Annotated in this window: 59 protein-coding genes and 2 tRNA genes (2 of these 61 only partly in view); 38 read left to right on the top strand and 23 right to left on the bottom strand. The window is 71.0% G+C overall.

Features of this window, described 5'->3' with window-relative positions; genetic code table 11:
- The 5 genes from AC3ANS_RS16705 to AC3ANS_RS16685 all read left to right on the top strand — a co-directional run.
- Positions 1–1603, top strand: the end of a protein-coding gene (locus AC3ANS_RS16705) for a nitrate reductase subunit alpha (protein WP_488292704.1). It extends 2120 nt beyond the left edge of the window; only the last 1603 of its 3723 coding nucleotides appear in the window; its start codon lies off the left edge, out of view; it ends in the stop codon at positions 1601–1603.
- A gap of 80 nt (positions 1604–1683) precedes the next feature.
- The gene (narH, locus tag AC3ANS_RS16700) at positions 1684–3429 is read left to right on the top strand and encodes a nitrate reductase subunit beta (protein ID WP_488292703.1); all 1746 of its coding nucleotides are present in this window, start codon (positions 1684–1686) and stop codon (positions 3427–3429) included.
- Entirely contained in the window at positions 3426–4136 is a 711-nt protein-coding gene (narJ, locus tag AC3ANS_RS16695) for a nitrate reductase molybdenum cofactor assembly chaperone (RefSeq protein WP_488292702.1), read from the top strand. Before narH ends, narJ begins: the two co-directional genes overlap by 4 nt.
- Positions 4133–4870, top strand: coding sequence for a respiratory nitrate reductase subunit gamma (gene narI, locus AC3ANS_RS16690; RefSeq protein ID WP_488296514.1), 738 nt, complete (start codon positions 4133–4135; stop codon positions 4868–4870). The genes narJ and narI overlap by 4 nt, the downstream gene beginning before the upstream one ends.
- The gene (locus tag AC3ANS_RS16685) at positions 4863–5315 is read left to right on the top strand and encodes a hemerythrin domain-containing protein (RefSeq protein ID WP_488292701.1); all 453 of its coding nucleotides are present in this window, start codon (positions 4863–4865) and stop codon (positions 5313–5315) included. The genes narI and AC3ANS_RS16685 overlap by 8 nt, the downstream gene beginning before the upstream one ends.
- A gap of 415 nt (positions 5316–5730) precedes the next feature.
- On the opposite strand, the gene AC3ANS_RS16680 is transcribed toward AC3ANS_RS16685, so the two are convergent.
- From AC3ANS_RS16680 to AC3ANS_RS16670, 3 genes are all read right to left on the bottom strand, one after another.
- Entirely contained in the window at positions 5731–6975 is a 1245-nt protein-coding gene (locus AC3ANS_RS16680; protein WP_488292700.1) for an HNH endonuclease signature motif containing protein, read from the bottom strand.
- 1258 nt (positions 6976–8233) lie between these two features.
- The gene (locus AC3ANS_RS16675) at positions 8234–8407 is read right to left on the bottom strand and encodes a hypothetical protein (RefSeq protein ID WP_488292699.1); all 174 of its coding nucleotides are present in this window, start codon (positions 8405–8407) and stop codon (positions 8234–8236) included.
- A gap of 25 nt (positions 8408–8432) precedes the next feature.
- Positions 8433–8723: an SHOCT domain-containing protein gene (locus AC3ANS_RS16670; protein ID WP_488292698.1), complete on the bottom strand. Its 291-nt coding sequence runs from the start codon at positions 8721–8723 to the stop codon at positions 8433–8435.
- 172 nt (positions 8724–8895) lie between these two features.
- On the opposite strand from AC3ANS_RS16670, the gene AC3ANS_RS16665 reads away from it, so the two are divergent.
- The 4 genes from AC3ANS_RS16665 (at position 8896) to AC3ANS_RS16650 (ending at position 12308) form a co-directional block, all read left to right on the top strand.
- Entirely contained in the window at positions 8896–9579 is a 684-nt protein-coding gene (locus AC3ANS_RS16665) for a response regulator (protein ID WP_488296513.1), read from the top strand.
- A complete protein-coding gene (locus tag AC3ANS_RS16660; protein WP_488292697.1) occupies positions 9576–10682 on the top strand; it encodes a sensor histidine kinase in 1107 nt (368 codons plus the stop codon). The genes AC3ANS_RS16665 and AC3ANS_RS16660 overlap by 4 nt, the downstream gene beginning before the upstream one ends.
- Positions 10683–10899: 217 nt before the next feature.
- Positions 10900–11667: a DsbA family protein gene (locus AC3ANS_RS16655; protein WP_488292696.1), complete on the top strand. Its 768-nt coding sequence runs from the start codon at positions 10900–10902 to the stop codon at positions 11665–11667.
- Positions 11664–12308 (top strand): vitamin K epoxide reductase family protein, encoded by a 645-nt coding sequence (locus AC3ANS_RS16650; RefSeq protein ID WP_488292695.1) that lies wholly within the window; start codon positions 11664–11666, stop codon positions 12306–12308. The genes AC3ANS_RS16655 and AC3ANS_RS16650 overlap by 4 nt, the downstream gene beginning before the upstream one ends.
- A 78-nt stretch (positions 12309–12386) precedes the next feature.
- Here AC3ANS_RS16650 and AC3ANS_RS16645 read toward each other — a convergent pair.
- Both AC3ANS_RS16645 and orn read right to left on the bottom strand, forming a co-directional pair.
- Positions 12387–12462, bottom strand: a tRNA-His gene (locus tag AC3ANS_RS16645).
- A 43-nt stretch (positions 12463–12505) separates the two neighbouring features.
- The gene (gene orn / locus AC3ANS_RS16640) at positions 12506–13150 is read right to left on the bottom strand and encodes an oligoribonuclease (RefSeq protein ID WP_488292694.1); all 645 of its coding nucleotides are present in this window, start codon (positions 13148–13150) and stop codon (positions 12506–12508) included.
- 73 nt (positions 13151–13223) lie between these two features.
- On the opposite strand from orn, the gene AC3ANS_RS16635 reads away from it, so the two are divergent.
- The 10 genes from AC3ANS_RS16635 to AC3ANS_RS16590 all read left to right on the top strand — a co-directional run bounded on the left by AC3ANS_RS16635 (position 13224) and on the right by AC3ANS_RS16590 (position 20895).
- On the top strand, positions 13224–13697 hold the full coding sequence (locus AC3ANS_RS16635) for a MauE/DoxX family redox-associated membrane protein (protein ID WP_488292693.1): 474 nt from the start codon (positions 13224–13226) through the stop codon (positions 13695–13697).
- Entirely contained in the window at positions 13697–14431 is a 735-nt protein-coding gene (locus AC3ANS_RS16630; RefSeq protein ID WP_488292692.1) for a DsbA family protein, read from the top strand. The genes AC3ANS_RS16635 and AC3ANS_RS16630 overlap by 1 nt, the downstream gene beginning before the upstream one ends.
- A 45-nt stretch (positions 14432–14476) precedes the next feature.
- Complete coding sequence (locus AC3ANS_RS16625) at positions 14477–14740, top strand: hypothetical protein (RefSeq protein ID WP_488292691.1); 264 nt, start codon at positions 14477–14479, stop codon at positions 14738–14740.
- Between the two features lie 13 nt (positions 14741–14753).
- Positions 14754–15821: an adenosine deaminase gene (locus tag AC3ANS_RS16620; protein ID WP_488292690.1), complete on the top strand. Its 1068-nt coding sequence runs from the start codon at positions 14754–14756 to the stop codon at positions 15819–15821.
- A gap of 115 nt (positions 15822–15936) precedes the next feature.
- Positions 15937–16587 carry a response regulator transcription factor gene (locus AC3ANS_RS16615; protein WP_488292689.1) on the top strand — a complete coding sequence of 217 codons (651 nt, stop codon included), beginning with the start codon at positions 15937–15939 and terminating at the stop codon, positions 16585–16587.
- A 257-nt stretch (positions 16588–16844) separates the two neighbouring features.
- A complete protein-coding gene (locus AC3ANS_RS16610; protein ID WP_488296512.1) occupies positions 16845–17765 on the top strand; it encodes a glycosyltransferase family protein in 921 nt (306 codons plus the stop codon).
- 37 nt (positions 17766–17802) lie between these two features.
- Positions 17803–18834 carry a glycosyltransferase gene (locus tag AC3ANS_RS16605; RefSeq protein ID WP_488292688.1) on the top strand — a complete coding sequence of 344 codons (1032 nt, stop codon included), beginning with the start codon at positions 17803–17805 and terminating at the stop codon, positions 18832–18834.
- Positions 18831–19838 (top strand): glycosyltransferase, encoded by a 1008-nt coding sequence (locus AC3ANS_RS16600; RefSeq protein WP_488292687.1) that lies wholly within the window; start codon positions 18831–18833, stop codon positions 19836–19838. The genes AC3ANS_RS16605 and AC3ANS_RS16600 overlap by 4 nt, the downstream gene beginning before the upstream one ends.
- Complete coding sequence (locus AC3ANS_RS16595) at positions 19835–20653, top strand: glycosyltransferase family 2 protein (protein ID WP_488292686.1); 819 nt, start codon at positions 19835–19837, stop codon at positions 20651–20653. Before AC3ANS_RS16600 ends, AC3ANS_RS16595 begins: the two co-directional genes overlap by 4 nt.
- 17 nt (positions 20654–20670) lie before the next feature.
- Positions 20671–20895 carry a hypothetical protein gene (locus AC3ANS_RS16590; protein ID WP_488292685.1) on the top strand — a complete coding sequence of 75 codons (225 nt, stop codon included), beginning with the start codon at positions 20671–20673 and terminating at the stop codon, positions 20893–20895.
- A gap of 29 nt (positions 20896–20924) precedes the next feature.
- Here the strand turns inward: AC3ANS_RS16590 and AC3ANS_RS16585 are convergent.
- The 3 genes from AC3ANS_RS16585 to AC3ANS_RS16575 form a co-directional block, all read right to left on the bottom strand.
- Positions 20925–20998: transfer RNA gene (locus tag AC3ANS_RS16585), tRNA-Arg, on the bottom strand.
- 112 nt (positions 20999–21110) lie between these two features.
- Positions 21111–22349 carry a metallophosphoesterase family protein gene (locus AC3ANS_RS16580; protein WP_488292684.1) on the bottom strand — a complete coding sequence of 413 codons (1239 nt, stop codon included), beginning with the start codon at positions 22347–22349 and terminating at the stop codon, positions 21111–21113.
- Between the two features lie 216 nt (positions 22350–22565).
- Positions 22566–24023, bottom strand: coding sequence for an aminopeptidase P family protein (locus tag AC3ANS_RS16575; RefSeq protein ID WP_488292683.1), 1458 nt, complete (start codon positions 24021–24023; stop codon positions 22566–22568).
- A gap of 68 nt (positions 24024–24091) precedes the next feature.
- Between AC3ANS_RS16575 and AC3ANS_RS16570 the strand changes: the two genes are divergently transcribed.
- The 4 genes from AC3ANS_RS16570 (at position 24092) to ssb (ending at position 29230) form a co-directional block, all read left to right on the top strand.
- The gene (locus AC3ANS_RS16570; protein WP_488292682.1) at positions 24092–25225 is read left to right on the top strand and encodes a PrsW family intramembrane metalloprotease; all 1134 of its coding nucleotides are present in this window, start codon (positions 24092–24094) and stop codon (positions 25223–25225) included.
- Positions 25222–26949, top strand: a complete 1728-nt coding sequence (locus tag AC3ANS_RS16565) for a dynamin family protein (protein ID WP_488292681.1) — start codon at positions 25222–25224, stop codon at positions 26947–26949. The genes AC3ANS_RS16570 and AC3ANS_RS16565 overlap by 4 nt, the downstream gene beginning before the upstream one ends.
- 73 nt (positions 26950–27022) lie before the next feature.
- Positions 27023–28675 (top strand): GTPase, encoded by a 1653-nt coding sequence (locus AC3ANS_RS16560; RefSeq protein ID WP_488292680.1) that lies wholly within the window; start codon positions 27023–27025, stop codon positions 28673–28675.
- 129 nt (positions 28676–28804) lie between these two features.
- A complete protein-coding gene (gene ssb / locus AC3ANS_RS16555; protein WP_488292679.1) occupies positions 28805–29230 on the top strand; it encodes a single-stranded DNA-binding protein in 426 nt (141 codons plus the stop codon).
- A gap of 3 nt (positions 29231–29233) precedes the next feature.
- On the opposite strand, the gene AC3ANS_RS16550 is transcribed toward ssb, so the two are convergent.
- Both AC3ANS_RS16550 and AC3ANS_RS16545 read right to left on the bottom strand, forming a co-directional pair.
- Positions 29234–30052, bottom strand: coding sequence for a hypothetical protein (locus AC3ANS_RS16550; RefSeq protein WP_488292678.1), 819 nt, complete (start codon positions 30050–30052; stop codon positions 29234–29236).
- A complete protein-coding gene (locus tag AC3ANS_RS16545) occupies positions 30049–30567 on the bottom strand; it encodes a SigE family RNA polymerase sigma factor (RefSeq protein WP_488292677.1) in 519 nt (172 codons plus the stop codon). The genes AC3ANS_RS16550 and AC3ANS_RS16545 overlap by 4 nt, the downstream gene beginning before the upstream one ends.
- A gap of 103 nt (positions 30568–30670) precedes the next feature.
- Between AC3ANS_RS16545 and ettA the strand changes: the two genes are divergently transcribed.
- On the top strand, positions 30671–32353 hold the full coding sequence (gene ettA, locus AC3ANS_RS16540) for an energy-dependent translational throttle protein EttA (RefSeq protein WP_488292676.1): 1683 nt from the start codon (positions 30671–30673) through the stop codon (positions 32351–32353).
- A 271-nt stretch (positions 32354–32624) separates the two neighbouring features.
- Here ettA and AC3ANS_RS16535 read toward each other — a convergent pair whose 3' ends face one another.
- The 3 genes from AC3ANS_RS16535 to AC3ANS_RS16525 form a co-directional block, all read right to left on the bottom strand.
- Positions 32625–33119: a MarR family winged helix-turn-helix transcriptional regulator gene (locus tag AC3ANS_RS16535; protein WP_488292675.1), complete on the bottom strand. Its 495-nt coding sequence runs from the start codon at positions 33117–33119 to the stop codon at positions 32625–32627.
- A 234-nt stretch (positions 33120–33353) separates the two neighbouring features.
- Complete coding sequence (locus tag AC3ANS_RS16530; protein ID WP_488292674.1) at positions 33354–34568, bottom strand: acetyl-CoA C-acetyltransferase; 1215 nt, start codon at positions 34566–34568, stop codon at positions 33354–33356.
- A gap of 116 nt (positions 34569–34684) precedes the next feature.
- Positions 34685–35269 carry a TetR/AcrR family transcriptional regulator gene (locus tag AC3ANS_RS16525; RefSeq protein ID WP_488292673.1) on the bottom strand — a complete coding sequence of 195 codons (585 nt, stop codon included), beginning with the start codon at positions 35267–35269 and terminating at the stop codon, positions 34685–34687.
- Between the two features lie 128 nt (positions 35270–35397).
- On the opposite strand from AC3ANS_RS16525, the gene AC3ANS_RS16520 reads away from it, so the two are divergent.
- Positions 35398–35574, top strand: a complete 177-nt coding sequence (locus AC3ANS_RS16520) for a hypothetical protein (protein ID WP_488292672.1) — start codon at positions 35398–35400, stop codon at positions 35572–35574.
- Positions 35575–35627: 53 nt separating this feature from the next.
- Positions 35628–36482: an acyl-CoA thioesterase gene (locus AC3ANS_RS16515; protein WP_488292671.1), complete on the top strand. Its 855-nt coding sequence runs from the start codon at positions 35628–35630 to the stop codon at positions 36480–36482.
- Here AC3ANS_RS16515 and AC3ANS_RS16510 read toward each other — a convergent pair.
- The 4 genes from AC3ANS_RS16510 to AC3ANS_RS16495 all read right to left on the bottom strand — a co-directional run bounded on the left by AC3ANS_RS16510 (position 36446) and on the right by AC3ANS_RS16495 (position 38854).
- Positions 36446–37018 (bottom strand): RNA polymerase sigma factor, encoded by a 573-nt coding sequence (locus AC3ANS_RS16510; protein ID WP_488292670.1) that lies wholly within the window; start codon positions 37016–37018, stop codon positions 36446–36448. The genes AC3ANS_RS16515 and AC3ANS_RS16510 overlap by 37 nt on opposite strands.
- Positions 37015–37740, bottom strand: a complete 726-nt coding sequence (locus AC3ANS_RS16505) for a hypothetical protein (protein WP_488292669.1) — start codon at positions 37738–37740, stop codon at positions 37015–37017. Before AC3ANS_RS16505 ends, AC3ANS_RS16510 begins: the two co-directional genes overlap by 4 nt.
- Positions 37741–37815: 75 nt before the next feature.
- A complete protein-coding gene (locus AC3ANS_RS16500) occupies positions 37816–38367 on the bottom strand; it encodes a hypothetical protein (RefSeq protein WP_488292668.1) in 552 nt (183 codons plus the stop codon).
- A 112-nt stretch (positions 38368–38479) separates the two neighbouring features.
- On the bottom strand, positions 38480–38854 hold the full coding sequence (locus AC3ANS_RS16495; protein ID WP_488292667.1) for a globin: 375 nt from the start codon (positions 38852–38854) through the stop codon (positions 38480–38482).
- 111 nt (positions 38855–38965) lie between these two features.
- Here AC3ANS_RS16495 and AC3ANS_RS16490 point away from each other — a divergent pair, with 111 nt between their 5' ends.
- The gene (locus tag AC3ANS_RS16490) at positions 38966–39391 is read left to right on the top strand and encodes an OsmC family peroxiredoxin (protein ID WP_488292666.1); all 426 of its coding nucleotides are present in this window, start codon (positions 38966–38968) and stop codon (positions 39389–39391) included.
- A gap of 10 nt (positions 39392–39401) precedes the next feature.
- On the opposite strand, the gene AC3ANS_RS16485 is transcribed toward AC3ANS_RS16490, so the two are convergent.
- Positions 39402–40421, bottom strand: coding sequence for a mechanosensitive ion channel family protein (locus tag AC3ANS_RS16485; protein WP_488292665.1), 1020 nt, complete (start codon positions 40419–40421; stop codon positions 39402–39404).
- A gap of 66 nt (positions 40422–40487) precedes the next feature.
- On the opposite strand from AC3ANS_RS16485, the gene AC3ANS_RS16480 reads away from it, so the two are divergent.
- A complete protein-coding gene (locus tag AC3ANS_RS16480; protein ID WP_488292664.1) occupies positions 40488–40832 on the top strand; it encodes a hypothetical protein in 345 nt (114 codons plus the stop codon).
- Positions 40819–41199 carry a DUF5130 family protein gene (locus AC3ANS_RS16475; RefSeq protein WP_488292663.1) on the top strand — a complete coding sequence of 127 codons (381 nt, stop codon included), beginning with the start codon at positions 40819–40821 and terminating at the stop codon, positions 41197–41199. The genes AC3ANS_RS16480 and AC3ANS_RS16475 overlap by 14 nt, the downstream gene beginning before the upstream one ends.
- Before the next feature lie 670 nt (positions 41200–41869).
- On the opposite strand, the gene pepN is transcribed toward AC3ANS_RS16475, so the two are convergent.
- Positions 41870–44410, bottom strand: coding sequence for an aminopeptidase N (gene pepN / locus AC3ANS_RS16470; RefSeq protein ID WP_488292662.1), 2541 nt, complete (start codon positions 44408–44410; stop codon positions 41870–41872).
- A gap of 64 nt (positions 44411–44474) precedes the next feature.
- Between pepN and chrA the strand changes: the two genes are divergently transcribed.
- The 3 genes from chrA to AC3ANS_RS16455 are packed head-to-tail and all read left to right on the top strand — an operon-like array spanning position 44475 to position 46791.
- Positions 44475–45605 carry a chromate efflux transporter gene (chrA, locus tag AC3ANS_RS16465; protein ID WP_488292661.1) on the top strand — a complete coding sequence of 377 codons (1131 nt, stop codon included), beginning with the start codon at positions 44475–44477 and terminating at the stop codon, positions 45603–45605.
- Position 45606: 1 nt separating this feature from the next.
- The gene (locus tag AC3ANS_RS16460) at positions 45607–46212 is read left to right on the top strand and encodes a mycothiol-dependent nitroreductase Rv2466c family protein (protein WP_488292660.1); all 606 of its coding nucleotides are present in this window, start codon (positions 45607–45609) and stop codon (positions 46210–46212) included.
- A 21-nt stretch (positions 46213–46233) separates the two neighbouring features.
- Positions 46234–46791 (top strand): DinB family protein, encoded by a 558-nt coding sequence (locus AC3ANS_RS16455; protein ID WP_488292659.1) that lies wholly within the window; start codon positions 46234–46236, stop codon positions 46789–46791.
- Between the two features lie 7 nt (positions 46792–46798).
- Here the strand turns inward: AC3ANS_RS16455 and AC3ANS_RS16450 are convergent, their stop codons facing one another.
- The gene (locus AC3ANS_RS16450; RefSeq protein WP_488292658.1) at positions 46799–47485 is read right to left on the bottom strand and encodes a GOLPH3/VPS74 family protein; all 687 of its coding nucleotides are present in this window, start codon (positions 47483–47485) and stop codon (positions 46799–46801) included.
- Positions 47486–47533: 48 nt separating this feature from the next.
- Here AC3ANS_RS16450 and metG point away from each other — a divergent pair, with 48 nt between their 5' ends.
- Positions 47534–49321, top strand: a complete 1788-nt coding sequence (gene metG, locus AC3ANS_RS16445) for a methionine--tRNA ligase (protein ID WP_488292657.1) — start codon at positions 47534–47536, stop codon at positions 49319–49321.
- 10 nt (positions 49322–49331) lie between these two features.
- Here the strand turns inward: metG and arfB are convergent, their stop codons facing one another.
- Positions 49332–49757, bottom strand: a complete 426-nt coding sequence (gene arfB / locus AC3ANS_RS16440) for an alternative ribosome rescue aminoacyl-tRNA hydrolase ArfB (RefSeq protein ID WP_488292656.1) — start codon at positions 49755–49757, stop codon at positions 49332–49334.
- Entirely contained in the window at positions 49754–50164 is a 411-nt protein-coding gene (locus AC3ANS_RS16435) for a CoA-binding protein (protein ID WP_488292655.1), read from the bottom strand. The genes arfB and AC3ANS_RS16435 overlap by 4 nt, the downstream gene beginning before the upstream one ends.
- Positions 50165–50311: 147 nt before the next feature.
- Between AC3ANS_RS16435 and AC3ANS_RS16430 the strand changes: the two genes are divergently transcribed.
- Positions 50312–51142 carry a hypothetical protein gene (locus AC3ANS_RS16430; RefSeq protein ID WP_488292654.1) on the top strand — a complete coding sequence of 277 codons (831 nt, stop codon included), beginning with the start codon at positions 50312–50314 and terminating at the stop codon, positions 51140–51142.
- A 122-nt stretch (positions 51143–51264) separates the two neighbouring features.
- On the top strand, positions 51265–52437 hold the full coding sequence (locus AC3ANS_RS16425; protein ID WP_488292653.1) for an acyl-CoA dehydrogenase family protein: 1173 nt from the start codon (positions 51265–51267) through the stop codon (positions 52435–52437).
- A gap of 53 nt (positions 52438–52490) precedes the next feature.
- Here AC3ANS_RS16425 and AC3ANS_RS16420 read toward each other — a convergent pair whose 3' ends face one another.
- Positions 52491–52952 (bottom strand): hypothetical protein, encoded by a 462-nt coding sequence (locus AC3ANS_RS16420; protein WP_488292652.1) that lies wholly within the window; start codon positions 52950–52952, stop codon positions 52491–52493.
- Positions 52953–53132: 180 nt separating this feature from the next.
- Between AC3ANS_RS16420 and AC3ANS_RS16415 the strand changes: the two genes are divergently transcribed.
- From AC3ANS_RS16415 to AC3ANS_RS16405, 3 genes are all read left to right on the top strand, one after another.
- Positions 53133–53828, top strand: coding sequence for a helix-turn-helix transcriptional regulator (locus AC3ANS_RS16415; protein WP_488292651.1), 696 nt, complete (start codon positions 53133–53135; stop codon positions 53826–53828).
- A gap of 191 nt (positions 53829–54019) precedes the next feature.
- Complete coding sequence (locus AC3ANS_RS16410) at positions 54020–55453, top strand: MFS transporter (RefSeq protein WP_488292650.1); 1434 nt, start codon at positions 54020–54022, stop codon at positions 55451–55453.
- 93 nt (positions 55454–55546) lie between these two features.
- Positions 55547–55786 carry the 5' portion of a CBS domain-containing protein gene (locus AC3ANS_RS16405; protein WP_488292649.1) on the top strand. It continues 138 nt past the right edge of the window, so the window shows 240 of its 378 coding nt (coding positions 1–240); the start codon lies at positions 55547–55549; the stop codon falls past the right edge of the window.

Here is a 55786-nt window from a genome sequence, read left to right as displayed (position 1 = left end):
CCCGCGGATCCTCTCGATCTGGCGGGCCAACCTGCTCGGGTCGTCGTCGAAGGGCAACGAGTACTTCCTCAAGCACCTGCTCGGCACCGACAGCTCGGTGCGCGCCACCGAGACCCCCGAGCCGCTGCGGCCCCGGGACATCACCTGGCACGAGCAGGCCCCGGAAGGGAAGCTCGACCTGTTGATGACTCTGGACTTCCGTCAGACGTCGACCACGATCTTCTCCGACGTCGTGTTCCCGGCGGCCACGTGGTACGAGAAGCACGACCTCAACACCACCGACATGCACCCGTTCGTGCACTCGTTCAACCCGGCCATCGCGCCGCCCTGGCAGACCCGCACCGACTGGGACACCTGGCGGGCCATCGCGGCCAAGTTCAGCGAGCTCGCGGGTCCGCGCCTGGGCACCCGTCGTGACGTCGTCGCCGTACCCCTCATGCACGACACGCCGGACGCCATGGCCAACCCGCACGGGGTCGTGCGGGACTGGAAGGCCGGGGAGTGCGAGCCGGTCCCGGGCGTGACGATGCCCAAGCTCGTCGAGGTCGAGCGCGACTATGGCGCGGTCAGCGACAAGATGAACGCGCTCGGCCCGTTGCTCGACACCCTCGGTGCGACCACGAAGGGCGTCACGTTCGAGCTCAGCAAGCAGATCGACTACCTGCGGGCCAAGAACGGCGCCGTGCGCGGCGGGGTCGCCGACGGTCGGCCGTCGCTGAAGAGGGACGTGCACGTCTGCGAGGCCATCCTCGCCCTGTCGGGCACCACCAACGGACACCTCGCGGTGCAGGGCTTCAAGCAGCTCGAGAAGCGCACCGGCCGCGAGCTGCACGACCTCGCTGCCGAGCACGAGGGCAAGCAGGTCACCTTCGCCGACACCCAGGCGGCACCGGTCCCGGTGATCACCTCGCCGGAGTGGTCCGGATCGGAGTCGGGCGGCCGGCGCTACTCGCCGTTCACCATCAACGTCGAGCGGCTCAAGCCCTGGCACACCCTGACCGGGCGGCAGCACTTCTACCTCGACCACGACTGGATGCTCGAGCTGGGCGAGGGGCTGCCGGTCTTCCGGCCGCCGCTCAACATGGGTGCCCTGTTCTCCGAGCCGGCGATCGGCGACGTCGCCGGCCCCGGCGGCGACGCGGTCGAGGGGGTGACGGTCCGCTACCTGACTCCGCACAACAAGTGGTCGATCCACTCGGAGTACCAGGACAACCTGTTCATGCTGTCGCTCTCACGCGGCGGCCAGACGATCTGGATGTCCGACCGGGACGCCGCCAAGGTCGGCGTCGAGGACAACGACTGGATCGAGGCGGTCAACCGCAACGGCGTGGTGGTGGCGCGAGCGATCGTCTCGCACCGGATGCCCGAGGGCACCGTCTACATGCACCACGCGCAGGACCGGTTGATCGACGTCCCGATCGCGGAGACCTCCGGCAAGCGGGGCGGCATCCACAACTCGCTGACCCGACTGCTCGTCAAGCCGTCGCACCTGATCGGCGGCTACGCCCAGCTGTCCTGGGCGTTCAACTACATCGGCCCGACCGGCAACCAGCGCGACGAGGTGACGGTCATCCGTCGCCGCTCGCAGGACGTGGAGTACTGAATGTCACCCCACGAAGTTCTCCGCTCGTTCCTCGCTCCGAAACTCCGCGGGGGCCCCGACGCCTCGGAAGGTTGTGCCCGATGAAGGTAATGGCCCAGATGGCCATGGTGATGAACCTGGACAAGTGCATCGGGTGCCACACCTGCTCGGTGACCTGCAAGCAGGCGTGGACCAACCGCACCGGTACGGAGTACGTCTGGTTCAACAACGTCGAGACCCGGCCCGGCCAGGGCTACCCCCGGCGCTACGAGGACCAGGAGGAGTGGAAGGGTGGCTGGGAGCTCAACAGTCGCGGGCGGCTCAAGCTCAAGGCCGGTGGCCGGATGAAGAAGCTCGCGACGATCTTCTCGAACCCCAAGCTGCCCTCGATCCAGGACTACTACGAGCCGTGGACCTACGACTACGCCACTCTCACCGATGCGCCCGCGCAGGAGCACACCCCGGTCGCCCGGCCGAAGTCGCTTATCACCGGCAAGAACATGAAGATCAAATGGTCTTCGAACTGGGACGACGACCTCGGCGGGTCCAAGGCGACCGAGAAGTACGACCCGATGCTCAAGAAGATCGCCGACAAGGTGAAGTTCGAGTTCGAGCAGACCTTCATGTTCTACCTGCCGCGGATCTGTGAGCACTGCCTGAACCCGTCCTGCGCGGCGTCGTGCCCCAGCGGCGCGATCTACAAGCGGGCCGAGGACGGCATCGTCCTGGTCGACCAGGACCGTTGCCGGGGCTGGCGGATGTGCGTCTCCGGGTGCCCCTACAAGAAGGTCTACTTCAACCACCGCACCGGCAAGGCCGAGAAGTGCACGTTCTGCTTCCCGCGCATCGAGGTCGGCCTGCCGACGGTCTGTGCCGAGACCTGTGTGGGCCGGCTGCGCTACATCGGCCTGGTGCTCTACGACGCCGACCGCGTGCTCGAGGCCGCCTCGGTGCCCGACGACCACGACCTCTACGAGGCTCAACGCTCGATCCTTCTCGACCCCGACGACCCGGAGGTGATCCGGGCCGCCGAGGATGCGGGCATCCCGCGGGACTGGATCGATGCCGCGCAGCGCTCGCCGATCCACGCGCTGATCAACAAGTACAAGGTCGCGCTGCCCCTGCACCCGGAGTACCGCACCATGCCGATGGTCTGGTACATCCCGCCGCTCTCGCCCGTGATCGACGTGGTCCGGGACACCGGGGAGGACGCCGAGGACCCCGGCAACCTGTTCGCGGCCATCGACGCGCTGCGGATCCCGATCGAGTACCTCGCCGAGCTGTTCACGGCTGGCGACGTCGAGCCGGTCGACCGCGTCCTCAAGCAGCTCGCCGCGATGCGCTCCTACATGCGCGACATCAACATGGGACGCGAGCCCAACCCGGACATCCCGGCCAAGGTCGGCATGACCGAGGAGGAGATGTACGACATGTACCGCCTCCTCGCGATCGCCAAGTACGACGAGCGCTACGTGATCCCGCCGGCGCACGCCGAGCAGGCACACTCCCTCGAGGAGCTCGGCACCGAGTGCGCGGTCTCCGAGTACGGCGGCGGCCAGCAGGACCTGTTCGGAGAGGGCTCCGGCGTGCCGACGCCGATCGCGGTGGAGAACTTCCAGATGCTGCAGAACCGGCAGACCGCGGACACCCTCGCCAGCCCCGGCGACAAGCGCTCGCGGGTGAACCTGCTCAACTGGGATGGCCGAGGCAAGCCCAGCGGCCTGTTCCCGCCGCGCCCCGACGGGCCCGGCGCCGTGGCTGAGGGGAACACGCCCGACACGAGCCACGACGGGGAGACCGGTCCGGGCGGCACGGGCGGGCTGACCGGAGGGGCGGACTTCCGATGAGCCGCAGGTCCACCAGGGCCGCTCTGGCGCGAGAGCAGCTGACGATCGCCTGGCAGTCCGCGTCCCTGCTGCTCGGCTATCCCGACCAGGAGCTTCTCGATCGGCTCGACCTGGTCCGGCGGGCCTCGCACGAGCTGCCCGGCACGGTGGGGGAGCCGCTGCGAGAGACCGTCGCCCGGCTCGACGGCACCGCGTTGACCGAGCTGGAGGCGGAGTACGTCGACACCTTCGACAGCCGTCGGCGGCACAACCTGTTCCTGACCTACTTCGCGCACGGGGACACCCGCAAGCGGGGAGTCGCGCTGCTGCGGTTCAAGCAGACCTACCTGGCGGCCGGGGTGGAGCTGAGCGACGACGAGCTGCCCGACCACCTGTGCGTCGTGCTCGAGTTCGCCGCCACGGTCGACCAGGAGAGCGGCCGCCAGCTGATCCTCGACCACCGGGCCGGGCTGGAGCTGCTCCGGTTGTCGCTGGTCGACGTCGAATCCCGGTGGGCGGGCGCGGTCGAGGCCGTCACCGCCACGCTGCCGCCGCTGCAGGGCGACGAGATCGACGCCGTACGCCGGCTGGCTGCCGCCGGCCCCCCGGAGGAGGAGGTCGGGCTCACGCCGTACGCCACGCCGGGCTTCGACCCCGGACCCTCCCAGCCCGCCCAGGCCGCGCAGCCGATCGAGCTGCCGATGCCGTCGTTCCCCGGAGGACGCTGACCATGGACACCTTCTTGTGGGTGATCGTGCCCTACCTGTGCCTCACGACGTTCGTGGTCGGGCACTTCTGGCGCTACCGCTACGACAAGTTCGGGTGGACCACGCGGTCCTCCCAGCTCTACGAGGACAGGCTCCTGCGGCTGGGGTCGCCGCTGTTCCACTTCGGCATGCTCGGGGTGGTGGGCGGCCACATCATCGGGCTGCTCGTGCCCCAGTCCTGGACCGACGCGGTCGGTATCAGCCACGAGGCCTACCACGTGGTGGCCGTCAGCGGCGGACTCGTCGCCGGGGTGATGGCGGTCGTCGGCATGGTCATCCTCATCTACCGCCGGCGTACGGTCGGGCCGGTCTTCTCCGCCACGACCGTCATGGACAAGGTGATGTACGCGTTCCTGGCCGCCGCGATCGTGCTCGGCATGTGGAACACGATCGCCGGCTCGATCATGACGATCGGCGGGGAGTACAACTACCGCGAGGGCGTCTCGGTCTGGTACCGCTCCTTCCTCGCCTTCCACCCCGACGCCTCGCTGATGGCGGACGCACCGATCGGCTTCCAGCTGCACGCGATGGTCGCCTTCGGGCTCTTCGCCCTGTGGCCCTTCACCCGGCTCGTGCACGTGTTCAGCGCTCCGGTCGGCTACCTCACTCGCCCCTACATCGTCTACCGGGGACGTGATGACGACCAGCTCGGCAGCCACAGCCCGCGGCGCGGCTGGGAGCGCACCCGTGTGTGAGCACTGCGGCTGCCGCGGGGTGGAGCCCATCGCCCGGCTGATGGACGAGCACCTCGCGCTGCTCGACCTCGGCGGGGAGATCAAGCGCCACCTCGCCGCCGGCGACCGTCGCGCCGCCTGGGAGCTCCTCGCCCGCTTCGCCCACGAGCTCGACCACCACGTCGACCGCGAGGAGCGAGGGCTCTTCCAGGCACTGAAGGACCAGGGCGACTTCGCCGATGCCGTCGTCGAGCTCGAGGGGGAGCACGCCGACTTCGACGAGCTCATCTCCGAGCTCGGCCTCGACGACGGCGACCTCGAGGCGCAGGTCTACCAGCTGATGGCCCACCTCACCGTGCACATCGACAAGGAGAACCTCGGCATCTTCCCGGTCGCGGTCGTCACCCTCGGCGCCGACGGGTGGAACACCGTGGCCGCCGCCGAGGGTGAGACGGTCACCGGCTGACCGGCGGTGTCCCGGACCGTCCGAGGTCAGCCGCGCGCCGGAGCGTTGGGCGCCGGAGTGTTGGGCGCCGGAGTGTTGGGCGCCGGAGTGCTGGGCGATCCGGAGCTGGCGACTCGAGTGCATCGGAGGGCGCCACTGCTCCTCGCCCAGGGATGCGAGCTCTCAGCCGCGACCGGCGCATCCGCGCTCGCGCCGAGAGGAGCGGTCAGGTCACAGCGGGCGGCCAGCGCTGGTCGAGCACATCATGACCGACCCGCACGGTGGGAACGCGCTGGACTGACGCGAGGGGTGCATGCGCTCGAGGAGACGCGGTCACCGTGGGCGCGTGGTTGCGGCGGCGTGGTTGCGGTCCGCGGTGGGGCTGGGGGTGCGCTGGGGCCCGGGTGCTGTGGTGGAGGTCGAGAACCTCGTCGGTCTATGTCCTTCGGGTGAAGGCGACCTTTCCGTTGGGGAGGTAGGTGGTCTCGTAGTCGGGGTCGTGTGCTCTGGTGTGGTGGTGGGGGCAGTAGAGGCGGGCGTGGGTGATGTCGGTGCGACCGCCGGATGCCCAGGGTGGGTCGTGGTGGGTGTGGCAGCCGCCGGGTGGGGTGTCGCAGTCGTCGGAGGTGCAGCCGCCGTCGCGGATGCCGAGGGCGATCCTTTGGGCTTTGGTGTGGAAGCGGCGGGTGCGGCCGAGGTCGAGGATCTCGGAGGGTCCGCCGAGCACGGCGGGGAGGATCCCTGCCTCACACGCCAACCGGCGGGCTTGGCCGGGGGAGATCACGGCGCCGGTGTCGAGGACCCCGGGCTTGAGGCCGTCGGTGAGGGTCTCGACCGGGATGGTCACGACGACGGTGGCGTTGACGCCGCCGGCGTGGGGGAGCTTGTCGGCGGGGTAACGCTCGATCAGCTCGACGAGCGCTTGGCCCATCCGTTCCGGGCTGGGCTTGCGTTCCCCGAGGTGGCCCTCGACCGCGGCGCGGTGTTTGGGGGCCGCGATTGCGAGGAGCTGCTTGCGGAGCATCTGCCCCTGGACGGTGGGCAACGCGAAGGTGCCGCGGGTGATGCCGTCGGGGTCGTCGTGCATCGTCAGGCGGGTGGCCTGGGCGGCGACTCGTTCCTCGGCCTGCAACAGCTTGGCCTGGTGGGCGTCGGCTGCTTCGGGGTCGATGACGTGCAACAGACCCTTGCCGAGGTGGCGTAGCGCGATGGCGTCGAAGTGGGCTGCCTGCCCGACGAGGTGTTCCTCGGCCTGTTGCACCAGGTCGGGGTCGAGGTGGTCGGGGAGGTCCTCGACGGCGCGGATGATGACCCGGGCCTGGTCGACCAGCAGGTCCCCGGTCTTCAATCCTGCGTGGACGACCGGGTGGTGCTCGAGGCCGGTGGCGAGGCGGGTCTTGCGATGGGCCTCGGTCCTCGTCATGCGGGTGGCGTGGGCCCACCAGTTCGCCACCGACGTCGCGCCGACCTGCTCCGCCACGCCGACAGCGCCGGCGTGCGACGCGACCCGGGCTTCGAGCTCCGCGATACGAGAAGCAGCGCGGGTGACCTCGGTCAGCGTGTGGGCGGTCTCGTCGGTGCCCATGGACCACAACGACGTACCAGAGATGTCGTCGAGGAGGGCGTGGAGATCGGTGACGGCGCGGCTGACCCGGTGTGAAGGGTGTGCTTGTGCGGTCATCGCCACTCCCGAGATGAAGTCGTGGCGACAGTCTACCGAACACGTGTTCGAGTTGTCAATGACCGGATTCGACTCGTTCTGGCGGGGTGGTTTCGAGGCTCGGGCCTAGCGGCCCTCGCGCCTCAACCACCGTGCTGCGAGGCGGCGGTCCGAAGGTCGGGAGGGGGCCGTGACCGCGGCGGACCTGTCCCGCTTTGCTGCCAACGACGGCGACCCCCGACGACCTGAAGCCGACCTACACATCGAGGTGGACGCGTGGGCTGCGCGGGTCTCGACAGGCTCGACCAACGGAGCACGGGCGGCCCTTGCGCCTCAACCACCGTGCTGCGAGGCGGCGGTCCGAAGGTCGGGTGGAGGCCGTGGCCGCGGCGGACTTGTCCCGCTTTGCTGGCACGAGACGGCGACCCCGACGACCTGAAGCCGACCTCCACATCGAGGTGGGCGCGTGGGCTGCGGGGGCCTCGACAGGCTCGACCAACGGAGCACGGGCGGCCCTCGCGCCTCAACCACCGTGCTGCGAGGCGGCGGTCCGAAGGTCGGGTGGAGGCCGTGACCGCGGCGGACCTGTCCAGCTTTGCTGCCAACGACGGTGACCACCGACGACCTGAAGCCGACGTACATATCGAGGTGGGCGCGTGGGCTGCGGGGGCCTCGACAGGCTCGACCAACGGAGCACGGGCGGCCCTCGCGCCTCAACCACCGTCGTCGAGGCGGCGGTCCGAAGGTCGGGTGGAGGCCGTGGCCGCGGCGGACCTGTCCCGCTTTGCTGCCACGAGACGGCGACCCCGACGACTTGAAGCCGACCTCCACATCGAGGTGGGCGCGTGGGCTGCGGGGGCCTCGACAAGCTCGACCGACGGCGGTCGGGAAGCCGGGAGCCGACGGCGAGCGAAGCGCGCCGTACCCGCTTTGCTGCTACGAGACGGTGACCACCGACGACCTGAAGCCGACGTACACATCGAGGTGGGCGGTTGGGCTGCGGAGGTCTCGACAGGCTCGACCGACGGCGGTCGGGAAGCCGGGAGCCGACGGCGAGCGAAGCGCGCCGTACCCGCTTTGCTACCAAGAGACGGCGACCCATGAGGACCTGAAGCCGACGTACATATCGAGGTGGGCGGTTGGGCTGCGGGGGGCTCGACGAGCTCGACCAACAGCGACGAGCTCGTCGAGCGCGACTGCGGTGGTGCTGACGGGCGGAAGACCGTGGCGGCAGCCCGGGGGAGACGGTCACGGGCTGACCGCCGTCACCCTGCGGCAGTCAAGGGTGATCGGACCTGTCCATCGCCTTCACCAGGGCGGTGCGCACGACCACGTGGGGAGAAGGCGGAAGCTCCGCCGACCCGAACCATCCGATCTGGTCGTGCTCCTCGTGGGCGATGTTCGCCGGGGTTCCGAGCCAGCGAGGCACCCACCAGGCGCTGAGGAGTGTCATGACGTCGGTCTGTTCGGGTGTGGGGTCATCGGTGATCTCCGTTCTCGGGGTGGCCGGTCGGTCGGTCCGGCCGCGACTCGGCGAGCACGGCACGACGTTCGCGGTACTCCTCGGGGCCGATCTGGCCCTGCGCGAACCGCTCGTCGAGGATCCGCCACGGGTCGGCGGAGGTGCCCGGTGCCGACGGCCGACCGCGACCGGTGTCGCGGAACAGCAGCACGACGGCGCCCACCACCAAGACCCAGAAGGCCAGCATCGCCAGCGTCATCACCAGCCAGCCGGCTCCGTTACTTCCGTCGTGGTACCAACCCATCATGGTCGTTCGCCTCGCGATCGTCTCGGGTCCTTCCAGGATGCGCGCGGTCCGGTCGGGAGCCGGTCGAGATCGCGTGAAGGTTTGCTGAAGATCCCGGCGAAGGCCCGCTCGGCCGGACGAAGCGACGGCTCGGGCTGTCACGATGAGGTCCATGGCAGCCGGATGGCGGGCGATGGTCGTCGAGGACGAGGTGGAGCTGGCGGCGCTGCTGACCAGCTACCTCGAGCGTGAGGGGTTCGAGGTCACGACCTGTCACGACGGCACGAGCGCGGTCGAGTCGGCGCGCGAGGTCGACCCCGACGTCGTCGTTCTCGACCTGGGCCTGCCCGGCCTGGACGGTGTGGAGGTGTGCCGCCGGCTCCGCACGTTCTCCGACGCGTACGTCGTGATGCTGACCGCACGCAGCGACGAGGTCGACACCCTGATCGGTCTGTCGGTCGGCGCCGACGACTACATGACCAAGCCGTTCAGTCCTCGGGAGCTGATGGCGCGGGTCCAGGCGATGCTGCGCCGGCCTCGGCCGATCGGCGGGACGCGCGTGGACGAGGACGACCGGCGCCGGTTCGGTGCCCTGGTCGTCGACCCCGTCGGGCGCGACGTGTGGCTCGACGACGAGCCGGTCGCGCTCACGCGCACCGAGTTCGACCTGCTCGCCGCACTTGCGGACCGGCCGCAGCAGGCGTTCAGCCGTAGCCAGCTCATCGAACGGGTCTGGGGCCCGTCCTGGGTCGGCGACGAGCACCTGGTCGACGTCCACATCGGTCACCTGCGCCGCAAGCTCGGCGACGACGCGACCGAGGGACGGTTCATCCGCACGGTGAGAGGGGTCGGCTACCGGATGGGTGGCGCCCGGTGACCCGGCGGCGCACCGGCCTGGCGAGCCGGCTGATGGTCGCCCAGGGGCTGGTGCTGGTCGCGATGGCCCTGACGACCTGGCTGGTCTCCTCGGCGGTCGCGCCCGGCATCTTCCACGAGCACCTCCGCAGGGCGGGCATGATGCAGAGCAGCTCGGAGTCCGAGCACGTGGAGGAGGCGTTCTGGTCGGCGCTCCTGGTGGGGCTGACCATGTCGCTGCTCATCGCCGTCGCGGCGGCGCTCGCCGTCTCGGCGTACTTCAGTCGGCGGGTGCAGCGGTCGGTGGCCGCGGTCACCACGGTGGCCGGGCAGATCGGTGCTGGGCGACACTCGGCCCGGGTCGCCGACCCCGGGCTGGGGGAGGAGTTCGCGGCGCTCGCCGAGACGATCAACTCGCTGGCGGCCCGGCTGGAGAGCAGCGAGACCGCCCGGCGGCGGATGCTCTCCGACCTCGCCCACGAGATGCGCACCCCGCTGGCCACCATCGACGCGCACCTCGAGGCCGTCGAGGACGGCGTCCGCGACCTCGACGAGTCCACCCTCGAGGTGATCGGCAACAGCACGACCCGGCTGCGCCGGCTCGCCGAGGACATCGGTGCGGTGTCGAGAGCCGAGGAGGGGCGCCTGACGATCGACCGCACCCTGGTCTCGTCCGCGGAGGTCGCGCGCGCCGCGGCGGCCGCCGCGGCCGACCGCTACGAGGCCCGGGGGGTGACCCTCGGCGTCGAGACCCCCGATGAGCCCGGCCTGGTCCGGATCGACGCCGACCGGATCGGCCAGGTCCTCGGCAACCTGCTCGACAACGCACTGCGGCACACCCCCGCGGGCGGGACCGTCACCCTCACCTGCCGAGCCGAGGGTGGCGGCGTCGAGTACGCCGTCGTGGACACCGGCGCGGGCATCGCGGCCGAGCACCTCGACCACCTCTTCGACCGCTTCTACCGGGCCGACACGGCCCGGGACCGCCTCCACGGTGGCAGCGGGATCGGTCTGAGCATCGCCAAGGCGCTCGTCGAGGCCCACGGCGGATCGATCGGCGGCACGAGCGCCGGTCCCGGGCGGGGGGCGACGTTCTGGGTCCGGATCCCCGGCGCGCCCGCATGACGAGCACGGTGACGACCACGGCCGACGCCGTACGGGTGGGGGAAGATCGTCCCGAGGATCAGGGGCCTTCGGCCCCCAGGGGCGTGCTCCCGCGCCCGTATCGTTCGAGTCGTTGGTGGCCGGGCCGCCCAGCGACTCCCGACCGCGCTCCCACGGGGACGACGGGTCGGCCGGAATGGCTCGGGCTCGAGCACGACGACGAAGGCGGCAGCGCGGCATGAGCAAGCAGGCACGGGCCCGGACGCAGGAGCTCCGCAAGGCCCAGGAGGAAGCGGCGGCCCGCCAGACGAGGCGCCGCCGGATCGCCACGGGCGTCGGGGTGCTCGTCATCCTCGGGCTCATCGCCGCGATCGTGCTCGCGGTCGTCAAGGCCACCGGAGGCGACGACAAGCCGCCGGCCGCGGCCAGCGGGAAGGTCGTGGATCCCGCCAACAGCAGCTCGAGCGGCTCCATCCCCGTCGGTCAGACCAACGCTCCTGTGAGCGTCGAGATCTACTACGACTACATGTGCTCGGCGTGCGGCGCGTTCGAGGCGGCGAACAGTGGTGAGCTCGACCGGCTGCTCGAGGACGGCACCATCCGCATCGAGCTGCGTCCGATCTCGTTCCTCGACCGGCTGTCGAGCGGCACCGAGTACTCCACCCGGGCCGCGAACGCGTTCGCGACCGTCGCAGATGCGGCGCCCGACAGCGCCTGGGACTTCCACCAGGCCCTCTACGCCCACCAGCCGGCCGAGGGCAGCAAGGGGCTCAGCGACGACGAGATCGCCTCGATCGCCAAGGACGCCGGCGTGCCCGCTGACGTCATCGACCGCTTCACCGACCGCACCTACGACGGCTGGGTCGGGTCGGTGACCCAGAAGGCCTTCGACTCCGGCGTCACGGGCACGCCCACCATCAAGATCAACGGCGAGCTCTTCGCGGGAGACGCCTACTCCGTCGGCCCGCTGACCCAGGCCATCGAGTCCGCCGCGAGTGGGAAGTGACCGACCCGGCGGGAGGGGCGAGCGCTGAGCCGTCCTCCTGGCTGCACCGCGCCCGCGACAGCGACATCGCCGTCTGGGTGACGATGCTGGTCTCGTCGGTGGCCAGCCTGGTCGCGTCGTTCGTGCTCTCGATCGACGCCATCGAGCTCGCGAAGAACCCGAACGCCGACCTCGGCTGCAACATCAACGCGGTCATCAGCTGTGGCACCGTCGCGAACTCGTGGCAGTCCTCGCTGCTGGGGTTCCCCAACGCGTTCCTCGGTCTGATCACCGAGCCCGTCGTGATCACGATCGCCGTCGCCAGCCTGGCCCGGGTGCGCTTCCCGCGCTGGTTCATGGTGGCCGCGCAGGTCGTCTACACCCTCGGCTTCGTGTTCGCCTACTGGCTGTTCTACGAGGCCATGTTCGACATCGGCGCCCTGTGCCCCTGGTGCCTGCTGGTGACCTTCGCGACCACTCTGGTCTTCTTCGAGATGACCTACGTCAACATCCGCGACGACAACCTGCACCTGCCCCGGCGGGTCCAGCGCGCACTGACGTCGTTCATCTCCTCGAGCCTCGACCTGATCGTCTTGGTCGTGTGGCTGCTCGTGCTGCTCCTGGCCGTGGTGCTCAAGTACGGCGACGCGCTGTTCGCCTGAGCGCCCACGCTGCCGGAGACGGATCGAGCCCCTGCCCGCGTCGCCGCGGGTCAGGGGCTCGACGGCCTCAGGGGCCACTGGGGTGAGTGACGGGACTTGAACCCGCGGCCACCTGGACCACAACCAGGTGCTCTACCAGCTGAGCTACACCCACCATGATCTCGGCATCGCCGGGACCGACCGAAAGTGTAGGGGAACTACGCCGGATCCGCAGAATCGGACCCGCCGTCGGCGGTCAGCCCGGTGAGCGAGCCGCCGTGCTTGGCCGCGATCGCGCGGGCGGCGTCGCTGTCCGGGCCGGGAGAGGGCACGAAGACCGCCTCGCGGTAGTAGCGCAGCTCCTCGATGCTCTCCTGGATGTCGGCCAGCGCCCGGTGGTTGCCGCGCTTGGCCGGCGCCTGGAAGTACGCGCGCGGGAACCATCGGCGCGACAGCTCCTTGATCGAGGACACGTCCACGATCCGGTAGTGGAGGAACGTCTCGAGCGCGGGCATGTCGCGCGCGAGGAAGGCCCGGTCGGTCGCGACGGTGTTGCCCGCGAGCGGCGGACGACTACCGTCGGGGCAGAACTGCCGAACGTACGCCAGGACCTGCTCCTCGGCCTCGTCCAGTGCGATGCCGGAGTCGAGCTCGCGCAGGAGCCCGGACTTCTCGTGCATGTCGTGGACGAACTCGTTCATCTGGTCCAGTGCCTCGGCGGGAGGCTTGACGATGAGGTCGACCCCGTCGCCGAGCACGTTGAGGTCGAAGTCGGTGACCAGGGCCGCGACCTCGATCAGGGCGTCGGCGCCCAGGTCCAGGCCCGTCATCTCGCAGTCGATCCAGACGAGTCGTTCGTTCACGCGGCCACCTTAGTCCCGGCCCGGCGTCGGCCCTCTCAGTGACCGCTCAGCGTCGGGCTCTAGGGTCGGGGGTGTGAAGGAGTGGGTGGGCCTCGTCGCGCGTCTGGTGACAGGCGGGGTCTGGATCGTGGCGGCCGCCGCCAAGCTCCCCGATCCTGCTCAGAGCGTGGACGCCGTCCGCGCCTACCAGCTGCTCCCGGCCTCCGCGGTGCAGCCGGTGGGCCAGCTGCTGCCGGTGATCGAGATCGTTGTCGGGGCGACCCTGGTGCTCGGCCTGCTGACGCGCGGGTCGGCGATCGTGTCCGCGCTGCTGTTCACGGCGTTCATCATCGGCATCGCCTCGGTCTGGGCGCGCGGGATCAGCATCGACTGCGGGTGCTTCGGTGGCGGCGGGTACGACGCCGACGCCACGTCGAAGTATCCCTGGGAGATCGCCCGCGACGCCGCCCTCCTGATCGCCTCACTGTTCCTGGCCTGGCTGCCGTCCACCCGGTGGGCGCTCGACAGGCTGCTGTTCGGTCGTGTCCCCGAGCCCGAAGGACCCTGATGTCGAAGAAGAACCGGCCCGTGGGCCGCACGGAGCGCGCCGCTGAGGCGATGCGCGAGCAGCAGCAGGCCGAACGCCGCAGGCGCAACCTGATGATCGGCGGGGTCGTGCTGGTGCTGGTCGTGATCATCGGAGTCGGCTTCCTCATCCAGCGCAGCCTGGACACCTCCACCGACGTGAAGGCCCCGGCAGCCGGCAACGGTGACTACGGGTTGACCGTCGGCCCCGCGAGCGCCCCGCACAAGGTCGTGATCTACGAGGACTTCCTCTGCCCCTACTGCGGCGAGCTCGAGCAGGCGTCGCGCAGCGACCTGGCGCAGCTGGCCTCGGACGGCAAGGTCCAGGTCGAGTACCGCCCGTTCGACCTGCTCTCCTCGGCCGGTGACTACTCCAAGCGCTCGGCCGCGATGTTCTCCGTCGTGCTAGACACCTCTGGTGCGGACGTCGCGAAGAAGTTCCACGACCTGCTCTACGAGAACCAGCCCAGCGAGTCGGGCCCCTTCCCCTCCGACGACGACCTGATGAAGCTCGCCGTCGAGGCCGGCGCCGACGAGGCCAAGGTGCAGCAGGGACTCGATGCCGGTGACGGCACCGACTGGGTCACCAAGGCCACCAAGGCCGCCGAGGACGCGGGGGTGCGTGGCACGCCCACCGTCCTGCTCGACGGCAAGGTCTTCCAGGACGGCCGGACCATGAAGGACCTCGCCGCGAACCTGGTCGACAAGCTCGGCTGACGGGACCGGCTGCGGACCGGGCGGTCCGGCTGGGAGAATGGCCCCGTGCAGGTCGAGCGGGTGCAGCACTGGGTGATGTCGGCCCTGCTGCTGACCGTCGCCACGATCTTCGCCGGCGGCATGAGCATCCTGGCCGGGGTCGCCGACGGGCCGGGGGCCAAGCCCGGACTCCTCGTGATCGCCTCGGTGGTCGGACTGGTGGCGATGGTCGGCGTCCGGCTGATCAACGGGCGGTCCCCGGCCACGCCGTGGCTCGTGCTCGGGCTGCTTCCCGCCGCCGTCGGTTTCTGGTTCCACTACGTGCGCTGACAGACTCCGCGAGGTGAGCACCAGCGACCGTCTCGCCACCTTCATCGCCGCGCTGCCGAAGGCCGAGCTGCACGTCCACCACGTCGGCTCCGCGTCGCCGCGGATCGTCTCCGAGCTCGCCGAGCGTCACCCCGGGACCGTGCCGAGCGACCCCGATGAGCTGCGCCGGTTCTTCGAGTTCCGCGACTTCGCCCACTTCATCGAGGTCTACCTCGCGGTGGTCGACCTGATCCGTACGCCGGACGACATCCGCTACCTCACCCACGAGATCGGCCGGGAGATGGCGCAAGGACAGGGCCTGCGGTACGCCGAGCTCACCTGTACGCCGTACACGTCGGTGCGTCCTCACGAGGAGGGCAAGGGGATGCCGATCGAGGCCTACACCGAGGCCATCGAGGACGCCCGCGTGGCCGTCGAGCGCGACTTCGGCCTGGTGCTGCGCTGGATCTACGACATCCCGGGGGAGTCGGGTGTCCCGGCGGCCGACGCGACCCTCGGCTACGCGCTCGACCACCGGACCGAGGCGCTGGTCGGCTTCGGCCTCGGCGGGCCGGAGATCGGGGTGCCCCGGGCGCAGTTCCAGCCGCACTTCGACGCCGCCCGCGCGGCCGGGCTGCACAGCGTCCCGCACGCGGGCGAGACCACCGGGCCCGAGACGATCTGGCACGCCGTCGACCTGCTCGGCGCCGAGCGGATCGGGCACGGGACGTCGGCAGCCCACGACCCGGCGCTGCTGACCCACCTCGCGGAGCGGGGCATCCCGCTGGAGGTCTGCCCGTCCTCGAACATCGCGACGCGGGCCGTGGACCGCCTGGAGGACCACCCGATCCGGGCCTTCCGCGACGCCGGTGTGGTCGTCACGGTGAACTCCGACGACCCGCCGATGTTCGGCACCACGCTGAACCGCGAGTACGAGGTCGCGGCCGACCTGCTCGGGCTCGACGAGGCCGGTGTCGCCGAGCTGGCCCGGACCGCCGTACGCGCGTCGTTCGCGGGCGGCGTCACCGTCAGCCGGATCCTCGGCGAGATCGACGCGTACGTCGCAGCACGGGACACCGGGACCGGCCCGGAAAAGGAATAGGCCCCGCGAGCTCATACCAAGCGGGGCCAGGACCTTTGTATCCCGCGAAGGGCTGGTTTTCGCGGATTGACGCGCGTGTCGCGCCGATCCGGTGCGCGCGACATAGGGTGACGCCATGCCCAGCACGCCCATCCGAGTCGCGATCGTCAACGACTACGAGATCGTCGTGGCCGGTGTCGCCGCGATGCTCGCCCCCCACCACGACCGCGTCGTCGTCGTCGAGCTGGACTCCGGTCTGCCGGTCGTCAGCGACGTCGACCTGATCCTCTACGACACCTTCGGGCAGGTGCAGGGCGACGCCGTCGACCTCGAGGACCTCGTGCGAGGCAACTCGGTGCCGGTCGCGATCTTCAGCTGGAACCTGCAGCCCGACCTGGTCGAGCGGGCCATCAGCCACGGTGCGTCGGGCTACCTCTCCAAGGGTCTCGACGCCGCCGCGGTCGTCGACGCGATCGAGGCAATCTGCCGTGGCGAGACCGTGACGCCGCCGCCGTCGGTCGAGGCCGTCGAGCGCAACGTCGCGGGGGAGTGGCCCGGCCGCGAGGTCGGTCTCACCGCCCGCGAGGCGGAGGTCCTGGCGCTGATCACCCAGGGTCTGAGCAACCAGGAGATCGCCGACCAGACCTACCTGTCGATCAACTCGGTGAAGACCTACATCCGGACGGCGTACCGCAAGATCGAGGTCACCCGGCGGGCTCAGGCGGTCGCCTGGGGGATGACCCACGGCTTCGCGCCCGACCGATCGCGCAGCGTCGCTGCCGGCTGACGGTCCGATGGGCGGAGCGGCACGTTGAAGTGGCCGCGCGTGGGTACCTCGCGCCGGTGAGTACTCCCCATCAGATCGCCCGCCCGGTTGTCGTTGCGGCCTCACCCGGCGAGCAGGTGGTTGTGGCCTCCGTCCCGTCCGGGCACGTCTATGTCCGCCACCTCTCGCCCGAGCACGGACCAGGTCCCCGCCGGTTGCCCGATCCCGACCCCGCTGAGCCGATCCGCTCCGCGACTCAGAAGTGGTGGCCGCCGGTGATGCTACGACCCGACTGGGCAGCGCACGCGACGTTCGACGTCTTCCATCTGCACTTCGGCTTCGACGCCTGTGACCCAGCCGTCCTTGAGCGGCTCGTGATGGTGCTCCGGGATCGCGGGAAGCCGTTCGTCTTCACGGTGCACGACCTGCGCAACCCTCACCACCCGTCCTCGGCGCTCCATGACGAGCAGCTCGACGTCCTCGTCCCGGCGGCCAACGCACTGGTGACACTGACACCGGGTGCCGCGGGCGAGATCGCCCGTCGCTGGGGCCAGGACGCTCAGGTGCTGCCGCACCCCCACGTCGTGGACTTTCCCACGATGGCTGTCGCCCAGGACTGCCGGGCCCGTCGGCGCGCCACACCTTTCCGCGTCGGGTTGCACGTCAAGAGCCTTCGACCGAGCATGGACCCGATGCGGGTGCTGCCCGCCCTGGTCGACACGGTCGCATCGCTGCCCGACGCGGTCCTGCTGGTCGACGGACACCGTGACGTGCTCGACGACGACGGCCTGCGCCGCGACGCCCGGCTAGCCCGTTACCTGCGCGTGCAGGCGGACGAGGGACGGATCGACCTACGGGTGCACGACTACTTCACCGACGACGAGTTGTGGTGCTACCTGGCCTCGCTCGACGTGTCGGTGCTGCCCTACCGGTTCGGCACCCACTCGGGCTGGCTGGAGGCCTGCCGTGACCTCGGCACCACGGTGGTTGCGCCGACGTGCGGATACTTCGCCGACCAGGGCCCGGTACTGGCGTACCAGTCCGACGAGGCGTCGTACGACGAACACACACTCGCGTCGGCGGTCGAGACCGCCCACCGGACCCGCCCGCGGCTCGGCGCCTCCATCGACGAGCGTCGTGCGCAGCGCCGGGAGGTGTCGGCCGCCCACGACGCTCTGTACCGGGCGCTGGTGGGCTGACGTGCGCATCTGCCTGATCGCTTCGAGTCGGTTCCCGGTGCGTGAGCCGTTCGCAGGCGGGCTCGAGGCCGTCACCCACGCGCTGGCCCGCAAACTCGTCGCCCGTGGCCACGAGGTCACGCTGTTCGCGGGCCCAGGATCCGACCCGTCGCTCCCCGTCGAGGTCCTCGAGCCGCCGGTGTTCGAGGCCAGTCGGGTCGCCAGCCTCGACGTCAACGCGCCGTCCGCAGCTTGGATGGCCGAGCACCACGCGTACCTGACGTTGATGCTCCGGCTCGCCGGTGCCGACCGGGGCCGGTTCGACGTGGTCCACAACAACAGCCTGCACCACCTGCCGGTCGCGATGGCACCGATGCTCTCCGTCCCGGTGCTGACAACGCTCCACACCCCACCGGTCCCCTGGTTGGAGTCGGCGATCGCCGCTGCCCCGGACGGCTGCACCTTCGCGGCCGTGAGCAGGCGGACCTCGCAGGCCTGGTCGCACGTGGTCGCCAGCACGCCCGTCCTCAACGGGGTAGACGTCGACGCATGGCCCGCCGGGCCCGGCGGTGGGCCGGCCGTCTGGACGGGGCGGTTGGTCCCCGAGAAGGCGCCTCACGACGCCATCGACGCAGCCCGCCTGGCGGGCGTGCCCCTGGTACTCGCGGGTCCGGTCCCCGACGAGCAGTACTTCGGGCGCGAGATCGCGCCCCGCCTCGGCCGCGACGCGGTGCACGTGGGGCACCTCGACCACCGGGCGATCAGCCGGCTGCTGCGGCGGGCGTCCGTGGCCGTCGTCACGCCCGAGTGGGACGAACCGTACGGCCTGGTCGCTGCCGAGGCGATGTCCAGCGGCACGCCGGTGGCGGCATACGCCCGTGGTGCGCTGCCGGAGCTGGTCACCGACGAGGTGGGCGCGCTCGCCGCTCCCGGTGACACGGCCTCCCTGGCCGAGGCGATCGAACGAGCCCTCGAGCGGGAGCGGGCAGCAGTGCGTCGGCACGCAGAGGCGACATCCTCCCTCGATCGGATGGTGCGCGACTACGAGACCTGCTACGACTCGGTCGTCCATCCGGGGTTCGCCGCGTGATCGGCTACTACGTCCACCACCAGGGCAGTGGGCACGCACACCGTGCCCTGGCGCTCGCCCGGGTGCTCGACCGCCAGGTCACGGGCCTCTCCTCGCTCCCGCCGCCGGAGGGCTGGCCCGGCCCCTGGGTCCGGCTCGACCACGACGACGAGGGCGGGTCTGCGCTCGACCCGACGGCGGGTGGACGCCTTCACTGGGTGCCGATCGGTGATGCTGGTCTCCGCCGCCGTTCGCAGCAGATCTCGGACTGGCTGGACACGGCTCGGCCCGAACTCGTCATCGTCGACGTCTCAGTTGAGGTGGCCTTGCTCGTGCGGCTGCACGGCATCCCGGTCGTCACGGTCGTCCAGCCGGGCCTCCGTGACGATCCCGCCCACCTGCTCGGGTACGACGTGGCCGAGACGCTCGTGGCGTTCTGGCCCCCCGAGGCGACCGCGGCGATGCTCCCGGGTGCGCCCGCCGCACTGCTCGACCGGGTGCGAGGGTTGGGCGCACTCTCACGATTCCCGGTGCGGCCCGACCGTCCGCGGCGTCCTGGCCCACCGAGAGTCGCGCTACTGGCCGGCACCGGCGGCACCGACCTGTTCAGGGGAGCCCTCGAGCAGGCACGCTCGACCACGCCGGAATGGAGCTGGGCCACGCTCAGTCGCGCTCACGGCTCCTGGCACGAGGACCCTCGGGAGGTCCTCGAGGAGGCCGACGTCGTCGTCACCCACGCAGGCCAGAACGCCCTGGCGGAGGTCGCTGCCCTCCGGCGCCCCGCCATCGTGGTGCCTCAGGAGCGGCCGCACCAGGAGCAGGTGAGCACCGCTGCCGCCCTGCGGTCGGGCTGCTGGCCCGTGCTGGTCGAGGACGTCTTCCCCGCAGCGGGATGGAGGACGCGCCTGGACCGGGCTTCGCGCCTGGATGGGTCTCGGTGGGCTGTCTGGTGCGACGGAGGCGCGGCCGAGCGGTTCGCGGAGGTCGTGGCCGGTGTCGGCGTCCCAGGGCGGGTCGCGTCGTGACCGGAGTGGCGGTCGTCACGATCGCCCACGGTCGTCACGAGCACCTGCGCGCCCAGCATGCGTCTCTGACCCGCGGCGCTCGACGACCCGACCTGTATGTCGTGGTGGCGATGGACGATCCGGGACTCGAGGGCTGGCCGGCGTACGACGGGCTGCCGGTCCACGTTCTGCCGGTCGACTCCGACCCGCGGGGTCTGCCGCTGGCCGCCGCGCGCAACGCCGGGCTCGACCTGGCTGCGGCAACTGGGTGCGACGTGCTCGTCGGGCTCGACGTCGACTGCCTCGCGGGGCCGGACCTGCTCGGCGGCTACGAGCAGGCGGTCCGGGAGCAGCACGGCACGGTGTGGTCCGGTCCGGTCACCTATCTCGGTCCGCGGCCTGAGGACGGCTACCCCCTCGACCGGCTCAGCGAGCTCGACGACCCGCACCCGGCGCGTCCTGCCCCGGTCCCGGGCGAGCTGTCCACCGGAGCCGATCCGGACCTGTTCTGGTCGCTCTCCTTCGCGCTGTCTGCTGCCACCTGGAAGCTGTCGGGTGGGTTCTGCCACGAGTACGTCGGCTACGGCGGGGAGGACACCGACTTCGGCCGTCAGCTGGCGGCTCGTGGCATCCCGCTGGGGTGGGCGGGGTCCGCACGGGCCTATCACCAGTACCACCCTGTCGAACGGCCGCCCGTGCGGCACCTGGATGACATCCTGCGCAACGGCGCCCTCTTTCACCGGCGGTGGGGAGAGTGGCCGATGGGAGGCTGGCTGGAGGAGCTCGAGCGACTGGGGCTGGTCGTGCGCCGTGGCGACGCGTGGGTGCGCACCTGAGCGGGTACCACTCCCTCATGTCGGATCGAGAGCACACGAAGCAGCCCCGGGAGGAGGTCCGCCCCATCGACACGGGTGCGGTCCCCGACGAGGAGGGCATCTCGGACGCCAGCGTGTCCGAGACGCTCGACCGGGAGCCGGACGAACAGCTGAACCGGCCCGAGCAAGACGACTTCGACCCGCAGGAGCGCGAGCAGTACCAGCGCCCCTCCGAGGAGCCTGAGGTGCGGGAGGACCGCTGAGCCGCTGGCGGCGATCGTCACGAACGGGGCGCCCCCGGCAGGATTCGAACCTGCGACCGGCGGATTAGAAGGCCGCTGCTCTATCCAGCTGAGCTACGGGGGCAGAGAGCAGGGGCCCGTGACTCGGACCCACAGTGCTGTGGTCCCGCGCCGGGCGCCTGCCCGGAGTCAGTATGTCGTACGACCGCCCGCGGGTCCCAAGCCCGGGGGCGGGGTCACTGCAGGCCGTAGTCCTGGAGCATCCCGACCTGGTTGAGGGCCCGGTGGTCCAGGGTGAGGGTCATCGAGCCGATCGAGGGGCTGGGGCCGTCGGCGTACAGGATGTGCGAGCGGGTGCGCCGACCGGTGGTCTGCCAGAGCTGGCCCGCGGGGCTCGGGACCTTCTGCAGCTGGTGCACGTAGAACTCGATGCGGTCGCCGAAGACGCGCGCGACCATGTACGTCGCGTCGCCGTGGTAGAGCAGCCCGCCGGTGGAGATCTGAGTGACGCCGTCGGCCTGCCGCATGGTCGTGGCGTGGACCTCGCCGTTGAGGTAGAGGTCGACGCCGTACTTCGCCATCGTCCGCCACAGCGCCGAGTGCCGCCCGCCCTCGATGTGCCCGCCCGACGACGACACCTCGCGCACCGGCATCAGCACCGGGTTGTGGCCCTGCACGATCACCCACGGGATGTGCTGGGCCCGGGCGCGCTTCAACGTGGCGCGCAGCCAGCGCAGCTGGTCGCCGACCACCTCCAGGTGCACGTCGCCGTTGCGGCGGTTGAACTCGTCGAGGCTGATCAGCAGCACGTCGGGGGAGAGGTGCACGGCGTACGCCGTCTTCGCCCAGGCCGGACTGTCGGGGTGGTCGGGGTAGCGCGGCTTGCCGGAGGGGGTGCGGGTGAAGTAGCGGGCGAACTCGCTCTTGAACACCTGCATCACGCGGCGCTTGAAGTGCGTCCACGGGGTGCGGTCGTCCCACGGGTTGTCGCCGATGTCGTGGTCGCCCAGTGCCGCGTGCAGGGTCAGGCCGCGCGAGGTGAAGCGCCGCAGGTAGTTGGAGAAGTAGAAGTCCGCCGCCCGGCGCACGGCCGCGCGCTTCTCCACCGCGGTCGTCACCGGACCGAAGACACCCGTGTTGCCCCGGTCCTGGCCCCACCGGCCCTCGACGAGGTCACCAGGCACCAGCACCGAGCCCGGGTGGAGCGCGGCGATCTGGTCGAGGAACTGGTCGATCGAGTGCTGGAGGTCCGGCGTCCAGGAGTTCGGGTCGCCGTGATGCCACGACGGGAGCTGGCGCAGGTCGCCGACGTCCTGGTTGAGGAAGTCCGGCGCGGCCACGAACTCGTAGCTCGGCTTCTGGCCCGAGGGGAAGGTGTGGGCGTTGATCACCCTCGGGCGGCTCGGCTCGCTCGGGTGGGCCGACGGCGTGCCCGAGGAGCACCCGGACGCGACGAGCGACAGCGCCAGCGGCACCAGGAGGAGGGAGAGACGCCGCGGTCGTCGCAGCGCTGGGGTCGAGCGAGAGATGGGTCGGCCCTTTCGTCGAGCGGCACGCCGTGCCGGCGCCGAGAGGTCGGCACCCGGGGCTCCTACCCAGATTCCCGGCTGCTGACTCCTGCCGCCGCCGAGAGTACGGAACGAGTCTGAACGATCCCTGAGGCGAGCACCTGGACCACGCAGCCGGACCGCTCAGCTGCGCCGCAGCGAGCCCATCCACTCCTCGACGTCGGCCGCGGCCCGCGGGAGCGCCGCGGAGAGGTTCCGGCCGCCGTCGGCGGTCACGAGGATGTCGTCCTCGATGCGGATGCCGATGCCGCGCAGCTCCTCGGGGACCAGGAGGTCGTCCTCCTGGAAGTACAGCCCGGGCTCGACGGTGAGCACCATGCCCTCGGCGAGCGTGCCTTCGGCGTACGCCTCCGGCGCGGCCTGGCCGCAGTCGTGGACGTCGAGGCCGAGCATGTGGCTGGTGCCGTGCAGCGTCCAGCGGGCATAGACGCGGCTCTCCGGGTCGAGCGCCTCCTCCGCGGACACCGGCAGCAGGCCCATGCCGGCGAGGCCGTGGGCGAGCACCTCCATCGCCGCGTTGTGGGTGGAGCGGAACGGCACCCCGGGGCGTACGGCGGCGATGCCGGCGTCCTGGGCGGCGAGCACGAGCTCGTATAGCTCTCGCTGCAGGGGGGTGAACCGGCCGTCGACCGGCAGGGTGCGGGTGACGTCGGCGGTGTAGAGGGAGCGGTTCTCCACGCCCATGTCGAGCAGGACGAGCTCTCCGGGCGTGATCGGGCCGGTGTTGTCGATCCAGTGCAGCGTGGTGGCGTGGGACCCGCCGCCCACGATGGAGTCGTAGCCGATGTCGTTGCCCATCGCCCGGGCCCGACGGAAGAACGTGCCCTCGATCCAGCGCTCGCCGTAGCGCAGCACGTTGTCCCACTCGCGCACGGAGTCCTCGAACCCGAGCGTGGTGATGTCGCAGGCCTCCTGGAGCTGGGCGACCTCCCAGTCGTCCTTGACCAGGCGCAGCTCGGAGGCGACCCGGCCGAGCTCGGCGTCGCGGGCGTCGTCGGCGTTCACGAGCCCGTCGACGGCCGCCGAGACGCCGCGGAGCACCCGGGTCTTGCTGCCGCCGCCGAGAGCGCCGGGCAGGTCGTCGAGGTGGCGCACCTCGAGGCCGAGGGAGTCCGACATCTCCTTGAGCGAGGGGCGGCGCCCGACCCACAGCTCGCCGTACTGGCGGTCGCGGAAGAACTCGTCGGTGTCGCGGGACGAGCGCGGCCGGGCGTAGAGCACGGACTCGCCGTCGGTGACCACGAGCACCGCGTCGCTGGTCTGGTTGCCGGAGAAGTAGGTGTGGGCGGTGTCCGCGCGGAACCGGTAGTCGGTGTCGTAGGCGCGGACCTTGAACGTCCCCGCCGGGAGCACCAGCCGCTCACCCGGGAACGCCTCGGCGAGACGGGCGCGGCGCTGCGCGGCCGGAGCCGCGACCGGCTGCACCGGCAGGTCGAGCTCACGGTCGCCCCACCCGGTGCGCATGAACGCGGCGTACGCGGCCGGCACGGCCGGATCGTGCGACTCGGTCTTGGGCTCCGTCACGGGTGCTGCAGGCTGGGTCGACGCGTCGGTGCCTTCGGGTGGGGTCTGCTCGCTCACGCGGCCACTGTACGCCGGGGGCGCGCCACGACAGCGGCCCCAGGGACCTGCCCCGATAGGCTGCCGCCATGCCTGGTGCCCGCCGCGAACGCGCGACCTCCTCGGTCGCGTTCGCGGTCGTGGTGACCGTGCTGGTGTCCCTCGGAGCGCTGACGATCCTGGCGATCCTGGCCCTCTCCGGCGCACCCCGCTCCCTCGCCCTCGCCATGGTCCTCGCGGCGCTCCCGGTCGGCCCGCTCGTGGCCTGCTACCTGTGGCTCGACCGCTACGAGCCGGAGCCGCGCACCCTGCTCGCGGCCGGGCTGCTGTGGGGCTGCTTCGTGGCCACCGCCGCCGCGCTGCTGATCCAGGGCGTCGGTGGGTTCGTGGTGTCGTTCACCGACAACGTCAGCCTCGCGGTGGTCGCACCGGTGACCGAGGAGGCCAGCAAGGGCCTGTTCCTGCTGCTCCTGCTCTGGTGGCGCCTGGCCGAGCTCGACGGGGTGCTCGACGGCATCGTGTACGCCGGAATGGTCGGCATCGGCTTCGCCTTCACCGAGAACATCCTCTACCTGGCTGCCGCCTACAACGGGACCGACGGCGCGGGCCCCGGCGGCACGGAGGCACTGACCGCGACGTTCGTCGTGCGCTGCCTGTTCAGCCCGTTCGCGCACCCCTTGTTCACCGCGTTCACCGGCATCGGGGTCGGCCTCGCGGTCAACGCCCGCAGCCACGTCGCTCGCATCCTCTGGCCACTCGGCGGGTACGTCTGCGCCGTGGTCGCGCATGCCGTGTGGAACGCGTCGACCGTCTACGGCTTCGACAACTTCGCGGTCGCGTACGTCGTGCTGATGGCCCCGGCGTTCGTCGCCCTGGCCGGGCTGGCGGTCTGGGTGCGCAGCTCGGAGCGCCGGGTCCTGGCCGCAGCACTGACCGACGCCGCCCGGCGCGGGCTGGTGCCGGCGACCGACATCGGCTGGGTGGTGGATCTCGGGGCCCGCCGCCGCAGTCGCGCCTACGCCCGCCAGGTCGGCGGGCGGGCCGCCGAGCAGGTGATGCGCGAGTACCAGCAGGCGGCCATCGAGCTCGGGTTCCTGCACTACCGGTTCCTGCGTGGGACCCCGCCACCGGACTACGCGGTGCGCGGTCAGCAGTTCCTCCAGCGGATCGCGGCCCTGCGGCCGTCGATCGCCTTCCCCGGACAGGTGGTACCCACCAGATGACCGTCTCCCACGGCGAGAGCGAGCGCCCCGACCACCTGGACACCCGGATGCTGACTGCCCTGGTGCAGTTGCGTGGTGCCCTCCAGGCGGCTCGGCTGCCCTTGGACGTCGCCGGGGTCGAGGACAAGCGACGCTCGCGCCAGCAGATGATCGACCAGCTCGAGGACTACGTCATCCCGCGGCAGATGACCGTGGATGCGCCGCTCCTCGTGGTCGTCGGTGGATCGACCGGCGCCGGGAAGTCCACGCTGGTCAACTCGCTGGTCGGCCGGCGGGTCACCGCGTCCGGGCTGCTGCGGCCCACGACCCGCTCGCCGGTGCTGGTGCACCACCCGGAGGACGCGCGGTGGTTCGGCCAGGACCGGCTGCTGCCGGACCTGGTCCGCACCGACCACGCCACCGACGACCCGCACGCGCTGCAGCTCGTCGCCTCCGACACGGTGCCGGAGGGGCTGGCGATCCTCGACGCACCCGACGTGGACTCCGTCGAGGAGCACAACCGGACGATCGCGGCCCAGCTGCTCGCGGCCGCCGACCTGTGGCTGTTCGTGACCTCCGCCGCCCGCTACTCCGACCAGGTGCCGTGGGACTACCTCCGGCAGGCCGCCGAGCGCTCCACGTCGGTCGCGATCGTGCTCGACCGGACCCCCGCAGACGCGGTGCAGACCGTGGCCGCCCACCTGGCGCGCATGCTCGCGAGCCGTGGGCTGAAGGACTCCCCACTGTTCACGGTCAACGAGGCGCCGCTCTCCGATGACGGTCTGCTGCCCGCGGGTGAGGTCGCCGACATCCGGGGCTGGCTGGTGTCGCTCGCCGGCGACCTCGACGCCCGGGCGCTCGTGGTGCGGCAGACCCTCGACGGGACGATCCGCACCCTGGGTCGCCAGACCTACCTGGTCGCCGACGCGGCGGCCGCCCAGCTCGCGGCCGCGGCCGACCTGCGGGCGACGGCGCTCACGACGTACGACGACGCCACCGAGGGGCTCGTGACCGAGTCGGGCGACGGCTCGCTGCTGCGCGGCGAGGTGCTCGCCCGGTGGGAGGAGCTGATCGGCACCGGTGAGCTGCTGCGCACCCTCGACCAGCGGGTCGGGCGACTGCGTGACCGGGTGGTCAGCGCCGTCAAGGGCACCCCCCAGCAGGCCGACCGGGTGATGCTGGCGATCGAGGCCGCCGCCGAGGCTCTCGTGCTCGACCACGCCGAGTCCGCTGCCGGGCGCCTCCACGCGCTGTGGGAGGAGTCGGCGGCCGGTTACGGGCTGCTCGAGGACCGGGAGGCGCTGCGCCGGGCCGCTCCCGACCTGCGTCGCCGAGCCGAGTCCGAGGTGCGAGCCTGGCAGGAGGAGGTCCTCGGGCTGGTGCGGGCCGAGGGCTCGGAGAAGCGCACGAGTGCCCGCTTCCTGGCCTACGGCGTGCACGGGCTGGCGGTCGCGCTGATGGTGGACACGTTCCGGCGGCGGACACCGGTCGAGGACGACCTGGGCCGGACGCTGCTCGACGCGGTCTTCGGTGCCACGACCGTGACGTCCCTCGTCGATCGCGCGGGCGCCTCGCTCGAGCGGCGACTGAGGATGCTGGCCGGCACCGAGCGCGCGCGCTTCGCCGGGGTGCTCGACGACCTCGACCTGCCCGCCGATGCTCCCGAGCAGCTGCGGGCCGCGTCCCGGCGCGTCGACGATCGCCGGTTCGAGCAGGCCAGATCGGTGACCGACCCCACGCCGTGAGCACCCGACCCCCTAGGGTGGGGGCTGCACTGTCCCACCGTTTCACCCTGCCGTTGCCGGGTCGAGGGAGAACATGACGTCCTTGCTCGAAGGGGCCAAGAAGCTGGTCACCCGAGGTACCGACATCGGGGCCCGCATCGAGGGCCTCGATGCTGCGACATACGCCGCGAGGGGCCGCCTCGACGACGACCTGGTCGCCGGTGCGCAGGAGGTCATCGACCGCGCGACCGGGCGGCTGCGGCTCTCGGCGACCCACACGGTGGTGGCGATCGGAGGGGCGACGGGCTCGGGCAAGTCCTCGACGTTCAACGCCCTGACCGGTCTCGAGCTCTCCGCCGTCGGTGTCCGGCGCCCGACCACGTCCTGGGCCTCGGCCTGTGTGTGGGGACGCGACGGTGCCGAGGAGCTGCTGGAGTGGCTCGGCATCCCGCCGCGGCACCAGACGACCCGGGACTCCATGCTCGACTCCGGCCGCCGCGGCGCCGACGCCGAGCTCGACGGGGTCGTGCTCCTCGACCTGCCCGACCACGACTCGACCGAGGTCGCCCACCACCTCGAGGTCAACCGGCTGGTCGACCTGGCCGATCTCCTCGTCTGGGTCCTCGACCCGCAGAAGTACGCCGACGCCGCCATCCACGACCGTTACCTCGCACCGTCCGCCGACCACCAGGACGTGATGCTGGTCGTGCTCAACCACATCGACACGGTGCCCGACGAGCGTCGCCAGTCGATGCTCGACGACGTACGCCGCCTGCTCGACGCCGACGGCCTCGACCGGGTCCCGGTCCTGCCCGTGAGCGCACGCCAGGGCACCGGCATCCCCGAGCTCCGGGCCGAGATCGCCCGACGAGCCGCCGAGAAGCAGGCCACCCGGTCGCGGATCGACGCAGACGTGCGTGCGGCCGCCACCACCCTGTCCGAGGCGTCCGGCAACGCGCCCACGCGGGTGTTGTCGCCGGAGCGCGTGGCCGCGCTCGACGACGCCTTCGCCGAGGCCGCGGGCGTGCCCGCGATCGTCGACGCCGTCGAGCGCTCGACCAAGATGCGCATCGGCCGGGCGACCGGCTGGCCGGTCGCCACCTGGCTCTCGGGTGTCAAGCCCGACCCGCTGCGAGGCGCCGACCTCGATCTCGGCGCCCAGGGGCGCGAGCTCTCGGGCCGTGGGCGCGCGGTCCCGCAGGTCGCGCAGGTGCAGCGGGCTCGCGTCGACACCGAGGTGCGCACCCTGGCCGACGAGGTCTCCAACGGGCTCGCGTCCCCCTGGGTCGAGACCGTTCACCGCGCCTCGGTCTCGCGTCTCGACGAGCTGGGCGACCGGCTGGACGCCGCCTTGGCAGCCGCTGCGGTGGCCGCCGGTCGGTTGCCGGTCTGGGCCGGTCTCGTGCGGGTCCTGCAGTGGCTGCTGCTCCTGACCGGCATCGCCGGTCTGGTGTGGACCGGGGTGCTGGCCGGGACCGGCAAGCTCCAGGACTCCGACACCCCGCAGGTCGCCGGCATCGCGCTGGCGCTGGTGCTGCTCGTCGGTGGACTCGTGCTCGGTGTCGCGCTCGGTCTCCTCTGCCGGCTCCTGGTGGCCCGAGCCGCCCGCGGCCGGGCCGAAGAGGCCGACCAGCGGCTCCGCGGGGCGGTTGCGGAGGTCTCCCACGAGCTGGTCGTGGACCAGGTGGAGATCGAGCTCGCGGCCTACACCGCGGTCCGCAACGGGCTCAGCCGCGTGCTCGGCTGACCCGCCAGTCGTCCACAGAGAGCGTTCCGACCACAGTCTCCACAGCGGTCCTCGCCGTACCGTCCCGATGTCGGTGTGGCCGCCGAGCCTCGATCCAGGGAAAGCCCCGATCGAGGCAAGGAGACCTCCATGAACGAATCGCTCATCACGCTGCAGGGCTGGCTCGGCAGCGACGTGACGCTGCGCCGGGCCGGCGACGTGCCCGTGGCCAGCTTCCGTCTGGCGTGCACCCCGCGCCGCTTCAACCGCCGCACCGACACCTGGTCCGACGGCACCACGCAGTGGTACACGGTGAACGTCTGGCGTCAGCTCGCGGAGAACTGTGCCACCTCGCTGCGTCGCGGTGACCCGGTCGTGGTGCACGGCCGGCTCGAGGTCAAGCTCTGGGTCAACTCCGACAACCTCGAGGTCACCAGCTTCGAGATCGACGCCCTGCACCTCGGCCACGACCTGGCCCGTGGCACCAGCCAGTTCACCCGTACGCCGCGGCAGGAGGCCGCGCCGGGCGCGGAGGCCGTGGCGCAGGAGGCCGTGGCGCAGGAGGTCGCCGCGTGAGGATCAGCCCTGGCTCCTCCCGTCGGCCCAGGTGCGCCAGGCCGGGTCCCCGGCGAGCTCACGCAGGTCGGCCAGGGGCACGGACGGGGCGGCGCGGTCGACGGATGAGCCGAGACCCCACTTGTCGTCCGAGCTGTTCGACGAGCTCGCGTAGACCACGGCACCCTCCGGGGTGAGCCGGGTGGCCTCGAGCACGACGACGTCGCCGGCGGATGAGCGTGAGATGCGGCCGACGACGGCGCCGGCCGCGTCGTGCAGCTCGGTGCACATGGCCGGGTCGGTCAGGTTGCCCGGGCAGGTGGTCTGCTGGCGGACGGAGGCGCCGTCCTCGGAGGGCGGATAGAGGACCACGTTCAACCCGCCCACCGGGCGGCCCGCGGAGTCCGTCAGGGCGACGGAGATCCAGCCTCCGGTGGGCCGGTCGCCGGGGCCGAGGTCCTCGTTGCCGAGGTTGGCGTCGGCGATGCTCAGTCCCGATGGGAGCAGGGTGGCGAGCCGGTCCCGCATGACCGCGCCCGGCATGTTCCACCAACCGGGCGGGCGCTCACCGGTCGCGGGTGTCGAGGCGGGACCGGTGTCGTGGGCTACGCCGCTGTCCTCGCCGCGGCCCCCGGCGACCGAGGGCCAGGCGATCGCGGTCGCGACGACGGCGACGGCCAGGGCGCTGCCGGTCGCCCCGAGGCGCCGCCGACGGCGGACGACCCGGCCACGCTGCACCGCGCCCGCCTGGATGCGGTGGGCGGGGACCGCCAGGTCCGTGAGGGCGTGGTCGATCAGGGCGTGCAGGTCCGCGCCGGGGTCGGTGGTCTGAGGCTCGCTCATCGGGTGCTCCCGTGGGTGTGGGTGGTGGTGTCGGTGAGCAGCTCGCGGAGCTCCTTGAGCGCGCGCAGGCTGCGGTTCTTCACGGCCGCCTCCGAGAGGTCGAGGTCGTGGGCGGTCTGGGCGACGCTGCGGTCCTCCCAGAAGCGCAGCACGACCACGGCCCGATCGACCGGACCGAGCTCGGCAAGCGCCGCCAGGAGGGCGACGCGGTCGGCGGGATCGGGCGCGGCCGGGCCCGAGCGATCGGGCGGCTCGGCGAGTGGCAGCTCGGTGGAGCTGCGGCGACGCCGCTCGGAGAGGAAGGACTTCACCAGCACCCCGTGGACGTACGCGACCGGGTCGCCGGCCGCGCGGACCCGCCACCAGGACGCGTACGCGTTGGCGAGCGCCGACTGCACCAGGTCCTCCGCGGCGTGCGGAGACATCGTCAGCAGGTAGGCGCTGCGGTAGAGCTGGGGCGACCTCGCCGCGACGAACTGCGAGAACTCCTCGTCGGTCTTGTCCGTGCGACGCACCTGGTCCTCCCGTCTGGGCCGCCGGGGTGGGGGCCGTCACCCTACTGACGCTGCGCGCCCCCGATCAGGTCTCATGCCCGTTCGCCAACTAGGCTCGGGGACCATGGCGGAATATGTGTTCACCCTGCGCAATGTGCGCAAGGCCCACGGCGACAAGGTCGTCCTCGACAACGTGACCCTGTCTTTCCTGCACGGGGCGAAGATCGGTGTGGTCGGCCCCAACGGCGCCGGCAAGTCCTCGCTGCTGAAGATCATGGCCGGGCTCGACCACCCCAACAACGGCGACGCGATCCTGGACCCCGACGCCACGGTGGGGATGCTCCAGCAGGAGCCGCCGCTCACCGAGGGCAAGACCGTGCTCGAGAACGTCGAGGAGGCCGTCAGCGAGCTCAAGGGCAAGATGGCCCGCCTCGACGCGCTCTACATGTCGATGGGTGACCCCGACGCCGACCTCGACAAGCTGAACGAGGAGGCCGGCAACCTCCAGACCGAGCTCGACCACGCCAACGCGTGGGACCTCGACAGCCGACTCGACCAGGCGATGGACGCGCTGCGCTGCCCGCCTCCCGAGTCGATCGTCGACAACCTGTCCGGTGGCGAGCGCCGCCGGGTGGCGCTGTGCAAGCTGCTGCTCCAGCAGCCCGACCTGCTGCTGCTCGACGAGCCGACCAACCACCTCGACGCCGAGTCCGTGCAGTGGCTCGAGGGCCACCTCAAGTCCTACCCGGGCGCCGTCTTGGCCGTCACCCACGACCGGTACTTCCTCGACAACGTCGCCGAGTGGATCGCCGAGGTCGACCGTGGCCAGGTCCACGGCTACGAGGGCAACTACTCGACGTACCTGGAGACGAAGAAGGACCGGCTCAAGATCGAGGGCCAAAAGGACGCCAAGCGCGCCCGGATGCTCGAGAAGGAGCTGGAGTGGGTCCGCTCCAACCCCAAGGCACGGCAGGCGAAGAGCAAGTCGCGCCTGGCCCGCTACGAGGAGCTGGCGGCCGAGGCCGACCGCGCCCGCAAGATCGACACCTCCGAGATCAACATCCCGGCCGGGCCCCGGCTCGGTGACGTCGTGCTCGAGGCCAAGGGCCTGACCAAGGGCTTCGAGGGTCGCACGCTCATGCACGACCTCTCGTTCACGCTGCCCCGCGCCGGCATCGTCGGCGTCATCGGTCCCAACGGGGTCGGCAAGACCACGCTGTTCCGGATGATCACCGGCAACGAGGAGCCCGACGAGGGCACACTCAACGTCGGCCAGACCGTGAAGATCTCCTACGTCGACCAGAGCCGCGGCGGCATCGACCCCAACAAGAACGTCTGGGAGGTCGTCTCCGACGGACTGGACTTCATCAAGGTCGCGAACTTCGAGATGAACTCGCGCGCCTACGTCGCCTCGTTCGGTTTCAAGGGCCCCGACCAGCAGAAGAAGGCCGGCGTTCTGTCCGGTGGCGAGCGCAACCGACTCAACCTCGCGCTCACGCTCAAGATGGGTGGCAACGTGCTGCTGCTCGACGAGCCGACCAACGACCTCGACGTCGAGACGCTGTCGTCGCTCGAGGACGCGATCCTCGACTTCCCCGGCTGCGCCGTGGTCACCTCCCACGACCGGTGGTTCCTCGACCGGGTCGCCACCCACATCCTCGCCTGGGAGGGCGACGACGAGGACGACGCGAAGTGGTTCTGGTTCGAGGGCAACTTCGCCTCCTACGAGGAGAACAAGATCGAGCGCCTCGGTCTCGAGGCCGCCCGGCCGCACCGGGTCACCCACCGGCGCCTCACGCGCGACTGAGCGCGTCGCCGGTGGTTGAGGTGCGAGCCTCGAAACCACCGCCGTTGGTCGAGCTTGTCGAGACCCCGGAAGCGACGGCAGGGCGCTGATCCGCTCGTCGCCCTGCCTTCACTCACCGGGTTTCGACGCGCTCGCGTCGCCGCTGGTTGAGGTGCGAGCGGAGCGAGCCTCGAACCACCGCCGTTGGTCGAGCTTGTCGAGACCCCGGAAGCGAAGGCAGGGCGCTGATCCGGTCGTCGCCCTGCCTTCGATCGGCTGACGCCGATCGAGGTCAGCGAATCTCCATGGCGGGGTGACCTTCGACGAGGTGGTCGGAGACGGCGTTCATCACCCGGCCGACGGCCAGGAAGTCCTCGTGGTCCACGAGGTCGACCAGGTGGGCACGCACGCCCTCGACGTGGACCGGGGCCATCCGCTCCAGCAAGTCGAACCCCTTGTCGGTCATGGTCGCCACGACGCCGCGCCCGTCGTCGGGGGAGCTGCGACGCTGCACGAGCCCGGCGTGCTCCATGCGCGCCACCGTGTGGGTCACCCGGCTGCGGCTGTGGGCGAGCGCGTCGGCCAGGTGGGCCATCCGCATCCGGCGGTCCTCGGCCTCGGAGAGGCGGACCAGGATCTCGTACTCGACCAGCGACAGGTCGCACCGTCGGCGCAGGTCGTCGTCGAGGCGGTCCAGGAGCAGGGTCATCCCCATCAGCAGGGCCCGCCAGGAGCGCTGCTCGTCGTCGTCGAGCCAGCGCGTCTCGTTACCCCCGATGTCGCTCACCCCGGCAGTGTAGGACGTCACAGCGAGGCCAGAGGGGTGCTTGGCCGGTTCGACGGTGTGACCTCCGCCGGACGGGCCGAACGCCCGGCCGCGCGACGCGGCCGGGCGTTCGACTCCGCGGGCGGCTGTGTCCGCGTTACTGCACGTTCCGGTCTCGACACGCCGGTCGCGACCTCGCAAGCTCGGGCGCGCGGCTCGCTCGACCACCTTCAGTGGGTTCGCTTCGCGCCCCCACTAGATCCGCTCGAGGATCAGCGCCATGCCCTGGCCGCCGCCCACGCACATGGTGATCAGGCCGGTCGACTTGTCGTGCCAGTCCAAGGAGTTCAGCATCGTGTTCTGCAGCCGGGCGCCGGTCATGCCGAACGGGTGGCCCACGGCGATCGCGCCACCGTTGATGTTGAGCCGGTCGAGGTCGATGCCCAGGTCCTGGTACGACGGGACCACCTGAGCCGCGAACGCCTCGTTGATCTCCACCAGGTCGATGTCGCCGATGCTCATCTTCGCGTTGGCGAGCGCCCGCCGGGTCGCCTCGACCGGGCCCAGGCCCATGATCTCGGGCGACAGGCCGCTGACGCCGGTGGCGACGATCCGCGCCAGCGGCTTCACACCGAGCTCGGCGGCCTTGGTGTCGGACATGATCACGACGGCGGCGGCACCGTCGTTGAGCGCGCAGCAGTTGCCGGCGGTCACGACACCGTCGGGCCGGAACACCGGCTGGAGCTGGGAGATCGCGTCGTAGGTCACGCCGGCCCGGGGGCCGTCGTCGGTGCTGACGACGGTGCCGTCGGGAGTGGTCACCGGGGTGATCTCACGCGCCCAGAAGCCGTCGTTGATCGCCTTCTCGGCGAGGTTCTGCGAACGCACGCCGAACTCGTCGAGCTCCTTGCGGTCCAGCTTGCGCAGCCGGGCGACGTTCTCGGCGGTCTGACCCATCGCGATGTAGGCGTCGGGGATCAGCCCGTCCTCGCGCGGGTCGTGCCAGTCGACGCCACCCTGCGCGGTCTTCTCGGTGCGGGCCATCGCCTCGTCGTACACCGGGTTCTTGGTGTCGGGCCAGTGGTCGGAGGTGCCCTTCGCGAACCGGGACACGGTCTCGACGCCGGCGGACACGAAGATGTCGCCCTCGCCGGCCTTGATCGCGTGGAAGGCCATCCGCGTGGTCTGCACCGAGGAGGCGCAGTAGCGCGTCACGGTGGCGCCCGGGACCGCGTCCATGCCGTTGAGGACGTTCACGATCCGGGCCATGTTGTTGCCGGACTCGCCGCCGGGCAGTCCACAGCCGAGGTAGACGTCGTCGACGGTGTTGGGGTCGAGCCCCTCTACCTTGTCCAGCGCGGTCTTGATGATCAGCGCGCTCAGGTCGTCGGGTCGCAGGTCCTTCAGCGAGCCCTTGTTGGCTCGGCCGATGGGGGAGCGGGCGGCGGAAACGATGACTGCCTCGGGCATGCGTGCTCCATCTGGGTCGTGATCGGTGGCGATCGGGGGTGGTTCGGGGACGGGTCTCGGTGCCCGGCCAGATTAGACCGTGTTCTAGGGCTCCGGACGAGACGCTCGTCACGCCCTCACGCGTCGGCGGGGTCGCCCGAGAGCTGCTCGCCGATCAGCTCCAGCGAGCGGACGAGGTACGCCGGGCGGTCGGCGGTGGGACGGAGCAGGGCGGCCAGCAGGACCCCGTCGTACGACGCCACCAGCGCCTCCGCGCGGTCGCGAACGTCCTCCTGTCCGGTCGTCGTCATGATCCCCTCGACGAGCGTGATCAGCCGGGCCCGGTGGCCGGCCAGCACCCGGGCCAGGTCCGGGTCGCGGGTCGCGGCCATGCTGAGCTCGAGGCGGGCCAGCAGCAGCTCGCGCTGGTCGAGCCAGCGCAGGAACAGCGAGAGGGCGGCCTCGACGCTCTCCTGGTCGCCCTGGCAGTCGTCACGCAGCTGCTCGGCGAGCGCGTCGACATCGGCGAGCAGGGCGTCGGCGACGTACTCGGTGAGAGCTGCCTGCAGGGCGGACCGGGTGCGCAAGTAGGCCGAGCAGGTGCCCTCGGGGAGGCCGGCGCGCCGATCGACGGCCCGGTGCGTGAGGCCGCGCAGCCCCTCGTCGGCGATCACGTGGAGTGCCGCCTCGAGCAGCTGACGACGGCGCGGGCTCGCGGACATCACGACCTCTCTGCGGCGACCTCTGGGTGCCCTGTGAGGCGGGACACTACCCCTGTCGGTTGTCCCCGGGGAGGGCCCGGGATACCTTCTACATACGTAGAGTCTACATCTGTAGAAAGGTATTCGTCATGGTCTTCTACTCCACTCTCGGCGCGGTGGGGATGGCCTTCGTCGTCTTCGGCGTGATCGCCACCCTCGTCGCCCTCGGCGTCCTCGTCGAGTTCGTCGTCACCAACCGCCGCGACCGGCTGGCCCACCACGAGTCCGTGCGCACGCACTACCGCCGCATGGTTCTCACGCACTGATCACCCGGGGCTGCCTGAACGTCGGCGCCGCGGACGTCTGGCAGCATCGGCACGTGCGGCACACCTACCGGTGCCCCCTGCGCTGGGCCGACCTGGACCTGCTGGGGCACGTCAACAACGTCGTCTACGTGGACTACCTCCAAGAGGCCCGCGTGGACATGCTCCGCACCCACGGTCCCGCCGCACACACCGGTGACCTGGCCGAGGGCGTCGTGGTCGTGCGACACGAGGTCAGCTACCTCGCCCCGCTCGCGTTCGGGTTCGAGCCGGTGACCATCGAGTCCTGGGTCACCGAGATCCGGGCGGCCACGTTCACCATCGCCTACGAGATCTTCCACGACCACCCGGACGGGGAGCGGCGCGTCTACGTGCGCGCCAAGACCGTGCTGACGCCGTACGTGTTCGCGCGTGAGCAACCCCGCCGGCTCACCGAGGACGAGCGGCAGAGCTTGGCGGTGTTCCTGGAGCCTGACGACCCGGCGCCACGGGTGCCGCTGGCGAGCGCGCGTCCGGCCGGCGCGGTTCACGCGCCCGTGCAGGTCCGCTTCTCCGACGTCGACGTCTACGGGCACGTCAACAACGTGAAGTACTTCGAGTACCTCCAGGAAGCCCGGATCCAGCTGACCGCCGACCTGTGGGCGGGGCTCGACCCGATCTCACTGGTGGTCGCCCAGACCGACGTCGACTACCGCGTCCCGATCCTCTTCCGGCCCGAGCCGTACGACGCCTGGTCCTGGGCGTCGCGCGTGGGCCAGCGCTCGGCGACGATCGAGTCGCTGATCCTCGATGGTGACACCGTGCTCGCCCGGGCCCGCGTCGCGATGGTGTTCTTCGACGCGCGCACCGAGCGCTCTGTCGCGCCGCCGGAGGCCTACCTCGAGGGACTGCGCTCGTTGCTGGTGTCCTGAGCGTCCGGCGTACTCAGCCGCAGGCGCTTGAGGCCGCGATGGCGCGCGACCCGCACCGCCACCGAGGACATCCCGAGGGCGCGAGCCGTCGTCTCCACGTCGAGGCCGACCACATCGAGGCAGCCGACGACGTCGCGCTCCCGACGTGGCAGCGTCGCGAGAGCGCGGATCACCCAGTCCTGGGCGGCGTACGCCGGCTCCGGCCCGACGACGACACCGGGCTCACCGAGCTCATGGGGGTCGGTCGCGTAGGTGCTGCGCCGCTGGCTGCGGCGGTGGGTGTTGCCGCCGAGGTTGCGGGCGATGCCGAACAGCCAGCCGGCGAAGTCCGACGACGTGCCGCGGAAGTCGTGCACCTTCTCGGCGGCGACCAGCCAGGCCTCGGCGGCGAGGTCCTCGGCGGTGATCGCGCTGTCGTTGGTGGGACGGGTGCTCAGCCAGACGAGCAGGCGACCCGCGTGATCGCGGTAGAGGGCGCGCCAGGCCTCGGCGTCACCGCGCTTCGCGGACGCCACCAGCTCGTCGTCGGTGCTCACCGGGCTGGTCTGCCACCCGCTCCGCCGCCGGGCTGATCGCCGACGGCCGTGTCTGCTGCGTCGTCCGCGTGCCCCGTCGCCAGCGAGGAGGCCTGCGGGGCGGGGTGGTCGGACGCGTGGTCGTCGGGGTGGTCCCCGGCGTGTTCGTCGGGGACCTGGCTCTGGTGGCCGTGGCTGTCGCCCTGGCTGTCGCCCTGGCCTTGATCGCCGCCGCCTTGGCCGCCCTGGCCCTGGTCATCGCCCTGGCTGTGGCTGCCGTCGCCCTGGCCCTGGTTGCCCGGGCCCTGGTCGCCCTGGTCGCCCTGGCCGGCGGGGCCGCCTGCGTGGTCGCCGCCGGTGGAGTGCTGGAGGAGACCCTGGCCGGGGCCCGCCGGGGTGCCGGAGGGGGCGCCGCCGATCGAGCTCTCGGGGGTGGGTGTCGGTCCGCTCGGCGACACGTCGGTGTTGGGTGTGGGATCGCCGGGGGTGCTCGCCGGACCCGTCGGTGGTGCCGGCGACTCGGCCGGGCCCAGCCCGCCGACCCACGCGGCGCCGACCAGCACAGCCGCGACACTCGCCGCGGCCAGGCCCACGCGCCAGGTCACGCGCGGTGCCGCTGCGCTTGCCGGTGCAGGTGCTCCGGCCGCGGCGAGCGAACTCAGGCGCGCGAGGAAGACGTCGTCCGGCTCCAGGGTCGGAGCCGGCGTACGCAGCTGCGCGCCGGGAGCGGGGTGGTCGGCCATGTGGTCTCCTCCCAGGGTTGGCGGTTCCGACGTTAGTCGGGGGTGGGTCACGCCGGAACCGCCGGTCCTGGGGGGTCAGCCCTCCGAGGGGGCCGGAACGGCGTGCTCGTCGGGGTGGTCGCCGGCGTGCTCGTTCGGGCCGTCGCCGTGGTCACAGTCGTCACCCTGGTCGTCACCCTGGTCGTCGCCCTGGTGGCCGTGCTCGCCGTCGTGGCCGTGCTCGGTGCCACCAGTGAGGGCGTGGGTGTCGGGGTGGGTGCCCGCGTGCTCGTTCGGGCCCTCGGTCTCGGGCGCCTCGGTCTCGGGGGCCTCGGTCTCGGTCGCCGTCTCGCTCGGCTCCGGTGCCTCGGTCTCGGGTGCCTCGGTCTCGGTGGCCGTCGCGGTGGGGGTCGGGGTCTGCGTGGCCTCGTGCTGGGCCCGAGCCTCGGCGGCGCGGGCCTGGCCGGCGGCGGCGTGCTCATCGACCTCGTGGCCGGTCTTGTTCAGCACCGGCGAGCTCGAGCTCGTGCTCGTCGTGGTGCTGGTGTCGTCGCTGTTCGCGCCGCCCTGGGTCGCGTACGCCGTACCGAAGCTGAGTGCGGCGGCGAGGGCCGCGGTCGCGGTGACAGCGGTGGTGGTCCTGCGCATGCTCAGGCCTCCTGTGTCGGGGGATGGGTCCGGCGGATGTCCGCCGCTCACCCTTCACCTGTCGCGACCACGGACCGGTGTTACACGGAGGCCGAGATTCTTTTGCGCTGACTCACTCGAGGCTGTTGACCATGAACTGTGCGGCGTGGGTGACGTAGTCCCAGAACTGCGCGTCCTGCTCGGGGCTGAGGGCGACCTCGTCGAGCCCGGCACGGAAGTGCATCAGCCAGTGCTCCTTGGCCTCCGGCGTGACCGCGAACGGCGCGTGCCGCATCCGCAGCCGGGGGTGGCCGCGGTTGTCGGAGTACGTCGTGGGGCCGCCCCAGTACTGCACCAGAAAGAGGAGGAACCGCTCCTCCGCCGGCCCGAGGTCCTCCTCGGGGTACAGCGGCCGGAGCACGGGGTCCTCGGCGACGCCCTCGTAGAACCTCGCGACGATGCGGCGGAAGGTCTCCAAGCCGCCGATCTCCTCGTAGAACGTGCTCACCCGACCATTCTGGCGGTCGGACGGTGAACGTCTTCCAGCGGCGTGCAAGACTCCGGATGTTCTGGACTCACGGGCCAACGCACCCCCCAACGCATGAGGAGTGATCCGCACATGGCAACGACTCGCACCGCCACCACGCACTGGGAAGGCAGCCTCTTCGAGGGGGCCGGCAAGGTCACCCTCGAGTCCTCCGGGATCGGGACCTACGACGTCTCCTGGCCCTCGCGCGCCGAGGAGGCGAACGGCAAGACCAGCCCCGAGGAGCTGATCGCGGCCGCGCACTCGTCCTGCTTCTCGATGGCGCTGTCCAACGGCCTGGCCAAGGCCGGCACCCCGCCGACCTCGCTGGACACCAGCGCCGAGGTCGAGTTCACCCCCGGCACCGGCATCACCGGCATCAAGCTCAGCGTCACCGGTGTGGTCGAGGGCATGAGCAACGACGACTTCGTCGCCGCTGCCCAGGCCGCCAAGGAGGGCTGCCCGGTCAGCCAGGCGCTCGCCGGCACGACGATCACGCTCGAGGCGAAGCTCGCCTAGCGACCGCTCGTCAGCCGTCGACGGGCTCCGCTCCCTCGGGGGCGGGGCCCGTCTGCTCGTCTCGGTGCCACACCACCCGCTGGGGCAGGGGGATCTCGATGCCCTCGTGGTCGAAGCGGGCCTTGATCCGCTGGCGCAGCTCGCGGGCCACACCCCACTGCTCCATGGGCGCGGTCTTGAGCAGCACCCGGAGGGTCACCGACTCGGGGCCGAGCACCTCGACACCGGTCACCTCGGGCTCCTCGATCACCAGGCCGCGGAAGTCGTCGTCATCCCACAGGTCGTGCGCGATGTCCTTGAGCACCCGCGTGACCCGGGCGATGTCCTCGCCGTACGCCACCGAGACGTCGACCACGGCGCGCGACCAGTTCTGGCTCATGTTGCCGACGCGGAGGATCTCGCCGTTCGGGACGTACCAGACCGTGCCGTTGAGGTCGCGCAGCCGGGTGACCCGCAGGCTCACCGCCTCCACGGTCCCGCTGGCCTCGCCCACGTCGACGACGTCGCCCACGCCGTACTGGTCCTCGAAGATCATGAAGACGCCGGACAGGAAGTCCTTGACCAGCGACTGGGCGCCGAAACCGAGCGCGATGCCGATGATGCCGGCGCTGGCGATGATCGGGGCGATGTCGACGCCGATCTCGCTGAGCATCATCGTGCCGAAGACCGCCACCAGGAGGCCCGTGATGACGCTCTTGAGCAGGTCGCCCATCGTCTTGGCGCGCTGGACGCGCCGCGTCGAGGCAGCGAGGTCCTGGGCGGTCGCCTCCTGAGCAGCCTTGCCCCGCAGGCCGAACCGGCTCATCCGGTCGGGGAGGACGCCGTCCTCGGCGCGCAGCACGAGCCGGTCCACCAGCCGGTGCAGCAGCCAGCGCACGACCATCATCAAGATCAGCAGTCCGATGATGGCCAGCGGCTTGCCGATCAAGATGTCGGAGGCGTTGGCGAGCTTCTGGCGGTGGGTCCAGTCCAGGACGGTCTTGCAGAGCGTGTCGGAGGGGTCACACTGCGTGTCGTCGAACCCGAACATGGGCCCCATGTCTACCGCACCGGGCAAGGTCGGGCGAGGGGTGGTGGGGGCGTTACCCTTCTGCCCGTGACCACGCTCGCGCACCTGCTCCGTCGTACCGCCGTCGTTCTCCTCGCCGGGGCACTGGTCCTCGTGGCGTCCGGCCCTGCTGGGGCCGACGTGCCTGAGGGCTGGGACACCCCCGACCCGGTCAACCCCACGCATGCGCTGCTCGTGCTGGGCGGCATCCCGCTGCTGCTGATCCTCGTGATCACGCTGCTGGTCCTCGCCCAGGGCCGGGCGCGCGGCCAGCGCGTGACCGCGAACGCCCACGCGCCCGAGGACCAGTGGTTCGGCGGGCCGCGCCAGGGCACCGCCGAGCTGGCGGCACCGGCCGACGAGCCCACCGGGGGCACCAGTGCGCGCTGGTGAGTTCACCGGCCCCGAGCGCTTCGCGATCGAGGAGGCGATCCGGTCCGCCGAGCAGGTCGCGCGCTACGAGTTCAGCGTGTTCGTCGGCCGCGCCGAGGGTGAGCCGCACGAGTTCGCCGCCCGGCTGCACGCATCCCTGGTCGCCCCGGAGCGGAGCGTCCTGGTCCTGGTCGATCCCGCGGTCCGGGCCCTGGAGATCGTCACCGGCTCCGTCGTACGTCGCCACCTCACCGACCAGGAGGTCGAGCTGAGCGCGGCCCAGATGCAGAGCTCGTTCGCCACGGGCGACCTCGTGGGCGGCCTGCGCCGGGGCCTGCAGATGCTGGCCGACCACGCTCGCGCCCCGCAGACGCTCCACACCGACTGACCCACGCGCTTCAGGCCGCAATACGCCGAGTCGGCGCGTCTGCACGTCGTAGGGCTGCAGAGTCGGCGCGTCTGCACGTCGTAGGGCTGCCGAGTCGGCGCGTCTGCACGTTGTAGGGCTGCCGAGTCGGCGCGTCTGCACGTTGTAGGGCTGCCGAGTCGGCGCGTCTGCACGTTGTAGGGCTGCCGAGTCGGCGCGTCTGCACGTTGTAGGGCTGCCGAGTCGGCGCGTCTGCACGTTGTAGGGCTGCCGAGTCGGCGCGTCTGCACGTTGTAGGGCTGCCGAGTCGGCGCGTCTGCACGTCGTAGGGCTGCAGAGTCGGCGCGTCTGCACGTCGTAGGGCTGCAGAGTCGGCGCGTCTGCAGATGGGATTGACCGCGTGCCGAGAACCAACGCCGACTCGGGCCTCTGCGGGTGAGCAGTTGCGCCGACTCGGGCCTCTGGGGGTGAGCAGTTGCGCCGACTCGGGCCTCTGCGGGCGAGCAGTTGCGCCGACTCGGGCCTCTGGGGGCGAGCAGTTGCGCCGACTCGGGCCTCTGGGGGCGAGCAGTTGCGCCGACTCGAGCCTCTGGGGGCGAGCAGTTGCGCCGACTCGATGGGTGAAACGCCGAGTCGGCGCCAGTTTCCAGAAACTGGCGCCGACTCGGCGTGCTCAGCGGGAAACTGGTGCCTACTCGGCGTCCTTGGCCTGGGCGGCGAGCGCCCGGGCGAGGTCGGCGCGGCCTTCGCGGACGTAGCGCTTCGCGGCCGGGTTGGCGGGGGAGGACTCCAGCCAGGCGTCGACGCGCGCGAGGAGCTCCTGGCTGGCCAGCTGGCGCGGGAAGATGAACTCCAGTGCGGTCGAGGCCCGCTGGGTGCCCTTCTCCTCCCACATCTTGTCGGCGGCGGCGAGGTACTTCTCGACGTACGGCGTGAGCACCTCGTCCTGGCCGACCCGCTGGAAGGCCAGCACCACGCTGCGCTGGGTCTCGTTGGGGACGTCGTCTCGCACCATGGCGATCTCCCACGCCTCGGCCTTCGCCTCGGGCGTCGGGCGGGAGGCCCGAGCGGCCGCGGCGTGCTCCTGACCGGAGATCGTGTTGTCGGCAGCCGCCTCGGTCTCGATGCGGTCGCCCTCGCGGCCGTTGACGGCCAGCGCGGTGAGCAGGGTCCAGCGCAGGTCCTGGTCGACCGCGAGCCCCTCGATCTCGAGCCCGCCGTCCAGCAGCGCCTCGAGGTCCGCGATCGCCTGCTCGCTGTGGGCGACGGCGGAGAACGCCCGCACGAACGTGAGCTGGTGGTCGCTGCCCGGGGCAGCCGCGAGCATCAGCTCACGCAGCCCGGCCTCGTAGCGGTCCCGGGTCTCCGCGCGGTGCGCCGGCGCGGAGTAGTTGTTCACCGCCTGCAGCGCGTACGTCGGGATCCGGTTGATGCCCCACGCGTCGCTCTCCGCACCGATGTTGGCGAGGACCAGCGCGATGAAGTCGGTGGCCGCCATCTCGGCGTCGCGGGTCATGTCCCACGCCGCACCCCAGACCAGGGCGCGAGCCAGGGAGTCGTCGAGCTTCGAGAGCCCGCCGATCACGGTCGCGAGCGAGCGCTCGTCGAGCCGGATCTTGGCGTAGGTGAGGTCGCCCTCGTTGAGCAGCAGCAGGTCGGGCTGCTGCTCGCCGACCAGCTCGGCGATCTCGGTCGAGGCGCCCTCGACGTCGACCTCGATGGCGGAACGGCGCACGAGCCGGCCGCCCACCTCGTCGTACATGCCGATGCCGATGCGGTGCCGGCGCAGCGTCGGCCAGTCCGGGTGCGCGGTCTGCTCGACGCTGAACGAGGTGTAGCGACCATCGGCGTCGAGCTCGAAGCGCGGCGCGAGCGTGTTCACGCCGGCGGTCTGCAGCCACTCCTGCGCCCAGCCGGCGAGCTCACGGCCCGAGGCCTTCTCGAGTGCGGACAGCAGGTCGCTGAACTCGGAGTTGGAGAACTCGAAGTCCTTGAAGTACTGACGCAGCCCGGCCAGGAACGGGTCGAGCCCGACCCAGGCGACCAGCTGCTTGAGCACCGATGCGCCCTTGGCGTAGGTGATCATGTCGAAGTTGACCTCGACCGCACGCAGGTCGACGTTGTCGGCGGCGATCGGGTGCGTGCTCGGCATCTGGTCCTGGCGGTAGCCGGTCTGCTTGCGCGCGTTGGTGAACCCGGTCCACACGTCGGTGAACTCCGTGGCCTCGACCGCGGCGTGGTAGCAGGCCCACTCGGCGAAGGACTCGTTGAGCCAGAGGTCGTCCCACCACTTCATCGTCACGAGGTCGCCGAACCACATGTGCGCCATCTCGTGGAGGATCACCTCGACGCGGAACTCGTAGAACGCCCGGTCCTGGCGGCTGCGCGGGAGGTACTCGTCGCGCAGCGTGACGCAGCCGGCGTTCTCCATCGCGCCCATGTTGTACTCCGGCACGTAGAGCTGGTCGTACTTGCCGAACGGGTACGGGTAGTCGAAGGCATCCTCGAAGAACCCGAAGCCCTGCTCGGTGATCTTCACGAGCTCCTCGACGTCGAGGTGCTCGACGAGCGACTGGCGGCAGTAGTGGCCGAGCGGGATGTCGCCGTGCTTGCCTCGGTAGACGTGCTGCACCTCGTGGTACTCACCGGCGACGATCGCGGTGATGTACGTCGAGATCCGCTTCGTCGGCGCGAACCTCCACACGGCCTTGCCGTCGCCGGTGGGCTCGGGCTCCGGCGAGGGGGAGTTCGAGACGACCTTCCAGTGCTCGGGGGCGGTCACCGTGAAGGTGAACGGCGCCTTGAGGTCCGGCTGCTCGAACGTCGTGTAGACGCGGCGGGCGTCCGGGACCTCGAACTGGGAGTACAGGTAGACGCGGTCGTCGGCGGGGTCGACGAACCGGTGCAGACCCTCGCCGGTGCGGGAGTAGGTGCAGTCGGCACGCACGACGAGCTCGTTTTCGGCCGCCAGACCGGTCAGCGCGATCCGGCTGTCGGCGTACGCCGACGCCGGGTCGATCGCGACACCGTTCAGCGTGATCTCGTGGACGGTCGCGTCGACGAGGTCGGCGAACGTCTCGGCTCCCGGCTCGGTGCACGTGAAGCGGATCGTGGTCGTCGATCCGAAGGTCGTGTCATTGGTCGTGAGGTCCAGGTCGATGGCGTACGACGTGACGTCCAGGAGCGCGGCGCGGGTCGCGGCCTCGTCCCGGGTGAGATTGGTTCCAGGCATGCGAGGCATCCTGCCACCCGGGTCGTCGCCGTGGGAAAGCAGATCGACCCGGCATGATGACGCCGTGAGCGAGCCGAGCCGGAGCCGCGAGGTCGCGCTGGTGTTCCTGCGGCTCGGGATCGTCGCGTTCGGCGGGCCGGTTGCGCACACCGCGATGATGCGCGAGGAGCTGGTGCGCCGCCGCGGCTGGGTCACCGACGAGCGCTTCGTGGACCTGATGGGTGCCACCAACCTGATCCCGGGACCCAACTCCACGGAGCTGGCGATCCATCTCGGTCACGATCGCGCCCGTGGCCGCGGGCTGGTCCTCGCCGGCCTGTGCTTCATCCTGCCCGCGGCGCTGATCGTCACCGGCCTGGCCTGGGCCTACGTCCGGTACGGCGACACCCCGTCGGCCGAGTGGCTGCTCTACGGCGTGGTCCCGGCGGTCCTCGGCATCGTCGCCTGGGCGCTGGTCGGGCTGACCCGCACCGTGGTCAAGAACGCCTGGCTGGGCGCGCTGACCGTGGCCGGGCTCGCGGCGTACCTCCTGGGTGTCAACGAGCTCGTCGTGCTGTTCGGGGGCGCCGCCGTAGCGGGCCTGGCGCGGCTGGCACGCCACGCGCCCGGATCGCGCTCGGCACTGGTCGCGCCGCTGGCGGTGCTGTTCCCCGACCCGACGGCCGGGCAGCTCGGCCAGCTGTTCGTGACGATGCTGAAGATCGGGTCGGTGCTCTACGGCAGCGGCTACGTGCTGCTGGCCTTCCTGGAGGGAGACTTCGTCGACCGGCTCGGGTGGGTCACCCACCAGCAGCTCCTCGACGCGATCTCGATCGGTCAGGTGACGCCGGGCCCGGTGTTCACGACCGCGACCTTCCTGGGCTACCTCGTCGCGGGGGTCCCCGGTGCGTTCGTCGCGACGGTCGGCATCTTCTTGCCCTCGTTCGTCTTCGTCGGACTCCTGACCCGGCTCACCGACCGGCTCCGCTCCTCGCCGTGGACCTCGACGATGCTCGACGGCCTCAACGCGACCGCCCTGGCGTTGATGGCTGGAGTGTCATGGGAGCTGGCTCGTGAGGCGATCGTCGACGGCTGGACGGTGGCGATCTTCGGCGGCACGCTCCTCCTGCTGTGGCGCACTCGCCTCAACTCCGCCTGGTACGTCGCAGGCGGCGGCGCCGCGGGAATAGTCCTCGGCCTGCTCGGTTGGGCATGACATGACCAAGACCAACGCTGATTTCTGGTTCGACCCCGTCTGTCCCTTCGCCTGGATCACCTCGCGCTGGATCCTCGAGGTCGAGCAGGTCCGCGATGTCGAGGTCACCTGGCACATCATGAGCCTGGCCTACCTCAACCAGGACAAGGACATCCCCGACGAGTACCGCGAGTTCCTCAAGCCTGCCTGGGGCCCGGTGCGGGTGCTGATGGCCGCGGAGCAGAAGCACGGCAAGGAGGTGCTGCTGCCGCTCTACACCGCGCTCGGCAACCGCTTCCACCTGGAGGAGGCCGAGAAGAGCCGCGCGACGATCGAGGCCGCGCTCGAGGAGGCCGGGCTGGACCTGACGCTTGCGGACGCGATGGACGACCCGTCGTACGACGAGGCCATCGCGCGCTCCCACCACCTCGGCATGGACCAGGTGGGCAACGAGGTCGGCACGCCCACGATCGCGTTCGAGGGACACGCGTTCTTCGGGCCGGTGATCAGCAAGACGCCGCGCGGCGAGGACGCCGGCCGGATGTGGGACGCGTTCGTCACGCTGTCCGCCTACGACCACTTCTACGAGCTCAAGCGCAGCCGCACCGAGGACCTCGACTTCAGCTGAGCGCCTCCCTACCGTGGAGGCATGACCACCCACCACACGCCGCAAGACAGTTGGGGCGACGACGTCCGGCTGCTCGCTCGGGCGCTGGACCAGGGCGGCGACGTCCTCGACCACGTGCACCGTGGCGTGCTCGCGCACTCGACCCCGTGCGCGGACTGGGATGTCGCGGTGCTGGCCGACCACCTGGTCGCCGCGCCCGCGACGTTCCTGGCGCTGGCCCAGGGCGAGCAGCCGGACTGGTCCGCGCCGCCTCCGCACGTCGAGGAGGAGTGGGGGCCCGCCTTCCGGGTCGTCGCCGACGACCTCATCCACTGGTGGCACGAGCACGGTGGTGAGACCGAGTCGACGGCTGACATGGCGGTCGCGGAGATAGCCGTGCACACCGGGGACCTGGCGAGCTCGATCGGCTACCCGGTCGACCGTCTCGACCCCGAGGTCGCGACCCGCGCGCTGGAGTTCCTGCGCGTCGGCCTGACCGCTGACAACCGGGGCCGGATGTTCGGTCCGGAGCAGCCCGCGGCGGACGGCGCCGGTCCTTACGAGCGGCTCGCGGCCTTCGCGGGGCGCCGCACGTCCTGAGCCACGCTCAGGTGGTCGTGGCGGTGGTCGCGGCGGTCGTCGCAGCAACCGTGGCCGCGGTGACGGCGGCCGTGGAGGCCGCGATGGCGTCGCGCACGGCCTTGGCGGCCCAGTCGCCCTCGGCGACCTGCTTGGCACGCTTGCGGACCTCACCTGCCGACAGGCCGCGGTGGTCGACGACCTTGTGGGGCTTGTCGATCGCCGAGAGCAGCGCGACCAGCGCTCCGGTGCGGTCGTCGGGCTCGACACCCTGGACGAGCACTGCGCTCAAGCGCTCACGCACGGCCTGCTCGTGGGCCGAGTCGACGGCCGGCCACCGGGTGCGCGGGAACAGCCCGAGCACCCGGTCCTCGCGGCGCTGCAGGAGCCCGCGCGCCGTCAGGCGGTCCGCGAGCGCCTCCTTGGCGCCCTTGCCCAGGCGGTCGACGAGGTCCTGCGCGGTGCGGGGCTTGGCGGCGACGACGTCGTACGCCGCGCGCAGCACCGGGTCGTGGGGCGGGCCTTCGCCGGCGGCCTGCACCTTGGCGGAGTGCCAGAAGCTCGTTTTCTCCTCGACCTCGACCGAGCCGACCAGCGCGAGCTCGACGAGCAGCGCACCGCCCAGCACGATCTGCGGGTAGGAGGTCAAGGTCAGCTTGCCGGTGCCGTCATCGAGGAGCAGCAGGAGCAGGTCCTCCGCGATCAAGGTCTCCATCAGCCGACCGTAGCGCGACCGCTCGCTCGCAATCCCTAGGATTGCCCCATGAGCAAGGTTCTCTCCGCCACCGCGTGGCCGTACGTCAACGGCCCGCGCCACATCGGCCACGTCGCGGGCGTCTATGTCCCCGCCGACGTCTTCAGCCGGTACATGCGGATGGCGGGTCACGACGTGCTCATGGTGTCCGGCTCCGACGAGCACGGCACCCCGATCCTGATCGCGGCCGACGAGGCCGGCCTCGCCCCGCAGGAGCTGGCCGACAAGAACCACCGGATCATCGCCGAGGACCTCGTCTCGCTCGGGCTGACCTACGACCTCTACACCCGCACGACCGCGCGCAACCACCACCTGGTCGTGCAGGAGCTGTTCCTCGGCGTCTACGAGAACGGCTACTTCGTCGAGCAGACGACGTACGGCGCGATCTCGCCGTCCACGGGTCGCACGCTGCCGGACCGCTACATCGAGGGCACCTGCCCGATCTGCGGCTACGACGGTGCCCGTGGCGACCAGTGCGACAACTGCGGCAACCAGCTCGACGCGCACGACCTGATCGACCCGCGCTCGAAGATCAACGGCGAGATCCCGGAGTTCATCGAGACCCAGCACTTCTTCCTCGACCTGCCGGCGCTGGCGGACGCGCTGGGGGAGTGGCTCGACGAGCGGGAGGCGTCCGGTACTTGGCGCCCGAACGTGATCCGGTTCAGCCAGAACATCCTCAAGGAGATCCGGCCGCGGGCGATGACTCGCGACATCGACTGGGGCATCGCGGTGCCGCTCGACGGGTGGCGGGAGAATCCCACCAAGAAGCTCTACGTGTGGTTCGACGCGGTGGTCGGCTACCTGTCGGCCTCGATCGAGTGGGCGCGTCGGCTGGGCGAGCCGGAGCGCTGGCGCGAGTGGTGGAACGACCCCGAGGCCCTGTCGTACTACTTCATGGGCAAGGACAACATCACCTTCCACAGCCAGATCTGGCCTGCCGAGCTGCTGGCCTACTCCGGCAAGGGCGCCAAGGGCGGCGCCCCGCGGGAGTACGGAGAGCTGAACCTGCCGACCGAGGTCGTCTCCTCGGAGTACCTCACGATGGAGGGCAAGAAGTTCTCCAGCTCACGCCGCGTGGTGATCTACGTGCGTGACCTGACCAGCCGCTACCAGGTCGACGCGTTCCGCTACTTCGTCGCGGCGGCCGGGCCGGAGAACCAGGACTCCGACTTCACCTGGTCGGAGTTCGTCCGGCGTACGAACGACGAGCTGGTCGCGGGCTGGGGCAACCTCGTGAACCGGACGGCGACGCTGATCGCGAAGAACTTCGGTGAGATCCCGAAGGCCGGCCAGCTGACCGCCGGGGACCAGGCCCTGCTCGACTCGGTCGAGGCGGCCTTCGGCGTGGTGGGCGACCTGATCGGGCGCCACCGGCAGAAGCAGGCGATCGGTGAGGCCATGCGCGCCGTCGCGGAGGTCAACAAGTACGTCTCCGACTCCGAGCCCTGGAAGATCAAGGACGACCCCGAGCGCCTCGGCACGATCCTCCATGTGATGGCCCAGTGCGTCGCGGACCTCAACCTGGTGCTCAGCCCGTTCCTGCCGTTCTCGGCCAACGAGGTGGACACCGCACTCGGCGGCGCCGGCGACATCGCCCCGATGCCCCGCCTCGAGGAGGCCGAGGACCTCGACGGTGGCGCGCCGTACCCGATCATCACCGGGGAGTACACCGGCTTCCCCACCTGGGAGCGGCGTCCCGTCGTGCCCGGCGCCCCCGTCGCGAAGCCGACCCCGATCTTCACCAAGCTCGACCCCTCGGTGGTCGAGGAGGAGCTCGCCCGGCTGGAGACCTGACGGCGGCGGGTCAGTCGCCTCGCACGCGCCCGCGCAGAGCCTTGGTCTGACCGCGCTGCTTCTTCGCCTCGAGGCGCCGACGTTGGGAGCCGCGGGTCGGCTTGGTGGGACGCCGGGGTGGGGGTGGCGGGGCGAGGGCCTCGCGCAGCCGCCCGGCCAGGCGCTCACGGGCGGCGACGCGGTTGCGGTGCTGGGACCGGTGCTCGGTGGCGACGATGCGCACGGGCGAGCCGAGACGACCGATCAGGCGCGCCCGCTGCTCGTCGGTGAGAGCGGTGGACGTGGCCACGTCGTACTCCAGCTCGACCCGGCTGTCGGTGGTGTTAACCGACTGACCACCGGGGCCGGGTGACCGGGAGAACCGCTCCACGAGCTCGGCGTCCGGGATCTCCAGCCCGGCCGGGATCCCCGGGCCTGGCGGGACGCTGAGGGTCATCCCCGCTTGCGCCACTCGATCGCCGGGCAGGTGTCCATCACCATCGCGACCCCCGCCTGCGTGGTGCGCTCGAACGCGTCCTCGTCGACGACGCCGAGCTGGAGCCACACGCCCTTCGCCCCGATGGCGACCGCCTGGTCGGCGAACTCTCCGGCGGCCTCGGAGCGGCGGAACACGTCCACCACGTCCACGGGGAACGGGATGTCGGCGAGCGTGGCGTACCCCTGCTCGCCGAGCACGGTGGGGGCGGACGGGTGCACGGGCACGATCCGCTTGCCGCGCGCTTGGAGCAGCGCGGCGATCTCGTACGCCGTACGGGTCGGGTCGCCGGAGAGGCCGACCACGGCCCAGGTCTCGCAGTCGTCGAGCATGAAGCGGACCCGCTCGGGGTCCTGCCAGTCAGCCATGAGGCCCAGCCTAGAGCGGGCCAGAATCTGGGACGTTCGGCCGACTTCGGGACTTTATGCCCAGGTCGTGTGACGAAGGGGTTAACGTGACGTCCTCCGCTACCGAGTCGTAGCGGCCATCGAGTTGCTCGGGAGGGAGCACTTTTCATGAACCTTCGCACGATCGCCACCCGCACCGCCGTCACCGGCGCCGTCACCGCACTCGCCGCCGGCGCCCTGGTCGGCATGAGCACGACCGCCGCGAACGCGGCCTCGGCGTCGGCCGACTACTCCTGCACGAGCCCGCTGGGCGACCTCGGGACCTTCGCGGTCTCGATCGACGTCCCGCTGCTGCCTCCGAGCGCCCCGGCCGGCTTCCACATCGACGCCGGCCTGCTGTCCTACACCGGCAAGGTCGTGGTTCCGGCCCAGACGGCGGCGCTGCTCGGCCAGGCGGGTGTCGACGGCGGCAACGCCGATGACTTCGCCTTCGCGATCGGTACCGCTCTCGACGCCAAGGCGCCGGGGACCTACACCAAGGGCGACGCCAACCCCGACGGGTCGGTCAACTTCAACGGCAGCGGCGCCAACGAGGCCTTCGACCTGCCCAAGGCCGGCACCTACGCGGTGATGATGCCGGAGTCGTTCACGTTCACGCCCACCAGCGGCGGCAACCCGCTGCCGGTGACCGCGACCTGCACGACGACCTCCCCGGGCAAGCTCGGCGACGTTGCGCTCAGCAAGCAGACCAGCTCGCTGACCGCCAAGGCCGCCAAGACCGCGAAGGGCTACAAGCTGACCGCGGTCGCGAAGAACCAGTTCGGCACCCCGACCGGCAAGGTCGTCGCCAAGCTCGGCGCGAAGTCCTACTCCGGCACGCTGAAGAACGGCAAGGCGGTCATCAACCTGCCGAAGTCGGCCAAGGGCAAGACCGTCGCCGTCTCCTACAAGGGTGACGGCTACACGCAGGCCGCGAAGACCTCCGTCAAGGTCAAGTGACCCGCTAGCACCACCTGCTCCTCCGCGACGCCCGGCCGGGTTCTGCCCCGGCCGGGCGTTCGCGTGCCCGGGCCCGGACACCTCGGTGACGACAGTGGTTACCGACGAGTAGAGTCCGGCCCATGAGCTCCGAGTTCCCCCTCTACGCCCTCTCCGAGGAGCACCAGGCCGTTCGTGAGGCCGTCCGTGCCGTGTGTGATGCGAAGGTCGCGCCGTACGCCGCTGATGTCGACGAGCATGCGCGTTACCCCCACGAGGCCGCCGAGGCGTTGTTGGCGGCTGACTTCCATGCCCCGCACGTGCCCGAGCAGTACGGCGGTGCGGGTGCGGATGCGCTCGCCACGGTGATCGTGATCGAGGAGGTCGCCCGTGCGTGCGCGTCGAGCAGCCTGATCCCGGCGGTGAACAAGCTCGGGTCGCTGCCGGTGCAGATCGCCGGCTCGGAGGAGCTGAAGCAGAAGTACCTCGGCGCGCTCGCACGTGGTGAGGGTGGGTTCTCCTACTGCCTCTCCGAGCCCGACGCGGGATCGGATGCCGCGGGCATGAAGACCCGTGCGGTCCGCGACGGCGACACGTGGGTGCTCAACGGCGTCAAGCGGTGGATCACCAACGCGGGGGAGTCGGAGTACTACACGGTGATGGCCGTGACCGAACCCGAGAAGCGCTCGCGCGGGATCAGCGCGTTCGTGGTGGAGAAGTCCGACCCGGGCGTCACGTTCGGTGCGCCGGAGAAGAAGTTGGGCATCAAGGGTTCCCCGACGCGTGAGGTCTACCTGGACAACGTCCGGATCCCCGCGGACCGGATGATCGGTGCGGAGGGCACCGGCTTCGAGACCGCGATGCGGACCCTGGACCACACCCGGGTCACGATCGCTGCTCAGGCGGTCGGGATCGCGCAGGGCGCGCTCGACTACGCGCTGTCCTATGCCCAGGAGCGCAAGCAGTTCGGCAAGCCCATCGCGGACTTCCAGGGCCTGCAGTTCTTGTTGGCTGACATGGGCATGAAGGTGGAGGCCGCCCGGCAGCTGACGTACGCCGCGGCCGGCAAGTCCGAGCGCGGTGACCGCGACCTGACGTTCTTCGGTGCGGCCGCGAAGTGCTTCGCGAGCGACGCGGCGATGGAGGTCACCACCGACGCGGTGCAGGTGCTCGGTGGGTACGGCTACACGCGCGACTACCCGGTCGAGCGGATGATGCGCGACGCGAAGATCACCCAGATCTACGAGGGCACCAACCAGGTCCAGCGCATCGTGATGGCGCGCCAGCTCCTCGCCGGGGTCCAGTCGCAGATCTGAGACGTCATCGTCGCGAGTGGGCTGTCGGGCCGGCGGTGGACACCGAGGGAGCGTCAGCCCACCGAGACGTCGAAGACCGCCCGGTGGTGCTTGACCCAGGCCGGGTGGTGCTTCGCGAACCGCACCACGATCCGGGTGTACGTCGGCACACCGGCGCGCATCCGGGCGCGGTCCGCGGTGACGTGGACCCGGTAGTGGACGAACTGGCCGTCCGCGCAGTCCGGGTCACAGGTGTTCTCGACGTACCGCGCCGTACCGGCCGCGGCGTTCGCGCCCCAGGTGCGCCAGTGCGTCCGCATCAGCGCGATGTTCGCGTCCCCGCAGGTGAGGGTGTAGGTCCGTGGTGTGCGGACGTCGTGATGGCTGCAGTCGACCAGGACGGGCCGGACCGTCTGCTCGATCGATGCCGAGGAGCTGCCTTGCGTCGCGAGCAGCACGCCGCAGACCAGGGCGAGCAGCCCCGCGAGAGCGGCCAGTGACGTGGCGAGACGCGAGACGAAGTGACGGATGGGCATGGTGGTCCTTTCCAGTGACACGGGCATGTCGCACTGTCGGTGGGATGCTGGCCGGTCGCCCCAGGTTGTGACAAGCGTGACTCGAAGCTCCGGGGTCGACGCGACGGCGCACCTGCGGAGCGGAGTGCCAGCTCCCGCGTTCGGCCCCGGTCGCCGGGTTCGGCGGGGAGAATGGTGGTCGTGAGCGACCCGACACCGGCGAGGCGCGGCCCGCGTCCCGCCCGGACGGTCAGCGGGCGGCCGCTGTCGCCGACGCGCGCGGGCTTGCTGGAGACCTTGGAGGCGCAGCCGCAGCCGACCAGCATCCCCGCGCTGGTGGCGCTCACGGGGTTGCACACCAACACGGTCCGCGAGCACCTCGACGGACTGCTGCGCAGCGGACTGGTCGCTCGCCGCCCGGCGGAGGCCAAGGGCCCTGGCCGCCAGGCGTGGCTCTACGAGGCCGTGCGCCGCACCCCGGGCGGCGTCTCGCCGTACGCCGATCTCGCGGCCACCCTGGCGGCGGTCGTGGTGCGCACCAGCCCCGACCCGGCGGGTGAGGCCGCCCGCGCCGGTGTCGAGTGGGGTCAACGGCTGGCCCGCGAGACCGCGGACCCCCTGGAGGCAGACGGCGAGGAGGGCGCGCGGCGCAAGGTCGTCGGGCTCTTCGAGGAGATGGGGTTCGCGCCCGAGGCCGACGAGGCCGCCTTGGTGGTCCGGCTCACCAGGTGCCCGCTCCTCGAGGCCGCTCACCAGCAGCCCGACGTGGTCTGCCAGGTGCACCTGGGCATCGCGCGAGGCGCGCTGGAGCTGTACGGCGCCGACCCGGCGGGCACCGACCTCGTGCCCTTCGCGGAGCCCGGCGCGTGCCTGCTCCACCTCGGACGGCACGGCTGACCGCTCCCTCGAGCGGGACCAAGGTGAGCCGGATCGGTGGGTCGAAGGTCCTGTCCTGAGGGACAAAGTCCGGCCAGACCGGCCCCGATCCCGGGACCTCGGTCCCTGAATTGCACGGGGAACGCCCGGCGACGATGTGCGAGCCGCTCCGAACGCGGGTGGCCCGACCGCACGACGCCGTGGAGGCACCGATGACCAGCCTGCTCTCGCCGGACAGCTCACCGGCACTCACGCCGCCATCACCCGGTGGCCGGGAGTGGCTCACCGACTGGGACCCGGAGAACGAGGCGACCTGGGACCGCGGGCTCGCCTGGCGGACGCTGTCGATCACCACCGGGACCCTGACCCTCGCGTTCGTCTCGTGGTTCATCGCCAGCGCGATCGCGCCGAAGCTGACCAACCTCGGGTTCGACCTGAGCAAGGACCAGCTCTACTGGCTCACCGCCATGCCGGGCCTCTCGGCCGGCCTGCTGCGGCTGGCGTGGATGACGCTCCCGCCGATGCTCGGGACCCGCAAGCTGGTGTCCCTGACCACGCTGCTGCTGCTGATCCCGCTGCTGGGCTGGGGGGTCGCGGTGCAGAACCCGAACACCTCCTTCACGACGTTCATGGTCCTCGCGGCCCTGTCGGGCATCGGCGGCGGCGCGTTCTCGGGGTTCATGCCGTCGACGTCGTACTTCTTCCCGCGTCGGATGCAGGGCACCGCGCTCGGCCTCCAGGCCGGCGTCGGCAACTTCGGGGTGTCGCTGGTCCAGTTCGTGACCCCGTGGATCATCGGGTTCTCGATGGTGGGATTCCTCGGCAGCGCCCAGAGCCAGACGTTCCCGGGCAAGCCCGCGACCGAGGTGTGGTACCAGAACGCCGCGTTCGTCTACGTCCCGTTCGTCCTGGTCGGCGCCGTCCTCGCCTGGACGATGCTGAAGTCGGTGCCGGTCAAGGCCAACGTGCGCCAGCAGTTCGACATCTTCAACAACCGCGACACGTGGTACATGACGCTGCTCTACATCATGACCTTCGGCACGTTCTCGGGTCTCTCCGGGCAGTTCGGCCTCTTGATGAAGAACCTGTACGCCGGTGGCAACGCCGAGATCGCGAAGACGCTCTCGGACGGCACGACCCAGCTGCTCGTGCAGGGCTACTCCATCCCGGACCCGGTGAAGTACGTCTTCCTCGGCCCGCTCGTGGGAGCCGGGGCGCGGGTGCTGTTCGCACCGCTGACCGACCGGTTCGGCGGCGCCCGGTGGACGCTCGTCGCCGGCGTGGGGATCCTGGTCTCGGTGCTCTACACCATGACGACCCTGACCCCGGACGTCACCGCGGGTGCCGCGTCGCTGGACGCCCAGTTCCACCACTTCCTGTACGGGATGCTGGCGATCTTCTTCTTCACCGGCGTCGGCAACGCCTCGACGTTCAAGCAGATGCCGATGATCTTCGAGCGCCGGCAGGCCGGCGGCGTCATCGGCTGGACGGCCGCGATCGCAGCCTTCGGCCCGTTCTTCTTCGGCATCGGCCTCACGATGGTCAGCCCCGTGACGTTCTACGCCGTCGGCGCCGCCTTCGCGGTCCTGTGCATCGCGATCACCTGGCTGCGCTACGCACGGCCGAGCGCGCCCAAGCCGTCCTGACGACCCAGCGGAGAGGAGCACGCCATCCCCGCCCCGGCCCCGGAGCTGCTGGACACAGCCGTCGAGCGAGTCGGCCGGACGGTGGGCGACGTCATGGTCCGGCACCCCAAGACCATGCCGGCAGACTCGACGGTGTCCCAGGTCCGCGCCGCGCTCCTGGACGCGCACGTGCGACTCGTGCTGCTCACCGACGATGGCCGCCTGGTGGGCACGCTCGAGCGAACGGACCTGGTGGCTGCCGACGGGTCATCGCCTGCTCGCGCCCGAGCGGTCCTGGCCGGGCGGACCGTCGGGCCGGACGTCGCGGCGGAGGAGGCCCGCCTGCGGCTGCTC

Source organism: Nocardia sp. 149-1B, from assembly GCF_057747975.1.
The sequence above is the reverse complement of the archived record's forward strand: the minus strand, read 5'-3'. Positions and strand labels throughout refer to the sequence as shown.

Coding starts and splice junctions, on each gene's coding strand:
- narH (WP_488292703.1), top strand. CDS start 1,684: ATGAAGGTAATGGCCCAGATGGCCATGGTGATGAACCTGGACAAGTGC.
- narJ (WP_488292702.1), top strand. CDS start 3,426: ATGAGCCGCAGGTCCACCAGGGCCGCTCTGGCGCGAGAGCAGCTGACG.
- AC3ANS_RS16680 (WP_488292700.1), bottom strand. CDS start 6,975: ATGACCGCACAAGCACACCCTTCACACCGGGTCAGCCGCGCCGTCACC.
- AC3ANS_RS16675 (WP_488292699.1), bottom strand. CDS start 8,407: ATGACACTCCTCAGCGCCTGGTGGGTGCCTCGCTGGCTCGGAACCCCG.
- AC3ANS_RS16670 (WP_488292698.1), bottom strand. CDS start 8,723: ATGATGGGTTGGTACCACGACGGAAGTAACGGAGCCGGCTGGCTGGTG.
- AC3ANS_RS16665 (WP_488296513.1), top strand. CDS start 8,896: ATGGTCGTCGAGGACGAGGTGGAGCTGGCGGCGCTGCTGACCAGCTAC.
- AC3ANS_RS16655 (WP_488292696.1), top strand. CDS start 10,900: ATGAGCAAGCAGGCACGGGCCCGGACGCAGGAGCTCCGCAAGGCCCAG.
- AC3ANS_RS16630 (WP_488292692.1), top strand. CDS start 13,697: ATGTCGAAGAAGAACCGGCCCGTGGGCCGCACGGAGCGCGCCGCTGAG.
- AC3ANS_RS16615 (WP_488292689.1), top strand. CDS start 15,937: ATGCCCAGCACGCCCATCCGAGTCGCGATCGTCAACGACTACGAGATC.
- AC3ANS_RS16610 (WP_488296512.1), top strand. CDS start 16,845: ATGCTACGACCCGACTGGGCAGCGCACGCGACGTTCGACGTCTTCCAT.
- AC3ANS_RS16590 (WP_488292685.1), top strand. CDS start 20,671: ATGTCGGATCGAGAGCACACGAAGCAGCCCCGGGAGGAGGTCCGCCCC.
- AC3ANS_RS16570 (WP_488292682.1), top strand. CDS start 24,092: ATGCCTGGTGCCCGCCGCGAACGCGCGACCTCCTCGGTCGCGTTCGCG.
- AC3ANS_RS16565 (WP_488292681.1), top strand. CDS start 25,222: ATGACCGTCTCCCACGGCGAGAGCGAGCGCCCCGACCACCTGGACACC.
- AC3ANS_RS16560 (WP_488292680.1), top strand. CDS start 27,023: ATGACGTCCTTGCTCGAAGGGGCCAAGAAGCTGGTCACCCGAGGTACC.
- ssb (WP_488292679.1), top strand. CDS start 28,805: ATGAACGAATCGCTCATCACGCTGCAGGGCTGGCTCGGCAGCGACGTG.
- AC3ANS_RS16550 (WP_488292678.1), bottom strand. CDS start 30,052: ATGAGCGAGCCTCAGACCACCGACCCCGGCGCGGACCTGCACGCCCTG.
- ettA (WP_488292676.1), top strand. CDS start 30,671: ATGGCGGAATATGTGTTCACCCTGCGCAATGTGCGCAAGGCCCACGGC.
- AC3ANS_RS16530 (WP_488292674.1), bottom strand. CDS start 34,568: ATGCCCGAGGCAGTCATCGTTTCCGCCGCCCGCTCCCCCATCGGCCGA.
- AC3ANS_RS16525 (WP_488292673.1), bottom strand. CDS start 35,269: ATGTCCGCGAGCCCGCGCCGTCGTCAGCTGCTCGAGGCGGCACTCCAC.
- AC3ANS_RS16520 (WP_488292672.1), top strand. CDS start 35,398: ATGGTCTTCTACTCCACTCTCGGCGCGGTGGGGATGGCCTTCGTCGTC.
- AC3ANS_RS16505 (WP_488292669.1), bottom strand. CDS start 37,740: ATGGCCGACCACCCCGCTCCCGGCGCGCAGCTGCGTACGCCGGCTCCG.
- AC3ANS_RS16500 (WP_488292668.1), bottom strand. CDS start 38,367: ATGCGCAGGACCACCACCGCTGTCACCGCGACCGCGGCCCTCGCCGCC.
- AC3ANS_RS16490 (WP_488292666.1), top strand. CDS start 38,966: ATGGCAACGACTCGCACCGCCACCACGCACTGGGAAGGCAGCCTCTTC.
- AC3ANS_RS16485 (WP_488292665.1), bottom strand. CDS start 40,421: ATGTTCGGGTTCGACGACACGCAGTGTGACCCCTCCGACACGCTCTGC.
- pepN (WP_488292662.1), bottom strand. CDS start 44,410: ATGCCTGGAACCAATCTCACCCGGGACGAGGCCGCGACCCGCGCCGCG.
- AC3ANS_RS16460 (WP_488292660.1), top strand. CDS start 45,607: ATGACCAAGACCAACGCTGATTTCTGGTTCGACCCCGTCTGTCCCTTC.
- AC3ANS_RS16455 (WP_488292659.1), top strand. CDS start 46,234: ATGACCACCCACCACACGCCGCAAGACAGTTGGGGCGACGACGTCCGG.
- AC3ANS_RS16450 (WP_488292658.1), bottom strand. CDS start 47,485: ATGGAGACCTTGATCGCGGAGGACCTGCTCCTGCTGCTCCTCGATGAC.
- metG (WP_488292657.1), top strand. CDS start 47,534: ATGAGCAAGGTTCTCTCCGCCACCGCGTGGCCGTACGTCAACGGCCCG.
- arfB (WP_488292656.1), bottom strand. CDS start 49,757: ATGACCCTCAGCGTCCCGCCAGGCCCGGGGATCCCGGCCGGGCTGGAG.
- AC3ANS_RS16435 (WP_488292655.1), bottom strand. CDS start 50,164: ATGGCTGACTGGCAGGACCCCGAGCGGGTCCGCTTCATGCTCGACGAC.
- AC3ANS_RS16430 (WP_488292654.1), top strand. CDS start 50,312: ATGAACCTTCGCACGATCGCCACCCGCACCGCCGTCACCGGCGCCGTC.
- AC3ANS_RS16425 (WP_488292653.1), top strand. CDS start 51,265: ATGAGCTCCGAGTTCCCCCTCTACGCCCTCTCCGAGGAGCACCAGGCC.
- AC3ANS_RS16420 (WP_488292652.1), bottom strand. CDS start 52,952: ATGCCCATCCGTCACTTCGTCTCGCGTCTCGCCACGTCACTGGCCGCT.
- AC3ANS_RS16410 (WP_488292650.1), top strand. CDS start 54,020: ATGACCAGCCTGCTCTCGCCGGACAGCTCACCGGCACTCACGCCGCCA.